Annotated in this window: 54 protein-coding genes and 3 pseudogenes; 28 read left to right on the top strand and 29 right to left on the bottom strand. The window is 69.1% G+C overall.

Going from position 1 to position 51,922, the window contains the following annotated elements; all coding sequences use genetic code 11:
- Together O3Q52_RS03865 and O3Q52_RS03870 are read left to right on the top strand one after the other, a co-directional pair.
- Positions 1 to 223: pseudogene (locus O3Q52_RS03865) on the top strand (ABC transporter); the annotation flags it as partial.
- Positions 220 to 1,011, top strand: coding sequence for an ABC transporter permease (locus O3Q52_RS03870; RefSeq protein WP_269647349.1), 792 nt, complete (start codon positions 220 to 222; stop codon positions 1,009 to 1,011). The pseudogene O3Q52_RS03865 and the gene O3Q52_RS03870, both read left to right, overlap by 4 nt.
- 129 nt (positions 1,012 to 1,140) lie before the next feature.
- Here O3Q52_RS03870 and O3Q52_RS03875 read toward each other — a convergent pair whose 3' ends face one another.
- Positions 1,141 to 1,533, bottom strand: coding sequence for a hypothetical protein (locus tag O3Q52_RS03875; RefSeq protein ID WP_269647350.1), 393 nt, complete (start codon positions 1,531 to 1,533; stop codon positions 1,141 to 1,143).
- Between the two features lie 103 nt (positions 1,534 to 1,636).
- Positions 1,637 to 1,798 (bottom strand): annotated as a pseudogene (locus O3Q52_RS03880) (disulfide bond formation protein DsbA); the annotation flags it as partial.
- 480 nt (positions 1,799 to 2,278) lie between these two features.
- Here O3Q52_RS03880 and O3Q52_RS03885 point away from each other — a divergent pair.
- The 11 genes from O3Q52_RS03885 (at position 2,279) to O3Q52_RS03935 (ending at position 9,857) form a co-directional block, all read left to right on the top strand.
- Positions 2,279 to 2,908: a hypothetical protein gene (locus O3Q52_RS03885; protein WP_269647351.1), complete on the top strand. Its 630-nt coding sequence runs from the start codon at positions 2,279 to 2,281 to the stop codon at positions 2,906 to 2,908.
- A gap of 6 nt (positions 2,909 to 2,914) precedes the next feature.
- Positions 2,915 to 3,940, top strand: a complete 1,026-nt coding sequence (locus O3Q52_RS03890; RefSeq protein ID WP_269647352.1) for an SRPBCC family protein — start codon at positions 2,915 to 2,917, stop codon at positions 3,938 to 3,940.
- A gap of 5 nt (positions 3,941 to 3,945) precedes the next feature.
- A complete protein-coding gene (gene gvpJ, locus O3Q52_RS03895; RefSeq protein ID WP_269647353.1) occupies positions 3,946 to 4,518 on the top strand; it encodes a gas vesicle protein GvpJ in 573 nt (190 codons plus the stop codon).
- The gene (locus tag O3Q52_RS03900) at positions 4,515 to 5,318 is read left to right on the top strand and encodes a GvpL/GvpF family gas vesicle protein (RefSeq protein ID WP_269647354.1); all 804 of its coding nucleotides are present in this window, start codon (positions 4,515 to 4,517) and stop codon (positions 5,316 to 5,318) included. The genes gvpJ and O3Q52_RS03900 overlap by 4 nt, the downstream gene beginning before the upstream one ends.
- A gap of 2 nt (positions 5,319 to 5,320) precedes the next feature.
- Positions 5,321 to 5,572, top strand: a complete 252-nt coding sequence (gene ccmI, locus O3Q52_RS03905) for a c-type cytochrome biogenesis protein CcmI (RefSeq protein WP_269647355.1) — start codon at positions 5,321 to 5,323, stop codon at positions 5,570 to 5,572.
- Positions 5,573 to 5,575: 3 nt separating this feature from the next.
- The gene (locus O3Q52_RS03910) at positions 5,576 to 6,043 is read left to right on the top strand and encodes a gas vesicle protein (RefSeq protein WP_269647356.1); all 468 of its coding nucleotides are present in this window, start codon (positions 5,576 to 5,578) and stop codon (positions 6,041 to 6,043) included.
- Positions 6,040 to 6,486, top strand: a complete 447-nt coding sequence (locus O3Q52_RS03915) for a gas vesicle protein (protein ID WP_269647357.1) — start codon at positions 6,040 to 6,042, stop codon at positions 6,484 to 6,486. Before O3Q52_RS03910 ends, O3Q52_RS03915 begins: the two co-directional genes overlap by 4 nt.
- The gene (locus O3Q52_RS03920; RefSeq protein WP_269647358.1) at positions 6,483 to 7,271 is read left to right on the top strand and encodes a GvpL/GvpF family gas vesicle protein; all 789 of its coding nucleotides are present in this window, start codon (positions 6,483 to 6,485) and stop codon (positions 7,269 to 7,271) included. Before O3Q52_RS03915 ends, O3Q52_RS03920 begins: the two co-directional genes overlap by 4 nt.
- Positions 7,272 to 7,276: 5 nt before the next feature.
- Positions 7,277 to 7,513 (top strand): gas vesicle protein, encoded by a 237-nt coding sequence (locus O3Q52_RS03925; protein ID WP_269647359.1) that lies wholly within the window; start codon positions 7,277 to 7,279, stop codon positions 7,511 to 7,513.
- Positions 7,514 to 7,683: 170 nt separating this feature from the next.
- On the top strand, positions 7,684 to 7,941 hold the full coding sequence (locus O3Q52_RS03930) for a gas vesicle protein K (protein WP_269647360.1): 258 nt from the start codon (positions 7,684 to 7,686) through the stop codon (positions 7,939 to 7,941).
- Positions 7,942 to 8,750: 809 nt separating this feature from the next.
- Complete coding sequence (locus O3Q52_RS03935; protein ID WP_269647361.1) at positions 8,751 to 9,857, top strand: endonuclease NucS domain-containing protein; 1,107 nt, start codon at positions 8,751 to 8,753, stop codon at positions 9,855 to 9,857.
- A gap of 191 nt (positions 9,858 to 10,048) precedes the next feature.
- Here the strand turns inward: O3Q52_RS03935 and O3Q52_RS03940 are convergent, their stop codons facing one another.
- The 6 genes from O3Q52_RS03940 to O3Q52_RS03960 form a co-directional block, all read right to left on the bottom strand.
- Positions 10,049 to 11,485, bottom strand: coding sequence for an ATP-binding protein (locus tag O3Q52_RS03940; protein WP_269647362.1), 1,437 nt, complete (start codon positions 11,483 to 11,485; stop codon positions 10,049 to 10,051).
- Positions 11,486 to 11,528: 43 nt separating this feature from the next.
- Positions 11,529 to 11,753, bottom strand: a complete 225-nt coding sequence (locus O3Q52_RS54100; RefSeq protein ID WP_332112857.1) for a WYL domain-containing protein — start codon at positions 11,751 to 11,753, stop codon at positions 11,529 to 11,531.
- A 363-nt stretch (positions 11,754 to 12,116) separates the two neighbouring features.
- On the bottom strand, positions 12,117 to 12,539 hold the full coding sequence (locus tag O3Q52_RS03945; protein ID WP_269647363.1) for a PIN domain nuclease: 423 nt from the start codon (positions 12,537 to 12,539) through the stop codon (positions 12,117 to 12,119).
- Complete coding sequence (locus O3Q52_RS03950) at positions 12,536 to 12,751, bottom strand: type II toxin-antitoxin system VapB family antitoxin (protein WP_269647364.1); 216 nt, start codon at positions 12,749 to 12,751, stop codon at positions 12,536 to 12,538. The genes O3Q52_RS03945 and O3Q52_RS03950 overlap by 4 nt, the downstream gene beginning before the upstream one ends.
- A gap of 213 nt (positions 12,752 to 12,964) precedes the next feature.
- Entirely contained in the window at positions 12,965 to 14,290 is a 1,326-nt protein-coding gene (locus tag O3Q52_RS03955; RefSeq protein WP_269647365.1) for a helicase-associated domain-containing protein, read from the bottom strand.
- Positions 14,287 to 15,015: a hypothetical protein gene (locus tag O3Q52_RS03960; RefSeq protein WP_269647366.1), complete on the bottom strand. Its 729-nt coding sequence runs from the start codon at positions 15,013 to 15,015 to the stop codon at positions 14,287 to 14,289. Before O3Q52_RS03960 ends, O3Q52_RS03955 begins: the two co-directional genes overlap by 4 nt.
- A gap of 229 nt (positions 15,016 to 15,244) precedes the next feature.
- On the opposite strand from O3Q52_RS03960, the gene O3Q52_RS03965 reads away from it, so the two are divergent.
- On the top strand, positions 15,245 to 17,587 hold the full coding sequence (locus O3Q52_RS03965) for a 2OG-Fe(II) oxygenase (protein WP_269647367.1): 2,343 nt from the start codon (positions 15,245 to 15,247) through the stop codon (positions 17,585 to 17,587).
- 2 nt (positions 17,588 to 17,589) lie between these two features.
- Here the strand turns inward: O3Q52_RS03965 and O3Q52_RS03970 are convergent.
- Positions 17,590 to 17,808, bottom strand: a pseudogene (locus O3Q52_RS03970) (transposase); the annotation flags it as partial.
- Between O3Q52_RS03970 and O3Q52_RS03975 the strand changes: the two are divergent.
- The 5 genes from O3Q52_RS03975 (at position 17,705) to O3Q52_RS03995 (ending at position 23,900) form a co-directional block, all read left to right on the top strand.
- A complete protein-coding gene (locus O3Q52_RS03975) occupies positions 17,705 to 17,920 on the top strand; it encodes a type II toxin-antitoxin system RelE/ParE family toxin (RefSeq protein WP_269647368.1) in 216 nt (71 codons plus the stop codon). The pseudogene O3Q52_RS03970 and the gene O3Q52_RS03975 sit on opposite strands and share 104 nt — an antisense overlap.
- 706 nt (positions 17,921 to 18,626) lie before the next feature.
- A complete protein-coding gene (xerC, locus tag O3Q52_RS03980) occupies positions 18,627 to 19,376 on the top strand; it encodes a tyrosine recombinase XerC (RefSeq protein ID WP_269647369.1) in 750 nt (249 codons plus the stop codon).
- Positions 19,270 to 19,686 (top strand): site-specific integrase, encoded by a 417-nt coding sequence (locus tag O3Q52_RS03985; RefSeq protein ID WP_269647370.1) that lies wholly within the window; start codon positions 19,270 to 19,272, stop codon positions 19,684 to 19,686. The genes xerC and O3Q52_RS03985 overlap by 107 nt, the downstream gene beginning before the upstream one ends.
- The gene (locus O3Q52_RS03990) at positions 19,683 to 22,004 is read left to right on the top strand and encodes a tyrosine-type recombinase/integrase (RefSeq protein WP_269647371.1); all 2,322 of its coding nucleotides are present in this window, start codon (positions 19,683 to 19,685) and stop codon (positions 22,002 to 22,004) included. Before O3Q52_RS03985 ends, O3Q52_RS03990 begins: the two co-directional genes overlap by 4 nt.
- A 579-nt stretch (positions 22,005 to 22,583) precedes the next feature.
- A complete protein-coding gene (locus O3Q52_RS03995) occupies positions 22,584 to 23,900 on the top strand; it encodes a hypothetical protein (RefSeq protein ID WP_269647372.1) in 1,317 nt (438 codons plus the stop codon).
- 20 nt (positions 23,901 to 23,920) lie between these two features.
- Here the strand turns inward: O3Q52_RS03995 and O3Q52_RS04000 are convergent, their stop codons facing one another.
- From O3Q52_RS04000 to O3Q52_RS04075, 16 genes are all read right to left on the bottom strand, one after another.
- Positions 23,921 to 24,268, bottom strand: a complete 348-nt coding sequence (locus O3Q52_RS04000) for a hypothetical protein (RefSeq protein WP_269647373.1) — start codon at positions 24,266 to 24,268, stop codon at positions 23,921 to 23,923.
- A gap of 729 nt (positions 24,269 to 24,997) precedes the next feature.
- Entirely contained in the window at positions 24,998 to 25,360 is a 363-nt protein-coding gene (locus tag O3Q52_RS04005) for a cyanophycin synthetase (RefSeq protein ID WP_199847958.1), read from the bottom strand.
- Entirely contained in the window at positions 25,360 to 25,881 is a 522-nt protein-coding gene (locus tag O3Q52_RS04010; RefSeq protein WP_269647374.1) for a C39 family peptidase, read from the bottom strand. The genes O3Q52_RS04005 and O3Q52_RS04010 overlap by 1 nt, the downstream gene beginning before the upstream one ends.
- 36 nt (positions 25,882 to 25,917) lie before the next feature.
- Complete coding sequence (locus O3Q52_RS04015) at positions 25,918 to 27,006, bottom strand: ATP-grasp domain-containing protein (RefSeq protein ID WP_269647375.1); 1,089 nt, start codon at positions 27,004 to 27,006, stop codon at positions 25,918 to 25,920.
- Positions 27,003 to 27,803, bottom strand: coding sequence for a diaminopimelate epimerase (dapF, locus tag O3Q52_RS04020; protein ID WP_269647376.1), 801 nt, complete (start codon positions 27,801 to 27,803; stop codon positions 27,003 to 27,005). The genes O3Q52_RS04015 and dapF overlap by 4 nt, the downstream gene beginning before the upstream one ends.
- A 60-nt stretch (positions 27,804 to 27,863) precedes the next feature.
- Entirely contained in the window at positions 27,864 to 28,112 is a 249-nt protein-coding gene (locus O3Q52_RS04025) for a hypothetical protein (protein WP_269647377.1), read from the bottom strand.
- 83 nt (positions 28,113 to 28,195) lie between these two features.
- Positions 28,196 to 28,738, bottom strand: coding sequence for an NUDIX hydrolase (locus O3Q52_RS04030; RefSeq protein WP_269647378.1), 543 nt, complete (start codon positions 28,736 to 28,738; stop codon positions 28,196 to 28,198).
- The gene (locus O3Q52_RS04035; protein WP_269647379.1) at positions 28,735 to 29,124 is read right to left on the bottom strand and encodes a hypothetical protein; all 390 of its coding nucleotides are present in this window, start codon (positions 29,122 to 29,124) and stop codon (positions 28,735 to 28,737) included. Before O3Q52_RS04035 ends, O3Q52_RS04030 begins: the two co-directional genes overlap by 4 nt.
- 96 nt (positions 29,125 to 29,220) lie before the next feature.
- Positions 29,221 to 30,066, bottom strand: coding sequence for a helix-turn-helix transcriptional regulator (locus O3Q52_RS04040; RefSeq protein WP_269647380.1), 846 nt, complete (start codon positions 30,064 to 30,066; stop codon positions 29,221 to 29,223).
- Positions 30,067 to 30,093: 27 nt separating this feature from the next.
- Positions 30,094 to 30,612 (bottom strand): DUF6879 family protein, encoded by a 519-nt coding sequence (locus O3Q52_RS04045; RefSeq protein ID WP_332112853.1) that lies wholly within the window; start codon positions 30,610 to 30,612, stop codon positions 30,094 to 30,096.
- On the bottom strand, positions 30,593 to 30,823 hold the full coding sequence (locus O3Q52_RS04050) for a hypothetical protein (protein WP_181661010.1): 231 nt from the start codon (positions 30,821 to 30,823) through the stop codon (positions 30,593 to 30,595). The genes O3Q52_RS04045 and O3Q52_RS04050 overlap by 20 nt, the downstream gene beginning before the upstream one ends.
- Before the next feature lie 410 nt (positions 30,824 to 31,233).
- Positions 31,234 to 32,517 (bottom strand): hypothetical protein, encoded by a 1,284-nt coding sequence (locus O3Q52_RS04055; protein ID WP_269647381.1) that lies wholly within the window; start codon positions 32,515 to 32,517, stop codon positions 31,234 to 31,236.
- A gap of 145 nt (positions 32,518 to 32,662) precedes the next feature.
- The gene (locus O3Q52_RS04060; RefSeq protein WP_269647382.1) at positions 32,663 to 34,378 is read right to left on the bottom strand and encodes a relaxase/mobilization nuclease domain-containing protein; all 1,716 of its coding nucleotides are present in this window, start codon (positions 34,376 to 34,378) and stop codon (positions 32,663 to 32,665) included.
- Positions 34,375 to 34,716, bottom strand: coding sequence for a plasmid mobilization relaxosome protein MobC (locus O3Q52_RS04065; protein ID WP_269647383.1), 342 nt, complete (start codon positions 34,714 to 34,716; stop codon positions 34,375 to 34,377). The genes O3Q52_RS04060 and O3Q52_RS04065 overlap by 4 nt, the downstream gene beginning before the upstream one ends.
- Before the next feature lie 310 nt (positions 34,717 to 35,026).
- On the bottom strand, positions 35,027 to 36,361 hold the full coding sequence (locus tag O3Q52_RS04070; protein WP_269647384.1) for a hypothetical protein: 1,335 nt from the start codon (positions 36,359 to 36,361) through the stop codon (positions 35,027 to 35,029).
- Positions 36,362 to 36,610: 249 nt separating this feature from the next.
- Entirely contained in the window at positions 36,611 to 38,113 is a 1,503-nt protein-coding gene (locus O3Q52_RS04075; protein ID WP_269647385.1) for a DnaB-like helicase N-terminal domain-containing protein, read from the bottom strand.
- Positions 38,114 to 38,412: 299 nt separating this feature from the next.
- On the opposite strand from O3Q52_RS04075, the gene O3Q52_RS04080 reads away from it, so the two are divergent.
- From O3Q52_RS04080 to O3Q52_RS04090, 3 genes are all read left to right on the top strand, one after another.
- Positions 38,413 to 38,979, top strand: a complete 567-nt coding sequence (locus O3Q52_RS04080) for a helix-turn-helix transcriptional regulator (RefSeq protein ID WP_269647386.1) — start codon at positions 38,413 to 38,415, stop codon at positions 38,977 to 38,979.
- A 154-nt stretch (positions 38,980 to 39,133) separates the two neighbouring features.
- Positions 39,134 to 39,433 (top strand): helix-turn-helix domain-containing protein, encoded by a 300-nt coding sequence (locus tag O3Q52_RS04085; RefSeq protein WP_269647387.1) that lies wholly within the window; start codon positions 39,134 to 39,136, stop codon positions 39,431 to 39,433.
- Between the two features lie 11 nt (positions 39,434 to 39,444).
- On the top strand, positions 39,445 to 41,202 hold the full coding sequence (locus tag O3Q52_RS04090; RefSeq protein WP_269647388.1) for a tyrosine-type recombinase/integrase: 1,758 nt from the start codon (positions 39,445 to 39,447) through the stop codon (positions 41,200 to 41,202).
- A 122-nt stretch (positions 41,203 to 41,324) separates the two neighbouring features.
- Here the strand turns inward: O3Q52_RS04090 and O3Q52_RS04095 are convergent, their stop codons facing one another.
- The 3 genes from O3Q52_RS04095 to O3Q52_RS04105 all read right to left on the bottom strand — a co-directional run bounded on the left by O3Q52_RS04095 (position 41,325) and on the right by O3Q52_RS04105 (position 45,008).
- Entirely contained in the window at positions 41,325 to 42,689 is a 1,365-nt protein-coding gene (locus O3Q52_RS04095) for an alkaline phosphatase (protein WP_269647389.1), read from the bottom strand.
- A 142-nt stretch (positions 42,690 to 42,831) separates the two neighbouring features.
- A complete protein-coding gene (locus O3Q52_RS04100) occupies positions 42,832 to 43,443 on the bottom strand; it encodes a class I SAM-dependent methyltransferase (RefSeq protein WP_269647390.1) in 612 nt (203 codons plus the stop codon).
- Positions 43,444 to 43,487: 44 nt separating this feature from the next.
- Positions 43,488 to 45,008 (bottom strand): MFS transporter, encoded by a 1,521-nt coding sequence (locus O3Q52_RS04105; protein ID WP_269647391.1) that lies wholly within the window; start codon positions 45,006 to 45,008, stop codon positions 43,488 to 43,490.
- Positions 45,009 to 45,099: 91 nt separating this feature from the next.
- Between O3Q52_RS04105 and O3Q52_RS04110 the strand changes: the two genes are divergently transcribed.
- The 3 genes from O3Q52_RS04110 to O3Q52_RS04120 are packed head-to-tail and all read left to right on the top strand — an operon-like array spanning position 45,100 to position 47,959.
- Complete coding sequence (locus O3Q52_RS04110) at positions 45,100 to 45,483, top strand: ArsR/SmtB family transcription factor (RefSeq protein WP_369124161.1); 384 nt, start codon at positions 45,100 to 45,102, stop codon at positions 45,481 to 45,483.
- Positions 45,476 to 47,440: a cation-translocating P-type ATPase gene (locus tag O3Q52_RS04115; protein WP_269647393.1), complete on the top strand. Its 1,965-nt coding sequence runs from the start codon at positions 45,476 to 45,478 to the stop codon at positions 47,438 to 47,440. Before O3Q52_RS04110 ends, O3Q52_RS04115 begins: the two co-directional genes overlap by 8 nt.
- A 3-nt stretch (positions 47,441 to 47,443) precedes the next feature.
- Entirely contained in the window at positions 47,444 to 47,959 is a 516-nt protein-coding gene (locus O3Q52_RS04120) for a signal peptidase II (protein WP_269647394.1), read from the top strand.
- 373 nt (positions 47,960 to 48,332) lie between these two features.
- Here O3Q52_RS04120 and O3Q52_RS04125 read toward each other — a convergent pair whose 3' ends face one another.
- A complete protein-coding gene (locus O3Q52_RS04125; RefSeq protein ID WP_269647395.1) occupies positions 48,333 to 49,265 on the bottom strand; it encodes an FAD-dependent monooxygenase in 933 nt (310 codons plus the stop codon).
- A 220-nt stretch (positions 49,266 to 49,485) separates the two neighbouring features.
- Between O3Q52_RS04125 and O3Q52_RS04130 the strand changes: the two genes are divergently transcribed.
- The 3 genes from O3Q52_RS04130 (at position 49,486) to O3Q52_RS04140 (ending at position 51,665) form a co-directional block, all read left to right on the top strand.
- Complete coding sequence (locus O3Q52_RS04130; protein ID WP_269647396.1) at positions 49,486 to 50,925, top strand: ankyrin repeat domain-containing protein; 1,440 nt, start codon at positions 49,486 to 49,488, stop codon at positions 50,923 to 50,925.
- A gap of 162 nt (positions 50,926 to 51,087) precedes the next feature.
- The gene (locus tag O3Q52_RS04135) at positions 51,088 to 51,411 is read left to right on the top strand and encodes an NUDIX hydrolase (protein ID WP_269647397.1); all 324 of its coding nucleotides are present in this window, start codon (positions 51,088 to 51,090) and stop codon (positions 51,409 to 51,411) included.
- Positions 51,408 to 51,665 carry a hypothetical protein gene (locus O3Q52_RS04140; protein WP_269647398.1) on the top strand — a complete coding sequence of 86 codons (258 nt, stop codon included), beginning with the start codon at positions 51,408 to 51,410 and terminating at the stop codon, positions 51,663 to 51,665. The genes O3Q52_RS04135 and O3Q52_RS04140 overlap by 4 nt, the downstream gene beginning before the upstream one ends.
- Positions 51,666 to 51,922: the final 257 nt, after the last annotated feature.

Consider the following 51,922-nt stretch of genomic DNA (forward strand, 5'->3'; position numbering starts at 1 on the left):
CGACGACGAGGCACTCTCCCTCCAGATCCCCAGCGACGGCAGCCAGCGCGAACTGCGCTCCGTCCTCGACTGGCTCGGCGCGGCCGGCATCGAGGCGGACGAACTCACCGTGCACACCCCCGACCTCGACGACGTGTTCTTCGCCCTGACCGGCAGCACCAAGGTCCCCACTCAGCCCACTCGGCCCACTCGGCCCAGCCAGTCCAAGGAGGATGCCCGATGAGCTCCCTCGCCCTCGCCGTCCGCGACTCGTCCACGATGCTGCGCCGCAACCTCCTGCACGTGCGGCGCTACCCCTCCCTCACCCTGAACCTGCTGCTCACGCCGGTCGTGCTGCTGTTGCTCTTCGTCTACATCTTCGGTGACGTGATGAGCGCGGGCATCGGTGGCGGTGGCGCGGACCGCTCCGACTACATCGCGTATCTCGTGCCGGGCCTGTTGCTGATGACCATCGGCGGCACCACGATCGGTACCGCGGTGTCCGTCTCCATGGATATGACCGAGGGCATCATCGCCCGCTTCCGCACGATGGCGATCCACCGCCCTTCGGTACTCATCGGACACGTCGTCGGCAGCGTCCTGCAGTGCGTGATGAGCGTGATCCTCGTGGGTGCTGTCGCGGTGGCCATCGGCTTCCGGTCGACGGACGCGACAGTTCTGGAGTGGCTGGCGGCGTTCGGGCTGCTCGTGCTCTTCGCCCTGGCGCTCACCTGGATCGCGGTCGGCATGGGCCTCGTCAGCCCGAACCCCGAGGCAGCCAGCAACAACGCGATGCCGCTGATCTTCCTGCCGTTCATCTCCAGTGCCTTCGTCCCGGTCGACGCGATGCCGGGCTGGTTCCAGCCGATCGCCGAGTACCAGCCGTTCACGCCGGCCATCGAGACCCTGCGGGGCCTGCTGCTCGGCACCGAGATCGGCCACAACGGATGGCTCGCCCTCGCCTGGTCCCTGGCGCTGACCGCACTGGGCTACTTCTGGTCGAAGGCGTCGTTCAACCGCGACCCGAAGTAACCGCCGTCGAAGGGCCCCACCGTTCGCGGTGGGGCCCTTCGACATCGTGCCTGGCGAGGCACGAGCGGAGGACACGAGCACGGGAAAAGGGAGGGAACTGGCAGTGTCCGGGCCGGAGTTCCTCGGTGACTACGAGCGGGCCGTGGCCTGTGCGGTGACTCGCTGGATGGCCTTGACGGCGATGTCGGGGCGGTCGACGTGTATGTAGTGGCCGCTTCCGGCGGCGACGCCGATCCTGCTGCGGCCGGAGAGCGCACGCCACTGCTCCTGTCCCTCGGCCCACATCGCTTCCAGTGCGGGCCCGTAGTCGGGGACCTCGGCGTACTGGGACTCGTGCCTGATGATCTGCACCGGGATGTTCCCCGCGGAGCGGACCTTCTCGTCGGCGATGAGGAACTTCTCCGGGTTCTGACCCTCGTTCACCGCGATGGTCTGGTCACGCAGTTCGGCCGCCATGCCGGTGGCCGACTCGGGGATCGCCTTCGAGACGCCCGCCGTCAGGGCCGGGATCGTGGCGTCCATCAGGACCAGGCCCTTGACCCTGTCCCGGTGGTCGGGGGCGGCTCGCGGCCGGCGCCGGCCAATGCGCGAGCCCTCGCCGGATGCGCCGTGTCAGTCGCCCGTGTCAGTCGCCCATGTCGTACCGAGGCTCTTCGGTACGGGTCCGCTTGACCTCGTAGAAGCCCGGAACAGCGGCCAGCAGCAGAAAGCCGTCCCACAACCGTCCGGCCGTCTCTCCGGTCGGCGCGGGGGAGACGACGGGACCGAAGAAGCCGACCCGTTCACCTGCACCACGCTGCTGCCCTGCCGCCGCAACGAGATATCGGGCATGCGTTTCGGCAGGGGCTTGCCGTGGCGTGGGCCGGGGAAGTCTGGACAACGACAGAAGCCCCAGGTCAATGACCTGGGGCTCAAGTGTGGAGGGTGACGGGATTCGGCGGCTCCGCCCTGGAGCTCGCTGACCAGGAGGGACAGCGCAAGGTCCGGTGGCAGGCCGACCTGTCGTGGAGGACCCGTCCGCCCGGCCCGGCGATCCACGCGACGCGAGGCCACCACCCTGCGGACTCGCGTGTGACAAATGCATTTAATGCTGAATAATTGGACATGAATGTGCTCCTGCGGGCAGGGACGCCGGAGACGGCAGGACAAGATTCGGGACGCCTCAGAAAGACCTCGCACTCCACATGTGGCCAGAGTCTGAAGCGATCCGACGCGAGTGCGGGGTCTCCGGCAGTGCATCGATTCGATGCAGGAGGAGGCAGAGATCATGAAGAACGGCCAGGTAGCACTAGCCCTTGCGGGCGGCTACTTCCTCGGACGCGCACACAAGATGCGATGGGCGCTGGCGCTTGCCGGCATGGCGGCGGGCAGTCGCCTCCGTCCTGGCGGCGGCGGGGCGGCGACGAAACTCCTGAAGTCCCCCGAGATCAACAAGCTCACGCAGACTGTGCGCAACGAGTTGCTGTCGGCGGGCAAGACCGCCGCCGTGGCTGCGGCCGGTAGTCGCATCGACTCGTTGAGCGACCGGATGCAACGACGAGCCTCGTCGCTTCGCGCCGGACCGGAGGCGGAGGAGCCCGAGGACAACGAAGAAGAGCCGCGCGACGAGGAAGAAGAAGAGGAGGAGGAAGAGGAGCCCGCCGAGGAAGAGGAGGAAGAGCCGGCCGAGGAGGCCAAGCAGCGAGAGAGGGGGCGCCCTGCGCGGACTCGGGCCCCCAGCAGCAAGGGCCGTACGAGGACGCCGGCCACTCGTCCCGCTACGGACAAGAAGAAGACCAGCGCGAGCAGCAGCAAGAGCGCGAGCAAGAGCGCCGGCCGTAAGACCGCCACTGGTCGCAGGACCGCGAGTTCCGGGTCGTCCGGTAGTGGCGGGTCCGCACGGCGAGACCGAGGGTGATGACGTATGACTCAACGATCGGACGGTCAGACTTCGGGCGGCCTGGGCACGTTGACCAAAGAGCTGCCTACCGACCGCTTGCTGGAAGAAGCGCAGAACCTCCTCGCCGCCCTCGGAGAGCGGGCAGTCACCAATGTGACGGACAAGGTCCAGGATCTGGCTCACGGCGACGGACTGGGCGGCGGTCTCAAAGCCAAAGCGGCGCTCGCGGGGGGCAAGCACCTTCTGTCTCAAGGCACCTCGCAGGTGAAGTCCGCCGTCGGCGACGGCATTTCCCATACGAAGGACAAGGTCAAGGAGACGCTGTCCGGCGGCCCGGGCGACGGTGGCGGAGACAAGAAGAACAAGAAGCTCAAGGTCGTCAACATCGTTGAACAGATCGACGTGGGCCTTACCGTCTCCGACGCCTACAACCAGTGGACGCAGTTGGAGGACTTCCCCACCTTCATGAAGAAGGTGGAGGACGTCGAGCAGGAATCCGAGACGGAGACGAACTGGAAGGCGCAGATCTTCCTCTCTCACCGCAAGTGGAAGGCGACCGTCATCGAGCAGGTGCCGGACGAGTTGATCATCTGGGAGTCGAAGGGCGACAAGGGCCATGTGGACGGGGCGGTGACCTTCCATGAGGTCGGGCCGCACCTCACCAAGATCTTGCTGGTTCTGCAGTACTACCCGCAGGGCATGTTCGAGCGGACCGGGAACCTCTGGCGTGCCCAGGGCCGCAGGGCACGGCTCGAACTGAAGCACTTCCGCCGGCACGCGATGAGCCAGGTACTTCTGCACCCCGAGGAGGTCGAGGGGTGGCGGGGCGAGGTGCGCGACGGCGAGGTTGTGCGCACTGATGAGGAAGTGCGCGACGAGGAGGAGCAGGGCGAAGAGCAGCCCGAGGACGAATTCGAAGAGGCGGAGGAAGAGGAGCCGCGTAACGAGGAGGAAGAAGACGAGGAGGAGGACGAAGGAGAAGAGCCCGAGGCGGAGGAAGAGAAACCGGCCAGCCATCGGCGCCGGCGGTCCGGGACGAAGGCCAGGTGAGTGTGATGACCGTCGCAAGCCAACGCAACCGCTACCTGGACCGGCCCTCCTCGGGCGGTCTGGCCGAGGTGGTCGACCTGATCCTCGACAAGGGTCTGGTCATCGACATCTACGTCCGGGTCTCGCTGGTGGGCATCGAGTTGCTGACGATCGACGCCCGGATCGTGATTGCCAGCGTCGACACGTATCTGCGCTTCGCAGAGGCGGTGAACCGTCTCGACCTCGCCCGCAGCGGAACCGAGACACGTGGCTTGCCCGGGATCATGGAGGAGATCCGCGAGGGGGGCGCCGAGCACAAGACGAAGGGCGCCCTGGAAGGGGTCAAGGGCAAGGCCCAGGAACTCCTTCACGGCGGGGATGAGGACGAGGACGAGCAGCCCGAGGACGAAGAGGGCGAAGAGGGCGAAGAGGGCAAGTACGAGGACGAGGACGAAGAGGGCGAAGAGGGCAAGTACGAGGACGAGGACGAAGAGGGCGAGTACGAGCCCGAAGAAGAGGACGAGGAGCAGTTGGAGCCGGTGGAAGCGAAGCCCCGGCGCACATCATCCTCCGCTCGTCGTAAGGGACGGGACCGATGACGGGGGCCACCTGGCAGACGCCCGGGACGGAGAGCGGCCGGTACATCTACGGAGTCGTCCGGGGGGCCGAAGCCGTTACGGTGGTGGAGGGTCTGCCTGCGGTGGGGAGTGCCGATGGGCAGGTGACCTACGTCGGGCATCGCGCGATCGCGGCCGTCGTGAGTGAGGTGGCCGCCGACCGGCCGCTGGGGACGCCGGGCGACCTGCGTGCCCACGCCCAGGTGCTGGACTCGCTCGTGGCCGCGGACGCAACGGTACTGCCTTTCCGGTTCGGGACGGTCCTTCCCGATGAGAAGGCGGTGGCCGATGAGCTGCTGGCGTGCGGTCACGACGCCTTCATGGCCGCCCTCGACAGGCTGGAAGGTTCTGCCCAGTTCACACTCAGAGCCCGGTACGTACAGGACGAGGTGCTGCGGGAGGTGCTCGCGGAGCAGCCCGAGGCGCAGCGGCTGCGCGACGAGCTGAACAGCATGCCCGAGGACGCCGGTTACTACCGGAGGATCCAGCTCGGCCAACTCATGGCCGAGGCGATCGCGGACAAACGTGACAGCGACTCCGTGGAGATCGACCGCTGTCTGGCGCCGCTCGCGGTCGCCGTGACACCGGGCGAACCGGCTGCCGCCGAGGCGGTCGCGGATGTCTCGTTCCTGGTCGAGCGGGAACGGCGTCCGGCCTTCGAGCAGGCGGCGGAGGACCTCGCCCGTCGCTGGCACGACCGGATCCGGCTGCGGCTGCTCGGGCCGGTCGCTCCCTATGCCTTCGCGACCGAGGCGATGGACGGCTTCGAGGAAGGGCGTTAGCCATGGGACTCTTCACCGGACTGCTGACCCTGCCGCTCGCGCCGGTCCGCGGCGTGGCGTGGATCGCTGAGCGGGTGCACGAGGAGGCGAACCGGGAGTTCGTTGATCCGGTGGTCATCCGTCAGCGCCTGGAGGAAGTTCAGGAAGCGCGGGAGAGCGGCGAGATCACGGAGGAAGAGGCGGCGGACCTGGAGGAGGAATACGTACGCCGTCTGATGGAGGCGGGGCCCCCGAGCGGTGGCCTGGAGGTGTGAGCCATGCCCGGGACAGGACGCGAACGCCCCGTGCCCGAGGAGTCGGGACCACCGCGTCGGGCCCGCGAACGGGCGGATCCGGAGCGTCAAGGGACGAGCCACGGGACGAAGGGCGCGACGCCCCGGCGGTCCCGCCCGAAGGCTGACGAAGGTGAGGCGGACGAGTCGCGACGCCGTCGGCACGCGCCCGAGCCGCAGTCACGCCGGCGTCCGGGCGTCACCGCGCGGAAGGCCGCCCAGTACGCGGCGCTTCATGTGCAGGAACTCACCGGCGAGCCGGCCGAGGGCGTGACCTCCCTGGAGCGCAGCGAGGTCGGCTGGGAGGTGGGCATCGAGGTCGTCGAGACGCACCGGATACCCGACTCCACCGACATCCTCGCCGTCTACCGCGTCGATGTGGACGAGGAGGGGGAACTCGTCTCGTACCACCGCGACCGCCGGTACTACCGGGGAAGGGCGGATGACCAGTGACGATGAACCAAGGCCCGGGTTGGGCCGGATCAAGCAGGGCCGGCCTGAGCCCCGCGCGCCGTCCTGCCCCCTCCGAACCGGCGAACCTGGCCGACATCCTGGAGCGTGTGCTCGACAAGGGCATCGTCATCGCGGGCGACATCCGGATCAACCTGCTGGACATCGAACTGCTCACGATCAAGATCCGGCTGATCATCGCTTCCGTCGACCGTGCCCGGGAGATGGGCATCGACTGGTGGGAGCACGATCCGACCCTGTCGGCGGGTAAGCGGGACGTGGTCGAGGAGAACGAGCGCCTGCGCCGCCGTATCGGTGAGCTGGAGGCCGGCCGTGGCTCGGCCCCCGACGGGATGCCCGGGACCGGCGAACCCCGCCAGGAGGAGGAGCCGCGACGGCGTCCACCGGGCCGGCAGTCCGGGGGCGGTACGGAGCCAGGGGCATGAACGGCGCGTCGGCCACCTGGCTCTACGTCGTGGCGTCCGGCAAGGGGCCCGATCTTCCGGCCGGCCTGAGGGGCGTGGCCGGCGAGCCCGTGCGCGTCGTCGAAGACGCAAGGCTCTCCGCCGTCGTCGGGTCGGTGCCGCTGAGCGAGTTCGGGGAGCAGGAACTCCGCGCCCACCTGGAGGATCTGGGCTGGCTGGAGGCGGCCGTCCGCGCTCACCACCGGGTGATCGACACGGCGGCCCGCGGAGGGCGGGTCGTCCCCCTGCGGTTCGCGACCGTCTACCGCGACGACGCGCGGATCCGTTCCCTTCTGGAGGAGCGTCGAGCCGATTTCGATTCCGTGCTGGCCCTGCTGGCCGGCCGGACCGAGTGGGGTGTGAAGGCGTACGCGGATCCGCAGGCGTTCGTGACGGACTCCCCGGGCGACCGCACCAGCGATCAGGACAGCCCCGGCACCGCCTATCTGCTGCGCCGGAGAGCGCAGCAGAGGGGACGAGAGACCGCGCACCTGCGTGCCGCGGAGTATGCGGAAGCGATCCATACGGCCCTCGCCGAGCTGGCCGCGAGGACGGCGGAGCATCCGCCACAGGACGCACGGCTTGCCGAGTACGAGGGATCGATGCTCCTCAACAACTCCTACCTGGTGCCCGACTCCCGGGCGCAGGAGTTCGCCGCCGCCGTGGCCTCCCTCGAACAGCGGTTCCCGCAGATCCGGCTGCAACTCAGCGGCCCCTGGCCGGCCTACTCGTTCACCGGAAGCGGCGACAGCGGACAGAAGGGGTGAGGGCCGTGCTCGAAGAACAGCCCGTGCGCAGGCCTTCGCCCGCGCTCGAGTCCCGGCAGATCGCGCTGGTGGACCTGCTCGACAGGGTGCTGGCCGGAGGCGTGGTGATCACCGGAGAGGTGACCTTGTGCATCGCCGATATCGACCTGGTCCGCATCTCGCTGCGGGCGCTGGTTGCTTCGGTCCGCGCCGAGTGGATCTCCGACGGCACGGGCCTCGACGCCGAGGAGAGTGTCCGATGACCGGCCGTCCTGCCGAGCGTCGCCCGCGTCGGGACGGTGAGCCGGCTGTGGGGCGGACGCGGCACTACAGGCAGTACAAGTACAGGAAGGGGGCCGCGACGGGGCACGTCCCTGCGGGGGAAACCCGTCGGACCAGCGCCGGCAGAGTCGTGGGCCCGACGCGCGTCAGGATGGATCCGGAGTCGGTGGAACGCGGTCTGGCGGGCCTGGTGCTCACCGTCGTCGAGCTGCTGCGTCAGTTGATGGAGCGGCAGGCGCTGCGTCGCGTGGACGAGGGGGGTCTCAGCGACCATCAGGTGGAGCAGCTCGGACTGACCCTCATGGCGCTGGAGGACCGGATGGCCGAGTTGCGTGAACACTTCGGCTTGTCCGAGGACGATCTGAACATCGACCTCGGACCGCTCGGGCCTCTGCTGCGGCGGGATTAACCTCCGCCGAGTCCGCCCACTACCGCGGGTGCGCGCGGCGTGGGGTCCACCTGGTGGGTGACCGGTCGCCATGACGGCGACGGGTTCCGGTGTGCCACGCGCGGTCAGGTGGGCGGCGGCTACGGCAACGCACCTGCTACGGACCTGGCGGGCTGTGTCCACGACGCGTGGGTCCTCGTGCAGGACGCAGCGAACCTCCACCCGCCGGCCGGGGGCATCGGGTGCGTGTTCGGCCCGTATCCCAGCTCGGGCGGGCAGGGCCGGGAATCCGGCGGCCTGCCGGGTTCGGGAGGCCGCACCGGCCGGCCGTCGGCCGAGGTCGGGCTGGAGCGCGGCCACGCCGGGGACCGCCAGGGCGGCCTGGTCAAGGACCATCTGGGAGGTGGCGAAGGCTGCCGACGAGGGCGGCCCCGGAGGGCTCCGCAGGGTCGCGTTGAGACTGTGGTTGAGACCGCAACCGTCGAAGGGCCCCACCGTGAACGGTGGGGCCCTTCGACATCGTGTCCGGTGAGGCACTGGCGGAGGATACGAGATTCGAACTCGCGAGGGGTTGCCCCCAACACGCTTTCCAAATGTTCGTCTGGGGGGCTCGGGGGTGTGCGGGAGTGTTCTGACCTGCAGTGCAGTAGGTGTGGGAGATGCTTCTGAACGGTGCTGTACGGGGGTGAATGCAACCAGAACCGCAACCACGGTCCGGTCCGCTTGCCGCTGTCTGTCTCCTTCGCGCTGACATCCAGGGCCTCCTTGTCTTCGGGAGCTGCTTGACTGGTTCAGGTATGCCGTTTGTCGGATCGGGTGGGGAGCACGGGTTGCCTCTGGAGTTCGGGCTGTGGCGGGTGGACGACAAGCCGGTGCGAGTGGTTACGCGGCCGATGCCTCTGGAGTCGAGGCTGGAAAACCTCATAGAAGCCGATCCTGAAATCCTGGGAAGGCCGCTCCTGCTGATCGGGCGGCAGGTGCAGACGGACCACGGCAAATTCGTCGACTTGCTCGGCATGGACGCCGAGGGTGGCCTGCATGTCCTGGAGCTCAAACGGGACCGCACTCCCCGGGAGGTCGTAGCGCAGCTCCTCGACTACGGCTCGTGGGTCCAGGAACTCAGGAACGAACAAGTGCGGGAGATCTACGCGACGTACGCCCGCGGCAGGGGTCTGGTGACGGAACTGGACGAGGCGTTCGCGCTGCGTTTCGGCGGTAGCGCTCCGGAGGCGCTGAACAGTGCCCACGCCCTCACCGTCGTCGCGAGCGAGATCGACGCCGCCACCGAGCGGATCGTCACCTACCTGGCATCCGGTTACGGGGTTCCCGTCAACGTACTGTTCTTCCGCTATTTCGAGGACGAGGGGCGCTCCTACCTGGCGCGCACCTGGCTTCTGGACGAAGCCGAGGATGTGGTGCCGCCACCGGGAACGAAAGGGCGGGGGAAACAGGAGCCGTGGAACGGTACGGACTGGTATGTCTCCTTCGGCGACGAGCCAGGCGGCCGGAGCTGGGAGGACGCGCATGAGTATGGCTTTGTGTCGGCCGGTGGCGGGGACTGGTTCTCCCGCACACTCCGTTCCCTGCCTGCGGGGGCGCGGGTGTTCACCCACATTCCCAAGGCAGGGTACGTAGGCGTGGGCACGGTGTCCGGCGAGCCGCAGCCCTTCGAGGACGCAGTCCTCACCATTGACGGCCAGAGCCGGCGGATGGCTGACCTTCGGCTCAAAGGCTCCTACCGACCGCACGGTGGTCCGGCGGAGAAGGAGGGCGGGGAGGACCGCCGCGAGTGGGTCGTCCCAGTCGACTGGGAGCAGGCTGTGCCGCGCGAGGGGGCGTTGTGGCGACCCGGCTTCTTCGCCAATCAGAACTCCGCCTGCAAGCTCCGCGCCCGATTCACGATCGAAGAAGTCTCTCGTCTCTTCGGCATTGGTTGATGGTGCAGGAGTCATTGAGGTGCGTGAGACAGAGCGTGGAGAGGGCTCAGCCGTCATCAGGGTGCCCCCAAGGGCACAGCTCGCGGTGGCGGCCAGGGATCGGGCGCCGGTGCGTCGAGTACACGATTGAGGGCGGTCGGCTGATCGATTGGATCAGGACCGTCGTCGGCGATCGCCGCGACGCCTACTGCTCAGGCTTCGTGCCGTTCACTTCGGCACCAGGCGCTGAGCAGTTCCTCGGGTCCGTACGCCGCCTGGAGCCCGGAACAGCGGGTCCCGTTGCGCGAGGCCGCCACGAGCGGTACCGGCTCGTCGGTGATCGCTGCCCGGTGCTTCTGCAACGCGGCAAGGTCGTGGCTGTCGAACGCGGAGTTCCCAAGCCACTTGACCGAGCCGAGGAAGATCAAGTGCTTGGCCACAGGTTGCCTGTCGGCGCCCACCAGGTCGATTTCGACGTCGTTGCTCCGGGTCCAGTAACCGCCGATCGCCGGAGTGGCGGGCAGGAGCTCGTCCGGCAGGAGACGGGCGAGGGATTCCCGGACCAGAGGCTCGATCGCGCGGCCTCGCCAGCTTGTCCACTGCTCCTTGATCCGGCCCAGTGTGAGGTCTCCACGCATCCGCTCGATCTCCGCCATGTGGGGATCCAGAAACGCCAGCCAGAAGCGCAGGTAAGGGTCGGCCACACGGTAGCGGCGTTCCTTCGAGGGCCGCAGTGAGAGGGGCAGTTCGGCGGCCACCACTCGTTTCTCGGTCAGGACATCAGTGGCTCGGGTGAGAGTGGTGTGGGCGATGCCACCGGCGGCGCGCGCGATGTTGGTGAAGGTTCGCTCCCCGCTTCCGATGGCCCGCAGGACTTCCCTGCTCATTGCCTGGGGCGGAAACTCCGCGGCCAGTGACCGCTCGGCGGAGACCAGCAGTGCCGAGATCGGGTTGTCCAGCGAGTCGCGGAGGAACTCCCAGACGTCGGCCCCTGGCCGCCACTCCGCACAGATCAGCGGCAGACCGCCGGTGACCAGGGCGGCGTCGAAGGCGGCTGCCGGCTCAAGCCCGAGCATCTCGCCGATATCGGCAGGGTTCAGCGGCCCCACGACCATTTCCCGGCCCCGCTGATGGAAGGGACGGTCGTAGCTGTTCAGCGCCTCCATCATCGACAGGTCGGATCCGACCAGGAGGAGGAGTACGGGTTTGCGGCTGAGCAGGCGGTCCCATGCCCGCTGGAGCATGCCCTCGAATGCGTCGATGCGGTCCATGAGATAGGGAACCTCATCGATGACAACCACGCTCGGGCTGTCATCGGGCAGGATCTCCGCAAGCAGCCTGAAGGCGGCATTCCACTGCTCGGGGGTCTCCTCTGAGAACAGTTCCCGCTCCGGGAGGGTGGATCTGGCGACGGCGTCGAGCAACTCCGTCAGCTCGTCCTCCGCCGTGCCGCCCGCCGCGGTGAAGAAGAGGTACGGCGTCTCGGTGCGCCGGAGGAATTCCTCGACGAGGCTGGACTTGCCGACCCGCCGCCGTCCACGCATGAGGATGCACTGGCCTGGTTTCGCCGACCCGACGGCATCATGAACCGCCTGCAGGGCGTTGCCGAGCACGTTCAGTTCGCGGTCCCGCCCGATGAAGCGACGCACGGCAAGCCTCCCGTAGGCGATAGTCTCGACGGAGATACTATCCCTATCGATACCATTGTCCTCTTCGTTCGGGCATGACGCTCATGACGCTGTGGATGCGGGAGAGGGTGAAAATGCGCTCGGCTTCCCGCAGGTGGCACCAGGCTTCGAGATGGGGCGGGTCGAGTATGAGGTGGCTGACGGTGCGCACGGTCCGGCTTCCCGAGGTGGCGACGTACTCGACAGTGGCGGCCTGACCTGTATCGATGGCATGTGCGAGCTGGTGGATGTTGCCTTACCCTCCACGTGCCGGACGTCATGCTGAAGGACGTCGCCCGGAGGATCACCGAAGCCATCTGGGGCCCCGGAAACGCCCCCTGTGGACAAAAACCAGGACAACGAGGGGTGAGGGCAACGTCGAAGGGCCCCACCTTGCAGTGGGGCCCTTCGACGTTAGTGCCCGGTGAGGCACTGGCGGAGGATGCGAGATTCGAACTCGTGAGGGGTTGCCCCCAACACGCTTTCCAAATGTTCGTCTGGGGGTACGGTGATGTGCGGGAGCGTTCTGACCTGCGGTGCAGCCGACTCGGGTGGGGCTTCTGAACGATGTCGTACGGTGGTGAACGCAACCAGAACTGCAACCACCGCTGACCTACTTGCCGTGTTCCGGGCCGTACCACTGGAGGGCTTGCCCGGTCGCTGCGGCGATGCACTCGAAGTCGTGATCGCGATGGAGCAGGGTGAGCCCCTGCAGCTCAGCGGTCGCGGCGACGACGAGGTCGACAGCTCCGGCACTTCGGTGTTTCCCCTGCTTGGTGAGGGCTTCCTGGACCTGCCAGGCGCGGTCGTAGGCGCGGTCGTCGACGGGCACCCAGCCGAAGATCAGCCGCATGTCCTCGATGCCGCGCGCCCGGTCGGCAGCTGACCGTGCGCTGTAGAAGAACTCGAGCTCGGTGATCGGGCAGGTCGCGATGAGTCCGGCCGCGGCGGCCTGGTCCCAGCCGTACTGCTCCGCTTCCCCGCGCATGAACCGCGCGAGCGCGCTGGTGTCGATCAGGAACTGGGCCGCGTTCACCGGCGGTAGTTCTCCTTGTTCTCGAACAGTTCCAGATCAAATGCGCCGTCGCTTGCCGCGGCCCGCAGCCGCGCGACAGCCAGGGCGCGACGCCGACTCTCCAACACCTCGCGAAGGGCAGTGTTGACGGTCTCCTTCTTGGTGTTCGTCCCGAGGGCTTTCGCCACGTCCGCGACCAGGTCGTCGTCCAGGTCGATAACCGTCCGACTCATATGCTCCTCCTGATATCAAATGTGGGGTCAAGTATATCTCGTGAGGTGCCTTGTGGGGTGCCATCGGACGCCTCGGCCTGGCCACCGGGTCCTACGCGGGCATCACGCCATGGATACGGGAGGCTTCACCCCTGACCTGGATGAGCTCCCCGGCCTGAACCCGGGGACCACTGAACTGTGCCGCTCCGTGTCCGGTGCCCACGAGGGCGTGTGTCAGTCGACGGGGTAGCCCTGGGCGAGGGCGGACCTGCGGAAGGCGGGGAGCTTGTCGAGGGGGACGACGAGGTTCCGTTCGCCGAGGCGGGTGCAGTGGGTGCGGGTGCGGCGGTCGGTGGCGAGGAGGGCCGCGACGGCGGGGTCCGCGCACTCGATGAGGTGCACCGGCCCGGTGTCGCGGACCTGGCCGACGCGGCGGGCGGCGTCGGCCAGCAGGGTGGTGACCGTCTGCGGGAGCGGAGCGGCGGTGGCGTCCAGATAGTGGCGGAGTTCGGCGAGTTCGCGGCCCGTGTCGGCGGCGGCGAGCAGTGAGGCGGAGGTCAGGGCCCACACGCGGTCGCCGGTGCGCTCGGCGAAGGCGTCGAGGAGGAGGGTCTCGGCGGGGGCGAGCCCGTCGAGGGCCACCACGTCGTGGTTGGGGAGCACCTTCAGGCCGCCAGAACTCTTCGGGGCGGTGTCGGCCGGTGCGGGGGAGGGGAGGTAGGTGGCGGTCTGCCCGGTGGCGTAGGCGCCGAGGGGGTTGAGGCGGAGGGCGAGGAGGCCGTCGTAGCGGCTGATGCAGTCGGTCCAGTCGGCGCCCCAGTTGTCGCGGTAGTCGTCGCGGGCGCCCACCGGCGGCCGGTGGTCCACATCGATCAGGCCGAGGACGGCGGCGTACTCGAAGAGCACGGCGAGGGTGTAACGGCCCTGGAGGAGTTCCCAGTTGTGGAACCCGTCGTAGCCGAGGCTGCCGTATTCGGGGTCCTCCAGGTAGAGCTTCCACAGGGCGCGCTCACTGCGGGCGATCGTGGGATCGTGACCGGCCTTGCGCATGGTGCGGAAGAGCGTGTCGACGTCGGTCCACTCGCCGGGCGCACAGGCGGCCAGGGCCGCGCCGACCTGGGCCCGGCGCGGCTTGACAGCGGTGAGGACGTTCGCCGCGCGCTGGCCCTTGATCGCTTCGACGCGGGAGAACTCGTCGATCACGCCGCGGCTGAGCCAGCGCTGCCACAGCAGGGCGAGCGTCTCGTGCGCCGGTTTGGTCAGCGCCGACCTGCCGCGTGCGGTCAGTGCGAGTTTTCCGGAGGTGAGTTCGGCGAGTCCGCCGGCCTGGAGCAGCAGCGGCCAGGCGAAGGACGCGATCGGTTCCTCGGCGTAGAAGTCGCCGCCGCTGAGCGCTTCCGCGACCGCCTTGACCGTCGCCGCGGACGGGCGGAGTGTCTTCTCGCTGCAGCGCAGTCGGCCTGCCGCGCACAGCTGAAGCACCGCCTTCAGGTTGGCCTGCGCCTCGTGCTCGGTCGTGCGTACCTGATGCTCGTCATGCTCGTCGTGGTCGCTGGTCACAGGGGCCCCGTCCCCAGGACGTAGTGGTAGTTGCCTGCGCCGCTGGTGCGCTCCAGCGTGCGTACGATCTTCTGGGCGTTGTCGCGTGGGCCGTTGATGTAGAACGGCTTCCCCTGGCGACCGAAGCCGATCCGCGGGGCGGCCGGGCCGGGCTCGCCGAGGTGTACGGAGACCTGCGCGAAGTCCGGCGCGGGCTCGAAGCCGAGGGTGCGGGCGTAGGCCACACCACCGTGCACGATGCTCTGCGCCTGCTCCAGGCCGATCCGCAGCGGAGGTTGTGCGAACGCCCGGTAGTAGTCGCGTACGAAGGCGTCCAGCGATCCTCCGCCCATCACTTGTGGGCCGACGGTGTCCTTGACGCCGAGGCAGTAGACATCGACCAGGAACCCGCAGACGGTGACCCGGCTGGCACGCTCCTGCCGGGCGATCAGGACCTGGGCGAAACCGGCAACCCCGGGATCCCCGGCGCCCTCGGCGTCGGCACGCGCCCAGTCGGGGGCCCCGGACAGCTCCAGGTCGGTGCTCCAGCCGGCGCTCACCCAGCAGCCCACCACCGGGCGCGCGGCCGGCGCGGCCGTGCTCTGCTGTTCGTGGGCCACCTGGCGCACCAGCGCACTCGCCCGGGCCGGTTTCAGTCCGAGGGCCCGCGCGATCTGCTTCGGTCCGCTGCCCTTCTCCCGCAGCGACCGTACCTGGGACAGCAGTTGCGCATCGTCGTCGTTCACGGGGCCATTGTTCCGCAGCGCCGGGGCGTCAGGTACGGGGGTTGGCTCTTCCCGTTGTCCCCCGGAAGGGGGACGCGCGTGGGCATGTGGGCCCGAGCCGGGTGTTTCCCGGCCGCCCGTCCGTATCGGGGAAGGCGTTCCCGTACGGGTGAGACGGCCACCCGCGGTCCCGCTGCTCCGTAAAGTCGGGTCGGGGCGACACGGCCGCGGGAACAGGGAGGACGGAGCGATGGCCAAAAGCGCGAGGGAGCGGCTGGGCGTGCTTCTCGGCGGGTCGAAGGCGCCGGAGTTCAGCGCCCGGCTCGAAGTACCGGCGGACGGCGTCGGCCTTGAGGTGGCCGGGGTCGGACCGGTACGTCTGCCGCTGCGCGCGCCGCAGGTGAAGAAGCTGATCGCGGTGGCGCGTCCGGCACTGTTCGGCCGGGGGGAGGACACCCTGAGCGACAGCAGTGTGCGCGACACCTGGCAGATCCCGCCGGACCAGGTCACGCTGGGCGGCCCGGCCTGGCCGACGCTGCTCGACGGCGCGCTGGAGTACTTCCGGGGCGAACTCGGGCTCCCCGCACCGAGCAGGCTGAGGGCCGAGCCGCACGCGCTCCTCGTGTACGGCAAGGGCCAGTTCTTCCTCCCCCACCAGGACTCGGAGAAGGACGACGCCATGGTGGGCACGCTGGTGCTGTCGCTGCCCTCGGCACACACCGGCGGCGAGCTGGTCATCGGGCACGCCGGGCAGAGCCGGACCTACCGTGCGTCGAAGACGGAGCTGAGCCTGGTGGCCTTCTACGCCGACTGCCCGCACGAGGTGACACCGGTCAGGAGCGGCTACCGGGTGACCCTCACGTTCAACCTGCTGGCCGAGCGAGGGGCCCCGGAGCGGGAGTCCGGCCCGCTCGACGACGTGGCGCACTGCCTGGAGCAACACTTCAACGCACCGGCCAGGCCGCGCTACGGCGGCCGGCACCTCGATCCGCCCCGTCGTCTTGTCTACCTGCTCGATCACGAGTACACCCAGCGGGGTCTCGGCTGGGACCGGCTCAAGGGCGCCGACACGGAGCGTGCCGCGCTGCTGCGCGCCGCGGCCGCCCAGGCGGGGTGCGAGACGGTACTCGCCCTCGCCGAGGTGAAGGAGACCTGGGACGCCACTCCGGCCGGGTACGACCCCTGGGACGACTACGGCTACGAAGAGGAGGACGAAGAGGGAGAGGAAGAAGGAGAGGAAGCAGCCGCGGTCGACGGCGCGGGTGCCGACGAGGACTACGAGCTCGGCGACCTGATCGACGACGAGATCACCCTCGGCTGGTGGACCGGTCCGGACGGCGCCGACGGCGAGCAGATCTCGCTGTACGTCCGCGACTACGAGACTGCCGCCAGTACCCCGAGTGCGGACCTGAAGCCCTATGACTCCCAGTACGAGGGCTACATGGGCAACTACGGCAACACGCTGGACCGCTGGTACCGGCGGGCCGCGGTCGTGGTGTGGCCACGAGAGCGGGCCTTCGCGGCGCGCGGCGAGGCCGGATCACGGTGGGCACTCCAGGAACTGCAGGCCCGTGTCACCAAGGGCGACCGGGACGGCGCACGCGCTGCGGCCGAGTCCCTCGCGCCGTTCTGGAAGGGCAGTGGTGTACAGCCCGGACAACTGGGGAACGCGCTGCGGGTGGCCGACGGCCTTCAGGTGCCCGGGACCGCCGCGATGCTCCTTGAGCCGTTCCGGATCGACGCGCTCACTCCGGAACACGCGGACGAGCTGGCCGCGGTGGCGAAGCGGTACGGCGTCCAGTGGCTGGGCCAGGTCACCGAGGTCTGGTTCGGCGGCGCGCAGAACCGCTTCGAGGAACACCGGTACGACTGGACCGAGCGGCTTCCCCAGCTGTGCGCGGCGCTGCTCTCCGCCCGGAGTCCGGCGGTGGCGGAGCTGCTGTTGACCGGGGCCTGGGCCCAGGTGGACGGTGAGCTGCGGCTGTGGGCCGAAACCGGGCCGGCCGAGATCCGCCGCGTGCGGTTGGAGCGGCTGAGCCTGCCGCTGCTGCGCGTCCTGGAAGCGGCCGACGCGAAGCTGAGCGGCCGGATCATGGCAGCGTTGCGTTCCTGCCCGGACACGGTCCTGGAGTGCCTGCTGCCGATGCTGCGCCAAGCGGCGCGGGAACAGACGGGGGGCGAGCCCCGGGCGGCGGGGCTCGGAGCGGTGGCACGGGAGTGCGGGGACCGGCTAGGCGCGCTCGCGCGCCGCGCGCCGCGCGCCGCGGACGACTGGTCGGTGGCGTGGACCGGGTGCGGCTGCGAGCTGTGCGGCACCCTGGGTGCGTTTCTCGGCTCCCGTTCGCGGCGGACACTGGAGTGGCCATTGGCGAAGGACGGACGGCGCCACGTGCACAGCAGGATCGACACGGCCGAGCTGCCCGTAGGCCATCAGACCAGGCGGCAGGGACGCCCGTACACGCTGGTGCTGACGAAGACCGAGGAACTGTTCTCGCGCGAGCGGGCGACCCGCCGCCAGGCCGGAGCCGACCTGACCTGGCTGGCCTCGACATGGAACCTTTCCGACGAGGCCGGAGCTGAGCCGAGGCCGTGACACGAGTCCCGGGGCGCGGGAGAGACGCCGACGAAGGCCACCAGGGCGTCCGGTGAGGCGAACTACTCCCGGTCGCCGCCGACGGCCGCGAGGTACTCCGCGCCCAGGACGGCGCCGATGCCGGGGACGCTCTGGACTGTGTCAGCGAGTTCGTGTTCGCGAAACCGGCCTTCGACGAGCTTGTCCAACTCGGCGACTTGCTCGTTGAGGGCGATCACCTCCCTGGCGGGGGTCGGCGACTACCGCGTTGTCTACACCGCTGAGGACGGTCAGCTGATCGTGTGGGTCCTGGCCGTCGGCAACCGCCGCGACATCTACCGCCAAGTTCCGTAGGTCATCCGCAGGGCAGGTCGGTGCCGACTGCCCGCCAGGAGTCGCGGCGGCGTGCGCCTGCCTGTTTGTCGAAATGTTTCGAATGTCGCCTGTAAACGCAACCAAAACTGCAACCACGCACGAAGAAGGGACCCACCGCAAGCGGTGGGTCCCTTCGACATCGTGCCCGGTGAGGCACTGGCGGAGGATACGAGATTCGAACTCGTGAGGGGTTGCCCCCAACACGCTTTCCAAGTCTTCGCCTGGGGGTTCGGGGGAGATCGGGAACGTTCCGACCTGCGGCGGAGCGGTTGGTCGGCGAGCTTCCGAACGGTCCCGGACGTCGGCGAATGAGACCAGAACTGAGACCGCAGCGCGGTCAGGGACTTGCTGGTTAAGAGGCAGACGTGACCACATCCGGGAGCCGACGTGCAAGGTCAGCTCCCGGAATGAGTGAAAGAGGCTGACACCTACTTCGCCAGATGCTGGACGTTGTCGAGCATGGCTACCAGCTCGACGGGCGGCTCTGAAGAGGCAGTCAGAGTTGCCTCCCGGTAGGTGACTGCGTCTTTCCCGGCGAAGCCGTCACCAGAGTCGATCAGCTCCCGCCGGCGTGCCCACCACGCTGGCCAGTCTGTCTCCAGGTAGGTAGAAGTTACGTGGAATCTCTTGCGAGGCTGGTGGTCTCGTAGGGGGACCTACGGACTGAAGGGATCAGTGGTAGCAGATGGTCGAGCTGAGGGAGAAGTGGCCGATATTGGGTCGGCACGAGCAGGCAGTGGCCTGGTTGCAAGTGTGGCAGGACTTGGGGCGGGCGCCGAGGACGATCGATGCCTACGCCCGCGGGCTGGCGGAGTACCTGAAGTTGTGTGAGCGGGAGAGTGTGGAACCGGCGCGGGCCACACGGGCCCATGTCGCTCTGTATGTGCGTGAGTTGGGGTCGAGGCCGAGTCGTCGGGGCGCCAACGTCGTGGCCTTGGACTCGGGTGCCGGGTTGTCGAACGCGACGCTCCAACAGCGTCTGGTGTCAGTGCGGTTGTTCTACGATTTCCTGATCGAGGAGGGGCTGCGCCAGGACAATCCCGTCGGACGGGGCCGCTACACGCCTGGGGCGCGTGGCGGCGGGCGGCAGCGTGGGTTGGTGCGGAGGCTGGTGAAGCTTCCCTGGATTCCCAGCGACGAGCAGTGGCGGGCCGTTCTGGCGGTAGCAGCCGCCGAGCCGGTGCGTACCCGGCTGATGCTGGCCTTGGCCTACGATGCGGCGCTGCGTCGGGAGGAGTTGTGCTCGCTGCGTACCGAGGACCTGGATCCGGGGCGGCGGCTGGTGCGGGTGCGGGCGGAGACCACCAAAGAGTCGCCGGGAGCGGGTCGTGCCGTATTCGGCGGCGACCGGGGTCTTGCTGTCGCAGTACCTGGTGCACCGGGCCACGGTCAGCCGGGCGCGCGGTGGGCTGTTCCTGTCGGAGTCGCGGCGTAACTTCGGCCAGCCTCTGAGCCTGTGGACGTGGTCGAAGGTGGTGCGCCGGATCGTTGTGGAGGCCGGGGTGCAGGGCTTCTCCACGCACACCACGCGGCACCTGTGCCTGACGGACTTGGCCAGGATGGGCTGGGAGGTGCACGCGATCGCCACCTTCGCCGGACACCAGCACACCGACTCCACCATGCGCTACATCCACCTGTCGGGCCGGGACCTGGCCGAGAAGTTCGCGCGCGGGATGGAGCACGTCCATGCCCAGCGGCTCGCGTTGCTGAGCGCCGGCGGCGAGGGCATCGGACGGCCGCAATGACCGCGCCTGCCCTGGCCGCAGGGAACACGGCACCGCCCGAGTGGGCCTGGCCGCTGGACGGCACGTCCTGGGACAGGGACCCGCAACTGAGCGCCGAGGAGCGCGTGGTGCTGGTACAGGCCGGCCCGCGGCTGTTGCACTCCTCCCGGCTGACCCGGGCAGAACGCGGTGCGCTGGCGCGGTTGCTCGGGCCGCTGGAGCAGGTGCGGTCCTGTCTGTGGATCCCGGACAGGGCCGGACATCACCGATGGGTCGACTACCAGGTGGTCGGGATGCTGTTGGCCCGCGCTGCCGAAGCCGGGTCAGCGTGGTGGAGTTGGGACCCGACTGTGTGGACCCGTCTGATCGGCCCTGACGCGCAGGAATGGAGCCGCCAGTGGCTGGCACAAGTGTCGCGGGCATGCCGCCCCCGTCTGCTGGCCTACGCCTACCTCCTGGGCGCGCCCGTGGATGAAGCCCTGTTCCTCCGCTTCGAGCGGCTGCGCCTGGCCCGCACGGTCTTCGGCCCCGAGATGGTGGACGCGGAGGTGAACACCGTCTACGGCCTGCTGCGCGGCTGGGGCTACCGCTTGGACACGGCGGGCAACCGCGCGGTGCGCACCTTGATCGCGCACGCGATGCTCCTCAACCGCAGCCCGTTGCTGGAGGACATGGACGCGGCGTTGCTGGAGCGCCTGCGTCAGGCGGTGCGTTCTACCGGGAGGGCATCCGGTGACCTGCACTCGCTGCAGCGGGCGCTGGCGGCGCTGGGGCGGTGCGAGCCGCCCGTCGCACGCAATGAGACGCTGCTGCGTGCTCAGCGGTGGACGGATGTGCCGGAGCCGTGGGCAGAGATGGCCCGCGGGTGGTTCGACACCTCCACACTCAGTCGCAACGTCCGCATGGCCTACCGCCAGGATCTCGCCCGCATGGGCCGGTGGCTGGCCGCCGAGCACCCGCAGATCACCGAGCCCGCCCAGTGGACCCGGGCGACCTGCGCGGCCTGGGTGGCAACGGTGGACCGGATGCGGATCGGCGACTACGTCGAACGCACCGCCACCCGCGGTGTGTTCGGAGACCCGATGTCCCCCTCCACCAAGGACAGTGCGCTCACCGCCAGCCGCGCGTTCTTCCGCGACCTTCAGGAATGGGAGTGGATTCCGCGCCGGTTCGATCCCGGGCGGGCTCTGGAGACGCCCCGCAGCGTTCGCGCACTGCTGGGTCCTAACCCCCGCGTCATCGCCGACGGCGTATGGGCCAAGCTGCTGTGGGCCGGCATCAACCTCGCCTCCGAGGACCTGCCCACGACCAGCAGCGGCCCGCGCTATCCCCTGGAGCTCTCCCGTGCCATGGCGCTGACCTGGCTGTTCAGCGGCCAACGCAGCGACGAGATCCGCCGCCTGCGCACTGGGTGCGTCCGCTGGCAGCATGACGGCACGGCCGTCAGCCCGGATGACGCCGATGTCCTCGCCCGCGACGCCGTCTGCCTGCTGGACGTCCCGACCCACAAAACCGGCACGAGTTTCACCAAGCCGGTCGACCCGCTGCTCGGACAGGCCGTTGAGGTCTGGCAGGCGGTCCGCCCCGAGCAGCCGGTGATGCTCGACGGCAAGACCGGTGAGCGCGTGCAGTTCCTGTTCGCCCACCGCGCAAAGCGCGTCTCCAAGGACTACATCAACCGCACGATCATCCCGGCGCTGTGCACGAAGGCCGGGGTCCCCGCCAGCGACGTCCGCGGCAAGATCACCAGCCACCGGGCCCGCAGCACTATCGCCAGCCAGCTCTACAACGCCAAGGAGCCGATGACGCTGTTCGAGCTGCAGGCATGGCTCGGACACCGGTCGCCCAGCTCCACCCAGTTCTACGCGAAGATCTCCCCCAAGACGCTGGCCAAGGCATACAGCGAGGCCGGCTACTTCGCCCGGAACGTACGCACCATCGAGGTCCTCGTCGACCGTGACGCCGTCGCCTCCGGGGCGGCGGCCACCGGCGAGCCTTGGCAGTACTACGACCTGGGCCACGGCTGGTGCACCTACTCCTTCTTCGAACAATGTCAGCACCGGATGGCCTGCGCCCGCTGCGACTTCTACACCCCCAAGGGCTCAAGCAAGGCCCAACTTCTCGAAGCCAAGGAGAACTTGCAGCGTATGCTCGCCTCCATCCCGCTGACCGAGGACGAACGCGCCGCAGTCGACGACGGCCAAACCGCTCTCAACGCCCTCCTCGACCGGCTCAACGACACCCCCACACCCGCAGGACCCGCACCACGCGAACTGGGCCTCCCTGCCACCGCGACCATGCTGCCCATCGTGGAGGTCCGCCAAGGCAAACAGGAATGAACTGGGTGCGGCCCCCAAGAGAGGGTGCTGGTGATAGACGCGCACCTGCTGACGGTCGGGCGGTACACAACGTCCAGTAGGCGTCGAGCCGCTGTTGCTGTGCATGGCACGGAGTTTGAGGACCCGTTTTTGCACCGTCGAGGCGCCAGCGGCGCCGAAGGTGCCGAGCTGGTCGGCGCGCCTTGGGGGGCGGAGGGGGTAGGCGCAGAATCAGCCCCTCCGCTACCAGGAACGGTGAGCCGTTTGGTGCACCCTGGCCCGGACGATCGTCCATCCATTACCTGTTCCACGACACCGGCCGAGTGAGCTCCGACGAGCGGTAACCGGGCTCTGACACCGACCGGAAGAGTCGAAACCGATAATTCCGGAAACAGCTGAGCGGCCGTTGACAAACGAAGCGAGTGATTCCGGCCCTGATTCAATCCGAGCCGAGGAATTGGCGCAAAGTGCACGCCCTGCAGTGCTGTGACTGTGCGGCCCTGTTGACGCTTCTGTCACAGCCAAACGATGCTGTAACGCGCGCGACATGCAAGTCGGTTGATGAAACGTTACATCTCGCCGTATCAACGGAGGACGAACGTGCCACTCACCTCGACAAGACATCGTTTCAGACTCGGCGGCTGGGCCATCAGCGGCGCAGCACTGGCGTTACTCGCCACCGCGGTACCCGCAGCGGCGGACCCCGCAGGTGCCGACGCCCCCGCGACGAAGAAACTGCTTGACGCCACACCCAACGCGGAAATCATCGGAGGCACGCCCGCCGACCAGGAAGCGCGATTCGCCGTCCAGGAGCGGTTGAACAAGGCAGCCGACCAGATTCAGTCGGTCACCGACTCGCTCGGCGATTCCGGCTTCGCCGGAGACCGAATAACTTCCGCCGCAAACACCGTCACCCTCTACTGGCATGGAGAGCTTCCCCGGCAAGTCTCCAAGGTCGTCAAGCAGATCGAGCGGTCTGGAATCACCGTCGAGACCCAAAAGGCGAAGTATTCCCTCAAGCAACTCCTCCAAGAGTCCGACCGCTTGGCCTCTCTGGGCTCCGTCAACGGCGCGACGATCGCCTCCGTCGGGCCCCGCTCCGATGGAAACGGCGTCGAGGTCGCCGTCGACACCGACAGTGAACTGACAACCCTTTCCCGCGCCGACCTCGATGCCGCTCTCACCGAGAGCGTGGACCTGGACATCACGCAGGGCGTGGCCCCCCGCCAGGCCAGCCGGCTCGCCGACACCACTCCTTACTGGGGTGGCGCCTATGCGACGCAGCACAACAGTTCAGGGGCCGCCACGGGAGCATGCACCACCGGGTTCGGTGTCGCTGGCAACAACGGCGCCGCCCGCTACATCCTCACGGCCGCGCACTGCGGCGGCACCACGTGGCGCACGGGCACCGGCAACACCATCGGCACCGTGCTGTCCGGGAAGGATCCCGGTCGCGACGCCGAACTCGTCCTCGGCAACATCGGCAACGCCGTCTACGAGGGTCCGTCCATCGAGGACGGCGACACGAACTCTGGCCGTCCCGTCACCAGCGGCTCCAGCAGCCGTGTCGGCGACACGATCTGCCAGGGCGGCGCGTTCTCCGGAAGCATCTGCGGCTACGACATCGTTGCCGTCAACCAGACCGTCAACATCGGTGGCTTCGGTACCGTCACCAACATGGTCCGGGTGGAAGCCGCCAACAGGGCTTCCGGCATCGGCAACGGCGACAGCGGCGGTCCTGTCTACACCATCTCCAGCTCCGGTAACGGTGTGGCCCGCGGCGTCATCAGCGCCTACGACGGCTCGCAGATCATCGACTGTCCCGGCGTCCCCAACGGCAACGGCCGTGACTGCTCCTGGCGCTGGTGGTATCCGGATGTCACTGTGGCCGCCAACAATCTCGGCGTCCACTTCTGACACGTCCAACCACCCCTGGCCTACTCCGGGCTCTGGGTTGATGGTGTGAACTCTTCCGCAGGGCCCCCGACAGCAGTCCCGCGCTCCACCGCGACGCGGCTGTCGTAGTGCTTCGACAGCCGCGTCGCTTCCGCGTCCGTTCCCGCCTGCGTCATCATTTCGACCCCTGAACCGTCGCTCAGTGGTCCACCCCCGGTGATGACGATGTCCCGCTCCCGCCAGTATTTGGTGTCGGCCATGATCTCCTGGACCAGGGCCAGCATGGCCTTCTCGGACAGGGCCGCGTCCTTGAAGACCAGCTTCAGTCCGGACACTCGGGAGCGAACGGCCGCGTCCAAATCGCTTCCCGGCTTCCGGTAGACGGTCATCACGCCGCCTCGGTGATCGAGGACGGTACTCGCATACCAGTCCTCATAACGAGGATGGACGACCGCATCCACCTCATCCGCTGCTGCTGAGAGCGTGGGATCGTTACTCACCATGGAGGACGGCGCCGACGGCCGTGCCGACTCCGAACTGCTTCCTGACGTGCCACCGGAGGCAGCGCCGCATCCGACCATCACAGCGCCCACGGCGCCCACTCCAGCCAGCCACTGCACGACACACCAGCGTTTCACACGTACCTCCCTGAGACTCGGCGTACCTAACTACGACGTGGCACTCCACCTCTTGGTTCATCACAGGCCGAATGAATCTTGACAAACTTGATTCCACATAATCTCAAGGTTGTCGTGGAACACCGCGTAGGTGGCCTCCGCAGCCGTCGTGGGCCACGGGGTCACGGAAGCCCCGAGATATCGGAGGAGATCGGCGTTCTTCCCAGCGTTCTTCCGGGCCTGCCTCTCGAACTCCAGCTCCGTTGGGGCTGTGTGCAGGGTGCGGTCAGTTGATGCGTTGGCAGGCACGCTATGCGGCTATGTACTGCTCGGTGTGCCGCGCCGAACTCAACGGCTGAGAGCTGAGGACCCTTCGCGCCGTATTATGTGAACCTCGTAGACCCCGCATCGGGCGCTCTCGGTCCCGGCCCGCAGTGAGATGCCTGCGGTCGAGTGAGCCAGAGTCGGCTGGTCCTGGCGTGCTAGCGGGTCGGTGGCTGCTTACAGGCCGGTGACGGGTTGCCCGGTGAGTGCTTGGGCGATCTGCCAGAGCTGTCCACCGCGGGACGCTTTCACGAGAACGACGTCGCCGGGGCGGAGGATGGAGGCCAGGTAGGCGGCGGCGGTGCCGTTGTCGCCGACCATCGCGATGTCCGGCACGCCTGCCGCGCCCGCCGCGAGGGCGAGTTGCTTGGCGAGTGTGTCGCCGACCGCCACGATGAGATCGACGCCGTTCTCGGCCGCCATGCGACCGACCTGGCGGTGAGCCTCCACGGCTTCGTCGCCCAGCTCCAGCATCTCTCCGAGTACGGCGATCCTCCGGCCGCCTGCGGCCTCAGTCGTGTCGCCGTCTGCCTCGGGCATCAAGACTCTCCGTTGTTCAGAGGCGCGAAGGTGATCGCGCGGCCGGTGTAGGAAGGGGACAGTCGGCTGAAGGGGACTCGATCGTGTGTCTGGCCCCAGGCCGATGGGTCCCGGATGAAGATCGTTGGGTCGGGGCCGTCCTCGTAGCCGCGGAGGGTGACGAGGTGGCCTCCGGAGCGTCCGTCGTTGGGGAACTGCTCGGTCACGGACACAATGGCGGGTGCATTATCGAGGCGAGTGAGTAGGTCCTCGACGGACACGGGCTCTGCGGTCGCAGGGACACCGAGGTCGGTAGCCAGGCCCGCGATCCCCGCGTGGAGCGCTCCACGCGGGGTCAGAACCTCGTCCTTGACCGCGAGTTTCAGCAGTTCCGTGACTGTGGGTGCCTCGCGTCCGTAGGCGAGCAGGATCATTCTCAGTGACGCCAGGCCGCACGCCCGGTTGGACCATTCGGTCCGGTCCCCGAGCGCCCATCCTCCGTGCAGATCCCATTCGGCGGGGGCGATGAGCTGTCGGCACATGGGGACATCGTGGACGCGCGACACAGCGGCGTGCTCCTACGGTGAGACGGCAGCCTCCCGAGTCAGTGTGGTGCCGGCGAACGCGGGAGTGGGCAGGGGGACATCGTAGGGCGGGCGGGCCAACGCCTCGTGCAGCATGGCCACTACGACATCCGTGTGTGTGAGTCCGATCATTGCGGCGCCCACCACGAAGTTGCTGTCGCGGGACATGCCCGGTGTGCTGTTGACCTCCAGGACGTACGGCTGGTCGTCCTCGGTAAGGATGAAGTCGACGCGTGCCGAGCCGCGCAGCCCCAGCCCGTCCCACAGAGCGGTGGCGTAGTCGGTGACCTTGACCAGCACTTCGGGCGGCAGCTCGGCGGCCCGTACGGCCACGGTGCCCCGGGAATCCACATCGAGCTTCGTGTCGGCGTCGTAGAACTCCGCTTCGGTGGCCTCGGTGGCCAGCGGGGGGAACACAACGACAGCACCGGGCAGCTCCAACAACCCCACGGTGAGCGGCACGCCGGTCAGATAGTCCTCGACCAACACGTCTTCACCCTCCTCGCCAGCGGCGTCCGCCAGTGCCCCGGCGAGGTCCGCCTGTTCGCGAACGAGGCTCATGCCCACGCTGGAGCCGCCGAAGGGCGGCTTGACCATCGCCGCGCGCCCGTTCCAGTGCATCGGGCCGCCGGACCACACCCACCATCCGGGTGTGGGGATGCCGAGGCTCAGCATCACCCGCTTGCAGAGGATCTTGTCAACGGCCACCGCGGACGCGGCGACTCCGCTGCCGCAGTACGGCAGGCGCAGGTAGTCGAGCAGGCCCTGCAACCTCCCGTCCTCGCCGTACGGCCCATGAAGGTTCGAGAGGGCCACGTCGTACCCGGCCAACTCCACGATGAAGTCCGGCTCGCATGGGTTCAGTACTTTCCAGCGGGCCCCGATGTCGTCGAGGGCCTCGGACAAGGCGGTCACGGAGCGCTGGTCCACTGGGCACTTCGAGTGGTAGAGCCGGTCCTCTGCCGATACCGGCCCGTAGACGAGCGCGACACCGAGCCCCTCGCGGTCACGCTGCCAGTTGCGAAGTATCTGGGCGGCCTCCCGCACCGCGAGGTCAGAGCTGGAGTCGAGGAACTGAGTCATGCGAGGACCCCTTCGAAGGTGTTGGTGACCGGCCCGCCGACCCAGTGAGTCCGCTGCGGTCGGTCGGGATGCGGCCGGACCGTGAGCGGTTCCCCGGCGCGGTTGTGGACGGTGACGGCCCGCGCCGATACGAGTCCGCGCAGGGTGGCGATGGCGACGGCCGCGACGGCTCCGCTTCCGCACGAGAGGGTTTCCGCCTCGACGCCGCGTTCGTAGGTGCGGATCTTCAGCGCCTGGCTGCCGGCGGCTTGTACGAAGTTGACGTTCGTCCCCAGTGGGGCGAGGTCCGCGTGGTGGCGGACGAGGCGCCCGACGACTACGGCGTCGATGGCGTCCACGTCGTCCACGACGGCGACGACGTGTTCGGTCCCGGTGTGGGCGCTGTCGAACCAGGTCGGCCTGCCGTTGATGACGGTCTGCACGCGGCGGGGATGGACGGCGCCGACTTCGGCCGTGACCCACACGGAGTCGTCGCTCACGATCGCCTCGTGCATCACCCCCGCCATGCGGAGACGCATCTCGCGGAAGCCGTGGTCATGGTGTGCGGCCCAGGCGGTACACCGCAGAGCGTTGCCGCACATCGTCGCGATCGAGCCGTCGGCGTTGAAGCAGCCGACTTCGAGAACGACCGGGCTGATGCTGATCAGGCTGCTGATGACAAGGCCGTCCGCGCCTACGCCGGTTCGCCTGGCACAGAGGCGTTCCGCCTCCTTTGACCAGTCCTTCTCGCTGTCCGGTGTGGAGTCGGTCAACAGGACGAAGTCGTTCCCCGCTCCGTGAATCTTGCGGAAGCGCATGGCAAAGCTCCTCGCTGGGCTGAGGTGACAGTTCTCGTAATGGCTGAATGGGGTCCGGGGTCAGAGGAGTTCGATGGGCCGGTACGTGGTCGTCGGCTCCCTCATGACCCACGGGGAGTGCCCGTCGAAGACCAGCACCCGGTGCCCCGCGGTGCCGGCGGACCTCATGTCACGGACCCGCAAGTACAGCCCGTCCAGGCACACGAAGTCGCCTATGCGGACATTGCTGGGCTGCCTCTGACCGGCGATGGTGCCGAGGGGAGGAGGAGAGGGCGCAGGAGTCGGGTCGGTGGAGCGACGCTCGTACATTCAGCCTCTCCAGATGGCCAGAAGGATCGAACCGCCGAGCGCTAACACGCTTGCCACATAGGCAAGTTGTTGGTCGCGGGGCTTCATCGGGCGCCGACCAGGTGGCCGTGAAGACGGTCGCGGACGGACGGGATACCGATTTCTCCGAGGGGCATCCAGGCCGCCGTGCCCGCTTCGATTGCCATGGGGGCGACGGCGCCGGAGTGGGCCCGGAAGAGGTACCGGAAGCCGATCCGGAGGCGGGGGCCATACCTGTGTTGCCCCGCTCTGGTCACGTCGATCAGAAAAGGGCCCTCGCTGTCGGGGTCCGTCCACACATCGCGGATGCCGACCGCCTCGGCCAACAGGCGCAGGGCCGCTCCGCTGAGCGAGTCGTCCTGTTCCTCCGGCTCCGCCTCCGCGAGGGCGAAGGCCCCTTGGTACCGCAGGGACAGGACGCAGTTGCGTTCGTCGACGACGACCGCGCCCGTCGTCACGAGGGGGCAGCGTCGGCTGTGGGTGCAGGTCCCGCGCTGTGCGTGGTCGCGGGCGGCGTCGTACACCGGCATCAGCGCCATCTGCTCGTCAGGGTGCTCGTAGATGTAGTGGGACAGCTCCCGGACGACCTGGTCTTCCCGGACACTCACGGGGCACCGAGCCCGTGGCGCTGTGTGTAGATCCACAGGAGCCTTCGCGTGATGTCGGCGACATCCCGGAGGTAGATGAAGACGCCGAACGACGGAGTCTCCGCGGTTGGACGGTTCTGCAAGTCGATGAGCCGGTACCCCTTGCGGAACAACTCCCGCACGTCCTCGTCCTCGTCCGCCCCCAGATCCTCACCGAGTAGAAGGTTGAGGTGCCCGACGATCTCCGGCAGAGACGCGTCCATGTCCTTGCGGGTGGAGGTGGCCATCTGCATCAAGAGGGCTGCCTCGGTGCTCTCCGAAATCGTCTCGACGGCGACCGGGAGAACTTCGGTACCCGCGCTGTCGGTTGCTCTCGATTCCTTGCCACTACTTGCCACAATGATCACCGTCTCGCCCCTTCAGTGCGCGTTTCCGGCCGTGCCAGTAACGCTAGGAAGGGCGACAGGAGGGGCTCTACGAGTGTGCCGGAACTTGCCCGGCATTCACCCCAGGGATTCGATGGCTGCCGTGATGAGTTCGCGCGCTGCCGGGCCGTAAACGGCAAGTTCGGCCAGATCCGTGAACGTCTCGGCATACATGGCAAGTTCGTGCTTCTGTGTCACGGCGAGATGGGCCGAGACGAGTTCGACGTGGACCGTGTGGTCGTCGTACAGGAAGAAGCCCTCGACGGGCCAGAGGCTTGAACGGTCGGCGTCTTCAGGAATGATGCCGACACTCACCGAAGGCAGCGCCATAACGCTGAGCAGATAACCGAGTTGACCGGCCATCACATCCGTTCCGCCTATGCGCTTTCGGAGTGCTCCCTCTTCCAGCAGGATCGCGAACGTGTGATTGCCGTACACGATCTGCTGCTTCTCCACACGCACCTTGACGGCCGCCGGAACGTCATCGATCAGGCCGCGGCGATCGCGAATTGAGGTGAGCAGTGCGGTGATGTACGAGGCCGTCTGCACGGGGCCGGGAATGAGCCACGGCGAGTAGATGCGGAAGCGCTGGGTGCGTTCCCACAGAGGGAGGACGGACTCCTGGGCCTGCTTCAGGCCGGTGCGCTCCATCCGGCGCCACTCGACGTACATGCCCTCGATGCCGCGGGCTGTCGAGACGAGATCCTCGGCCGCGCTCTCCGCACCGCAAGCAGCGGCCCACGCACGAAGGTCGCGCTCCGAGGGCGGACGCGTGCCGCTCTCAAAGCGCGAACACTTCGACTCGTGCCAGCCGAGGCTGCTGGCCAACGCTCGCTTGGTGAGCCCGGCTTCGAGCCGGATTTCGCTCAGGCGCTTGCCCAGGGCCCTGCGGGCTTCCTGAACGCTCGAAGATGGCGATGTCATGTCGCTACGACTGTGCTGTTCGAGCTATCAGGCCGACTCGGCCGACTGGAACTCTGCGTGGGGTGTTGCACGCGCCCACACGGCCTCGAAGGATGACTCGCAGAGCTTCGCGACCTCCGGATCGTCCGTGAGTTCCACCTCCATGTTCTCGCCTTCGCCGTCGAAGTGGTTGACGAGGACGAGGCTGGAGTCGAAGAGCCAGAAGTCGTTGCCCGGAAGCGCGAGGCCCGTTGCGTTTCGCCGGGAGAGCCAGCGGACGTCCTCGCCTGCGGCGATGTTCAGTCCGTGCGTCACGTCGTACTCGAAGCGGATGTACTCGCTGACGGGGGTCGAGACGACCCGGGCCCGGCGAACCTCGACGCCTCGCGAGGTCGCCTCCGTGACGATGCCGTGCCAGTCGCCCCAGCGCTCGGCCGGGTCGAGTGTCAGGCCGGCTTTCCAGTCGATGAAGGCCGGGTCCGACTTCATGTACGCGTCGCGCATCTCCAGGTGGAGAGCCGTCCGCTGGCAGTCGCGGAACAGTTCCTCAAACGTCGGGGTCCTCATCGGCCTTCTTCACCTCCAGGAAGAACTGCACCATGCGCCGGGGGATCTCCACCACCGACTCGTGGCCGGGGATGTCCATCTGCCCGAGGCGCTCGATGTCCTCCACCTTCAGCCCCTGCACGAGGTAGCTGTCCTTCTCCTCGTCGAGGTAGATGGTGGGGGAGCCGCCACTGGGACTCTCCGGGTCCTTACCGAGCCTACGCAGGGCCATGATGTCCTCCTCGGATGCCGGTAACGATCTCTGTGCCAGAGCTTGCCCGCGGCTGGGTCTTGGAGCGAGGAACTTGCCGAAACTTGCCAGACGTATGGAAGTTGACCTTAAGCGGCCGGGGTTGGGGCGACGAGCAGTGGGCCAGCCGGAGCACTCCAGGGGTGGCCGGAATCGATGCCCGCCCGTCGCTCCTCGAAGGGGCTGTCCCGGAGGGGCGCGGAACCAGCGGCGCGTTCCCATGCAGGTATCCCGCTGAAGTCGTTCCGTCGAGAGGGGAAACACTGATCGATGACGTAGAGACGCACGGGCGCGGTTCACTGCGCCAATTCATGAATGGTGGCTGGTCTTCCTCGGCCCGGCGCGAGCTGCTCGTGTGTATGAGTCCTGATGCGGACGTCGGGTGGCCCGCGTTAGTTGGCCTCCCCCAGGTAGCTCAGGGCTCGGCGGAAGTCATCGAGGGCGGGCCCGTACTCGCGGGCGGCGGTGTGGAAGGTCGATCGGTCTATCAGGATCTTGGCCAGTGTTGGGGTTCCGTCTGCCGGGTTGTGCTGGCTCAGTCGGCGAGCCAGGCCCACTGCGTCATCGAACAGGGGGCGCACACGCTCCGCGAAGAGATGGGTGCGGTACTCCCAGTAGACGGCGGAGCGGACGGTGAGGACGCGGTGCAGCCGGACCAGTTCGGCCAGGTGCTGGTCCGGATCTTCTGTGGCTCGGGGAGCAAGGGTGTCGACCTCCTCACGCAGAGCGATGCGGCTGTCGAAGTAGCGCTGCTTGGCATCGGGGGACCACCGCATGGGCGTCGCCCCCGAAGGGGGACGTGGTCCACCGGACGTCGGCTGCTCGCTGTCGGCGCCGGAGAAGGAAAGCAGCACCGCCCAATAGGACGCCTGGTAGCCGCTCCAGGACTTGCGCTCACCGGTGGCGGCCAACTCCGTCAGCACGGCGAGTGCCTCTTGGCGTACGGCAGCCGCCTGCTCGCCTCGGCCGCGGGCGTCGAGCATCTGTGCGTACCCGATCAGCGAGTAGAGATGGCAGGCCATCGGGCCGCGGTCGTTCGCGGCCTCGACCGCTTCCATGCTGACGAGTGTCTCGAACGCGGCGAGTGCCTCACCGGACCGGCCCGCGTCATGGAGAGCGGCGATCCACTCCAGGAGTGACCAGGCGAGCGCCCCCTCGGCGGGCCCGTTGGGCAGGATCGCCGCGACCCACTCGGTCAGGGCATCGGCAGCCTCGGCAAAGCGGCCTTCCTCGGAGAGACCGGCAGCCCAGTTACTCAGCCCCGTGACCGCAGGGTTTCCGGATAGTTCGGCCTGAGCCCGGCCGATGGCGAGCATCTCGGCGCGCATGGCGAGCCCTTCGGCGCGCCGGCCCAGGGTGTACAGCTCTCTCTGGCAGGTGTCGAGTGCCTCGTACAGAAGATCCGCACGGGCAGGTTCGGCCGGATCGACGGCCCGCGCCGCGGCCACCGCCTCCTCGCGCAGCGCGAGACAGGCCGCATGGCGTTTGCCGGAGCCGGTGTCGTAGCTCAGGCGTTGCAGGGCTCTGGCCAGGCGGGGCAGATAGGCGGCGGGGCTGACCTGGGCGAGCACCCGGTAGGCGTCGACTTCCTCGCGTGGAGTGCGGCGTCCCGACGCGAGAAGTATGTTCCGCGCCCGCAATATGTCGTCCTGATCGACTTTCCCCGAGTGATTCATAGCGGAGATTCTGGGTGTCTCGGCGAGGGCCGAACAAGCCTGGTGGCCTGTGCCGTTCGTCCTACGAAAACGACCTCTGACCTGTCATGATGGGTGTGTCATCGCCTCCCGGGTTGGGAGATCTTCGACGCGATGGTCGCCTGCATCACCGCGTCTTGCGGGGCAGGTCATCTCGGTTCGGGGCGGACGAGACAACGCGCCCGCTTCCCTTGGCCACAGCGGGGATGTGGTCGGGCATCGTGGTCGCGTCGGCGGGCAGGTCGGCCAGGCGGCGTAGCCGCCACACCAGCACGTCGCTGATCGAATCGGCGGTGCCCAACTCCCGCCGCCCGGCAGCCTTGTCCAGGAGCGCGGCCGGGTCGTGGCCGGCGCTCTCGGTATCGGCAAGGGTGGCCGCCAAGGCGTGCCAGCCCGGCTCGGCCAGGATCTGCTCGGCCAGCTCCGGCACGGCCGCCCGAAGATGGGCGGCTTGCTTCTGGCGCAGGGGCTGGGACAGGCGCCGGCCTCGCTGGTACAGCACGCCCAACGGGGCGTCGGCGGCGGCGTGGTAGGCGGTGCGCAGGTGTTCGGCGGCTTTGTGGGCGGCGGTGGCCTGCTGGGCATGGGTCTTCTTCGCGTGCCAGTGGGCGGTGGCGGTGACGAGGAAGAACAGCATGTCGATCGCCATCGCGGTGGTGGCGCCGTCCTCCCCGCGGCCGAGCGCCGGCCCACTGTAGACGAGGTCGCGGGCGGCCTGGCGCAGGGCGCCATCGTGCCCGCGCTCGGCCTTGATGTGGGAGCGGGTGGCCCGCTCGAACACGAAGGCTGCCTCGCGCAGTTGATCGCGGGTGTGGGCAGCCGAGGTCTTGGCGAGTGCGTCCAGGACCTCGCCGGCTGCCGCGATGTGCGCGGCCACCTGGCCGTCCTCACCGTTGTCGATGATCAGCAGTGCGTGCCACGCCGCGGTGGCAGCACTTCGCCATGCTGCAGCCGGGCCGGAGAACCGGGCGGACGGTGTGCTGTCGCTTTGACTGGGGGCATCGCTATCGCCGGAGAAGCGTTTGCGGATGCGGGGCAGGGACAGGTCGGGCGAGAGGGTGGAGCCCGCGTAGAACACCGGCTCCTTCTCGCCATTGCGGTTGTCCGGGAGGGCGACCTTGTAGCCGAGCAGGTCGCCGGAGGGCGCGACGCGCTTGCGGATCAGCAGGCCGGCGGCGGCCAGCCGGTCGAAGAACTCCTCCTCGCTCGTCGCTCCAGCCACTGCCCGCCGTACGGTCTCCCGCAGCTCCTCGCGCGCCGGCTGCTCCCTACCCTCGCGCTCCGCCTTGTGGCGTTCGGCGCTCGTGGGGCGCTTGGCGGCGGTGCCGTCCCCGGGCGCGACGCGGCGTAGCCCGTAGTCGGCTTCGATACGGCGGCATTCGGCCTGGGCGCGGCGGGCCTCGTTGTGCCGACGGGGTCGGCGGCCGTCGTCGCGGACGAGGGTGGCGATGATGTGGATGTGGTCGTCGGCGTGGCGGACGGCGGCCCACCGGCAGGCTTGCTCGTCGCTGTCGGGGGCGATGCCGGTGGCGGCGACCATGCGGCGGGCGATGGCCGCCCAGTCCTCGTCGGACAGGACCGGGTCCTCCGGGGCAGCCCGCACCGACAGATGCCACACGTGCTTCTCGGGGCGCTTGTCTACGGGCAGGGTGTTGACGGGCTGGTCGAGCAGGCGCTGAAGCTGTTCGTAGGTGGTCTTCGGGTCGCGGCCGGGGTCGGGGGTGAGCGGGTCGAAGGCGGCCACCAGGTGAGGGTCGATGTGCTCCTCTTCGGTGCCGGGGCCGTAGAGGTAGCGGATCAGCCCGATGGTCTCGCTGCCGCGCTTGTGGATGCTGGGGATCACGCCGGGGCACTGCCGTCTCGGTGGGCGAGTAGGGCATCGGCGGCGTCCTCCATGCGGCGGGCGGCGCTGCGCACGGCCTCAGCCGCAGCGTCCAGGTGGGGTGCGTCGGCACCGGAGTTGAGGGCCTTGGCGACCTGGTTGAACAGACTGTGGATGCGGCCCAGGTGCCGGCGAGCGGCGAACAGCTCGTTGATGACCTCTCGTTCGGTGGCGATCTCGGCGGCGGTGCGGTTCAGGTCGCGAGCGGCCTTGTCGGCGGCGTAGGCGAGGAAGGCGGCGTTGGACATCTGGCAGTGCGCGGCGGCGGCGGTGAATCGCTTGAACTCGGTGTCGTTCATACGGCAGCTCGGCTGCTTCAGTCGCTTGCGTGACTTCGGCAGACGGGCACGCTGACGTCTGGTCGACACGGCCTCGGCCTGCCGCCATCCTCCCTGCTGCGGTCCGCCCTCGGTCGCAGCCTGACTGCCCGGTGCCCCCTGGCGCCGGGCTGTTCCCGCCACCCTCGGGGCGGGAACTCCGGAAGCATCGCTTCCGGTACAACTTGCTCCCGACATGGCTGCGGTAGTCATCTCCTTTTGGCTGGTGGGCAGTTCGTGGTGCGAGTCGTGCATTCGACGGTCTTCCTTGGGTGTTGTGGGGGGAGCGGGTTCAGCGGGGGTGGCCGGCGGGAGCGGCCTTCAGCTCGGCCTTGACGGTGCGGACGACCTCTCCGGCAGTGTCGCTGGCGACGCTGTAGCCGTCCTCGCGAACGGTGTCCTCCAGCAGGTCGCGGGAGAGGCGTCCGGTCTTGCCGTGGATGCGATGGGCGTAGGTGGTGAGAACTTCCCGTGTCGCGCGCGGTTTGGGGCCCGGGCGGTTCGGCTTCGCCCGTGCGGCCTTGCCCGGATCGGCATCGGGCTCTTCCTCGCCCGGTTTCGGTTCCCGGCTCGTGGTGGTGCGGGCGGGCCGGCGCGGGCGGTTTTCGGGCTCCGGGTGGGCAGCCCGGTGGGCCGTGTCATCGCCCGCATCGTTCTCGGGCGGGCGGCCCGGATTCGCTGCCCGCCTCGTCGCTGTGACGCGCGGGCGGGCAGGCGTGGAGCCGCTCGGCGTGCCCGCGGTGAGGGTGGGCCAGCGCCGGGGTAGGGGAATGGAGGCCAGAGCGAGGGCCTGTTGCCGAGTGGCGAGCTTGCGCAGCAGCAGCTCGTCCTGGCGTTTGTCGCCGTCGACGTCGGCCTGCTCCAGGGCCTGGTGCAGACGGAGGGTGAGGCGCCGGCCTCGCCCCTTGGCACGCCGTTCGGGCGTCATGGCCTCTGCCCGGAGTATCAGGGTGACGGCCCGGTCGAGGGCGCGCTCGCGGATGATCCGGGCGGCGTCCGCGTCCCGGTCGGCGATCCCCAGGCGGGCCAGCAGCCGTTCCCGCATCTGTCGGGCGAGGACAGCGGTCAGGCTGCGGGAATCGGCGTGCGGGCTGCGGCTGCGCAGTTCGATGCCCATGGCCAGATGCCAGAGCATCGCCGCCAGGACCGGGCCGACAAAGGCCCGCACGGTGCCGCCCACCGGGCCGGACTCGGCGTAGGCGGGCACGATCTGGACGGCGGTGATCACCCAGGTGAGGGTGCCGGGCAGGCCGGGCGCCTGCTTCGGGCCGTTGAGGTTCTGCCGAGCCATCAGCGCGGTGGCGAACAGGGCGAGTTCGGCGGCGGCGAACATCGCGGCGCGCTCGATGGCGCTGCCCATGTCGAGGTAGTCGGCAGCGAACCGCCAGCTGGTGTCCGCGCTGTAGGCGGTGCAGCCGATCGCGGCGACGGCGGCAACCGGGATGGCGGCTGTGCCACGTCGCTGCCCGGCACCGGGCGTCCGGTTGCGTCGGCGCAGCAGCCATCCAGCGAGCAGGGCCACGACGAGGAGCAGGACTACGCCGGCCGCAGACGAGGTGGTCCAGTCAGGCAGGAGCGGCATGGTGCCGCTGTCGGCGCTTATTTGTGCGGTGCTGCCGAGCGTCATGCAGACGGTCTCCAAGGGGAGGAAAGGGAGGGAATGAGAGGCGTTCACGGAGAGGGCGTACACGCGGGCCCCCTTCTAAAGGGGGCCCCGCGCGTGATCGCCTGGGCGCGTGTACGGCGTGGACGCTCGCGTGATCGCTTGACCTGCAGTTTTGCGGTGAGCGTGCGCGCTGTGAGCGGTTCACGGCGGCGTCTGAGCGAGTGGGCCGCGTGTACGGTCGCGTGATCGCTTCGCGACGACCTGTGGGGCTCAGCCGACGGCGGTGAGGTGGCGTGCGGAGGCGTAGTAGCGGGTCTGCTGCCCGCCTCCGGCACCTCCGGCGATCCCGTCGGCCTTGGTGGCCAGGCCGCTGTCGACGAGGCGGCCCAGGTGGCGTCGTGCCTTCTCCACGTCGGCGCGGTCGGGGTCGCCGCCGATCAGGGCGGCTGCCAGCTCTCGGGCGGTCAGCCCGTTCGCGGCGTTGCGGAGCAGAACGGCGGGGTCCTTGCTGGGGTCGACCGTGGTGGTGCCGCGCACGTGGTCGTGGGTGACGTCCAGCGGGCCGATCTCCCCGGTGGGGGTCTTGAGGTGGTGCAGGGTGACGGCGGGGTCGCCGGCCTTGCCGGTGACGAACAGGACGCTGCCTGCACCGGAGACGTACCAGGTGGAGCCGTAGACCTGGTCCAGGCTGGGGCGTTGACCGCGCGGGGCGTCGGCGGTGGCCTTGCGCTGGTGGTGCAGCTCCAGGATCTCCACGCCGCCTCGCAGGGCGCGATTGCGGGCGTTGTGGAAGGCGACCGCGAGGCTGTCGTCGACCATCGTGCTGACGGCGTCCTTGAGGCTGTCGATCACGATGGTGTCGGCCCGGTGGGCGGCGGCGAGATCGGCGAGGAGGTCGGGCTCCTTGTCCAGGCTGGCGGGCAGCGGGCCCTGCCAGACGACGAGCCCGTCGCGCAGGATCTTCTCGTCGGTCTCGAAGACCCGACGTGCCATGGCCTTGGCGATCTGCTTCGGGCGGTCCATGGCCAGGTAGAGCACCCGCCTGCTGGGCGCGACCGGCATCTCCAGGACCGTCTCCGACAGGCCGAGCCGGGCGAAGACCACCTGGTGGGCCAGGGTGGTCTTGCCGACCCCGGGTGCGCCGACGATCATTAGGCTCTCGCCCGGTGCCCAGACCGTCTTGTCGCGCGTTCCCCACAGGGGTTCGGCGCTCGCGCCGGTCTCCGTGATGAAGATCCATCCGTCGACGGCGAAGCGGGACAGGCGACCCTGTCCCGAAGCGAGAGCGCGCTCGCGCTCGGCGCGGACTTCCGCTTCGATCTCGCTGCGTATCTCGTCGGGGTCGGCGCCCGGCTCCTGGGCGCGCTGGACGGTTCGCACGGCGGAGGCGTGCAGGCGGCGGAGATCGGCCTTCTTGCGGATGATCTCCGCGTGGTGCTCCGCGCTACCGGCGTCGTAGAGCGCACCGGCGAGCTGGTGCAGGTAGACGGCTCCGCCGACACGCTTCAAGTCCCCCTGCTCCTGGAGCAGCTCGCTGAGGACGATCGGGTCGGTCGGCCTGCCCTCACGGTGCAGGGCGAGCAGCGCACGCCAGACCGTCTCGTGCGCGGGCCGATAGAAGGCGTCGTCGCCCAGGATGGGCCGGACCGTGTCGATGACGTCGCTGTCGTGCATGCAGGCGCCGAGCACCGCGCTCTCGGCCTCCAGGTTGAAAGGAGCCTGCGCAGACTCGCCCGGAGACAGCGTGGGGCCGTATCCGACGTGCGATGGCATCTCGTGCATGTGACCCGTACTCTGGGTCAATAGGACTCCTCTCCCGGCAGGCCACATGGAGCGCCAACTCCGGCCACCGGTCCAGATCGTCATGGTTGGGCGGTTGTGAGGGTTTCCGCTTCGCCCCCGGTGTTCCAGCACCGGGGGTTTCTGCTTGTCCAGCCGCGTTCACCGCCGGACTCCATAAGTCTACCCCGAGCATTTGGGAGACGTCTAGTTGCATTCGGCTTCCAAATGATGTTAACTGGTTCACCCTAGGCCGCAGCTGTACGGCAGACCCGCACGACGAGGAGGTGAAGATGGCCAGCGGCAAGGGCGAAGACGACGCGAGCGCCACGAACGCGCGGCCACCGGTCGAGGACCACATCGCCGAGCGCGTGAAGCTGGAGCGCGAAGCGCGCGGTTGGAGCTCGGTCACCCTGGCGGAGAAGATGGCCGAGGTCGGCCACCCCATCGGCCAGTCCGCGATCTGGCGCATCGAGAGCGGCAAGCCGCGCCGCCGCGTCAACACCGACGAGGCGCTCGGCTTCTGCAAGGTCTTCGACATGACCCTCGACGAACTGTCCAGTCCGCCAGGGCAGATGGCCAACCCGATCATCCGCCGGCTGATCGGCGAGTACGTCGAGCAGTGGAAGGAATGGCGTTCCCTCGGCAAGTCCATGGACGCCATCCAGGACCAGCTCCGGGAGTACACCAAGGCCAACCCGGACCAGGACGCCATGGTCCGCAACATGCTGGCCGTTGAACTGGACGCGGCCTCCAACGGCGACTTCCACCGCCACAAGGGAGCCCGCTCCCGGCTGACCCGTTGGCTCGGGGATGCCTACCAGCCGTCGGCTGCCGCCGACGCTGACGTCGACGAGTAGCCCACCTGCCGCCAAGCCCTCGGTGCTGGAACACCCAGGGCTTCCCCCTGCGGCACCTTCGCGCGTCTGCGCAACCGCCCAACCACCACCCACATCACCACGACCGGTCCGACCGGAGTTGGCGCTCCGTACGTGACCGGGGTGAGGAGCCCTCTTGCCCGAGTTCCCCCTGCCCGTGACCCAGATCGCCCAGCTGCTCGGCATCCCCGAGGGAGCCCTGCGCGCCCTGATGCCCGAGCGGGACGACGTACCCGGTGACCCCACCCTCGTCGGGCTCACCGTCGAGGAGGCCGCCCGCCGTCTCGGCATCGGCCGCACGAAGATGTACGAGTACGTCTCGTCCGGCGAGATCCGCTCCGTCAAGATCGGCAGCCTGCGCCGCATACCCGCCGAGGCGGTCGGAGAATTCCTGGCCCGCCGCTATCGGACCTCGGACTTCGGCGCCGCGGCCTGAGCGGGGCGCACATGACACAGCCGAAGAAGCCCCGCACGTCCCGGCAGCCCAACGGCGCCTCCACCATCTACCTCGGCAAGGACGGCCGTTGGCACGGCCGCGTTACCGTCGGCGTCAAGGACGACGGCAGCCCCGACCGCCGCCACGCCAGCCGCAAGACGCGCGCCGAGATCACCAAGGTCGTACGCGAGCTGGAACGCCAGCGCGACGGCGGCAGCGTCCGCAAGGCCGGCCAGCGCTGGACGGTGCAGACCTGGCTCACGCACTGGGTGGAGAACATCGCCGCGCCGAGCGTCGGCGAGTACACGATCGACGGCTACCGGGTCGCCGTCTACCGCCACCTCATCCCCGGCTTGGGAGCCCATCGCCTGGAGAAGCTCGAACCCGAGCACATCGAGCGGCTCTACAAGACGATGCAGGAGGCCGGCAACGCCGCCGGCACCGCGCACCAGGCCCACCGCACCCTGAACACCTCCCTCAACGAGGCCGTACGGCGGCGGCACATCACCCTCAACCCCGTCTCGATCGCCAAGGCGCCGAAGCTGGAGGAAGAGGAGGTCGAGCCGTACACCATCGAGGAGGTCCAGCGCCTGCTCCTCGAAGCCGAGAAGCACCGCAACACCGCCCGCTGGGTCATCGCCCTCGCACTCGGCCTGCGCCAGGGCGAGGTTCTCGGCCTGACGTGGGAAGACGTCCACTTCGATACCGGTGTGATCCGCGTACGGCAGAGCCGCCTGCGGCCCCGCTACAAGCACGGCTGCGGCAATCGCTGCGGCCGTAAGCCCGGGTACTGCCCGCAGAAGGTCAACATCCGTAAGGAGACCAAGGGGACGAAGTCGAAGGCGGGCAAGCGCCCGATCGGTGTCCCCGAGGAGCTGCTGAAGCTGCTCCAGCAGCACAAGGAGGAGCAGGCCCGCGAGCGAGCCCTCGCCCGCGACCTGTGGGTCGAGAAGGGGTATGTGTTCACCTCGCCGACCGGCGAGCCGCTCAACCCCAACACCGATTACCACAGGTGGAAGGACTTGTTGAAGGCTGCCGAGGTCCGCGACGGCCGCCTCCACGACGCCCGCCACACTGCCGCGACCTGCCTGCTCATCCTCGGCGTCCCCGACGCCGTGGTGGACCGGATCATGGGCTGGGAGCCCGGCAACTCCGCCCGGATGCGCCGCCGATACCAGCACCTGACCGGTCGCGTTCTGAGGGATACGGCCGCCAAGGTCGGCGGGCTGCTGTGGCCTATGGCCGCTGGCGGAGGAGAAGAGGGCACCGAAGAGGACCACGCTCCTGCTGGGTTGTTGGTCTACGTCGCTCGCGCAGGCGCGCACCTCGTCCCCTTCCGCGATCGTGGGCACGCCGACTTCCTCGTGGGCCGTTGGCGCTCCGAACGGCCAGGGCAGACGGCCGAGGTGGAGGAGTGGGACCGGCGGAAGTGGGAGCGGGAGGGCCTTGGTGGCCTGAGCGCCGTCCGCGACCGTCTCCCCGACCGCCGCGTCGTGCATCACGCCCACGCGGTCTTCCTGCCTGGCGGGGCGCGTGAGTCCACGGTTCGCCCTGATCAATGGTCGGTGGACGTCTGGGAGTTCGAGACGGACCTCTACACCGATCAGGTCGTGCGCTGGAACGCCGTTCGTCGGCTGGGAGGGGAAATCGACGTTCGGGCGAGCGGTACAGATGAAGGAGCTGTGGCGGCGGCCTTTGCTGCGGCTTGCGCACAGGCTGTGGATCGCGCAAAGGATCCAAGTAAGTACGGCGACGGCGATGAACGGTAGTCGCTGTTGAAATGGGTGGGCCGCACCGGGACCGGTGCGGCCCACCGCCCTTTACGGACTCGTAGAGAGGAGGAGACCGGTAGTCGGTCTCCCCCTCGCTCGGCCTCCACGGCTCACGGCGATCAGCGCAGGCGCAGTGCCTCGCGGACGGTGGTGAACAGGTCGGTCTGGTTGGTGACGCCGAGGACGCGGTACGCCTGCGGGCCCTGCGCGGCGATACGGACCTGGGTGCCGGTGTGCTCCTGGGACTGGCCCGGGGTGTTGGTGGAGTAGTTGACCTTCAGCTGCTGGCCCTCGTTGGTGACGAGGGTCGAGGAGAGGCCGGGCGGGGTGGCCTCCAGCGGGACGATCTGGCTGGTGTGGCCGTGGTCGGCGGTGGTGACGACCAGGGTGTCGGGGTGCTTGGCGGCGTAGGCGCGGGCGGCCTTGACGGCGCGGTCGAAGGCGGCGGTCTCGCCGATCTGGCCGCACGGGTCGGCGGCGTGGTCCTGCTTGTCGATCGAGCCGCCCTCGATCTGCAGGAAGAAGCCCTGCTCGCTCTTGCGCTGCTTCTGCTTGGCCTCGAGAAGCTGGATCGCCTTCGTCGCCGAGTCGGCCAGACTAGGGGTCGTGGCCGGGCGGTTCGGGTTGGAGGTGACGCACCGCTGCGGGTCGGTGCCGCCGGCCGCCGCCGCCTTGCCGGTCCACTCCACCGGAACGTTGCCGCTGGCGAAGAGACCGAGGACCGGCTTGCCCGCCTTGACGCTGTTCAGCCCGGAGGAGTCGGTGACGACCTGGTAACCGAGCTTCTGGGCCTGCTCGGTGACCGTGAGGCCCTTGTACTTGCCGTCGGTGACCTTCTGGTCGAAACGCTGCTTGCCGCCGCCGAGGAGCACGTCGACCTTGTGGTTGACGGACTGCTCGGCGATGGAGCCGGGGCCGCCGGCCGCGATGGTGTCGCTCGTGCACTTGGCCACGTCGGCCGGGCCCTGGCAGGAGCGGTCGCTGACGTGCGAGGCGAGGACGGCCGGGGTGGCGTCGGTGAGCTCGGTGGTGGTCACGCTGCCGGTCGCGTACCCGTTCTTCTGCGCGAGTTCCAGGATCGTCGGGACGGCCTTGTCCGTGCCGGGCGTCTTGGAGATGCGGCCGTTGACGGTCTTGGTGCCGGTGGCCCAGCCGCTGCCGCTGGCGGCGGAGTCGGTCACGTAGTCCGGGGTGCCGTCCGCGTGCACGGCGTACGTCGTGTAGGCGCCGGTCATCGGGAACTTGTCCATGTTCAGGCGGCCGCCTGCGCCCACGGTGTAGTCGCGGGCGAGGGTGATCTCCGAGTCGCCCATGCCGTCGCCTATCAGCAGGATGACGTTCTTCGCCTTCCCGCCCTTGACAGCGTTCTGGGCCTGCTGCTGGGTGTCGGAGGCACCGGCGGCGGTCGTGACGACCACGGCGGCAGCGGTGGCGGCGACCAGAGCGGTGGCGACCGTGAGGTGGCGGCGGGACGGTCTGTGCATGCGAGTGACTCCTGAGGAAGCGGGAGGGCGGGTGCCAGCGAAGCCCAGACCAACAGCCTCTGGTGAACCGAAGGTGACATTCTGGTGCTCGGCATCCAAAGAGTCGATCGTCGGGTCGGCCGCACTCGGCGATCGGCACGGGTCAGTTGCGTTCGGCGACGCCGAGCAGGTAGTCGGCCCCGATGCGAGTACGCCACTGTTCCCCGATGTGCAGCCCATGGCGGGGCAGTTCGGCCAGGAACTCGCCCGCGGTGAACCGGTCCTTGGCGGGGTGGTCGAACAGGGCCCGGTAGGTGGGGCGGGCCAGGGCGGTAGCGGTGACCTCCTCGAAGTAGAACCTGCCGCCGGGCCGGAGCACCCTTGCGACTTCGGCGACGGCGTCTCGCCATGCGGGGATGTGGTGGACGATGCCGAAGTCGAACACCGCGTCGTAGGTGCCGTCTTCGGCGTCGAAGACGCTGCGCAGGTCGGTGGCGTCGCCGACCGCGAGCCGGACTTGGTCGCCGTATGCGGTCAACCGGCGTCGGGCCCGTTCGATCATGGCGGGGTCCAGGTCGACGGCGTCAACGCTCGCGGCGCCGAAGGTGTCCAGGATCAGCTTCGTGCCGTACCCGGATCCGCAGCCGATCTCGGCGGCGCGGACCCCGGCGGTCCGTCCGCCGAGCCGGGCCAGGAGCGGTGCCTCGTACAGGCGCTGCAGCCACCGGCGGGGCGGGCTGTTGACGACCAGGGTCTCGGCTCGGTTCATCAGCATGGGGTGCTCACCCATCTTTCTGGTTGGGGCGTGACTGAGGTGTGTCAGACCGTGCTCCGCTCCACCGGAGCGTCGGCGGACCGGACTGGGCGACCAGGCAGGAACAGTGCGGCCAGTACCGCGCTGAGCAGGGCGATGGCAGCAGTGGTGGTCAGAACGAGGGCCATCCTGTGCACGTAGGCGTCGCGGGCTGAAGTGGCAAGGGCGGGCAGGCCGAGGCGCTCGGCGACGGCCAGGGCGCCGGCGATGTTGTCGCGCGCGGCCTCGGCGGCCGGGCCGGGCAGTTGGGAGACGGCCAGCCTGTCCGTGTAGCCCTGGGCGAGGAGGCTGCCGAGCACGGCGACGCCGAGGGCCCCTCCGGCCTGGCGCAGGGTCATGGTGATGGCGGTGCCGGATCCGGACCGATCCGGCGGCAGAGCGGCCAGGACCGCCTCCATCGCCGGCGAGAGAGCCATCCCGGTCCCCAGGCCCACCACCGCCAGCCACCCGGCCACAAACCCGTAGCCGGAGCCCACCTCGGTGGCCGCGCCGACGGCCAGCCCTCCGGCCACCAGCAACAGGCCGAGCGAGACCGGGGCGCGATAGGCGGCCCGGGCGGCCAGCCTCTCTCCCGCAGGCGCCCCCACGACCAGACCGCCGATCAGGGGCAGCAGCCGCAGGCCGGTCCCGAACGCGTCGAAGCCCTCCACCAATTGCAGGTACTGGGGCACCACGAACAACAGGCCGAGGAGGCCGAAGGTGACCAGGACCCCGGCGATGCTGCCCCACAGGAACTGCGGCCGGCGAAACAGCCGCAGGTCGATCATCGGTTCCGCGGTGCGCAGTTCCCACCGTACGAACACGGCGAGCAGCATCGCGCCTGCCGCGAGTGCGCCCAGCACCAGCGGGTCGCCCCAGCCGCGGCCCGGCGCTTCGATCAGCCCGTAGACCAGGACCACCAGTCCCAGGGTGGACAGCAGCCCGCCGGCCGCGTCCGGCCGCGGTGGGGCGGGGTCTCGGGATTCCGGCAGCAGGAACGCGATCGCGACCAGTCCGAGCAGGACCATCGGCACGTTGATGAGGAAGATCGATCCCCACCAGAAGTGCTCCAGCAGCCAGCCGCCGATGATCGGTCCGAGCGGGATGCCCACCCCGAGCCCCATCACCAGGACCGAGATCGCCCTGCCCCGCTCGTGGGGCGCGAACAGGACGGCCACCACGGCGAACGCGATCGGCATGAGGATCGCCCCGCCGACACCCATCAGCGCGCGGGCGGCGATGACGAGGCCCGCCGAGTCGGCCCAGGCCGCGACCGCCGAGGCGATCCCGAACACCAGCAGGCCGATCAGGATGAGCCGCTTGCGCCCGTAGCGGTCCCCCAGTGCCCCACAGGCGAGCATCAGTCCGGCGAGCACCAGGACGTAGGCGTTGACCATCCATTGCAGCGCATCGGTGCCCACCGACAGTTCGGTGGCGATCGTGGGCAGCGCCACGTTCATGATCGTGATGTCGAAGCCCAGGGTCAGCACGCCCAGCCCGAGTGCCGCCAGCGCCCACCAGCGTTTCGCGCTCTCTGTTCGCACCATCGCAACCCCCAAACACATCGGTAGCGGTAAAGTCCGATGTCATCGAAGAATACCGATCAATTGCGAGACACGCTATCATCGCCGCATGGCGATGAATAGAGGGGGCGCGGCCACCGAACCGCGCGCCGAACTGGGTGCCGCGGCGGCACTCTTCCGCGGTCTGGCGGATCCCACACGACTGGCGATCATGCGGCGACTGGCCGTCGGCCAGGCCCGAGTCGTGGACCTGAGCACCGAGCTGCACCTGGCGCAGTCGACTGTCTCCTCGCACCTCGCGTGCCTGCGCGAGTGCGGCTTGACCGACTCGCGCCCCGAGGGACGCTCGTCGTGGTACTTCCTGGCCCGCCCCGAACTGATGGACCTGCTGGCCGCCGCCGAAGGACTGCTGGCCGCGACTGGCGAGTCCGTCGAGCTGTGCCCGAACTACGGCCGCGCCGCGGCCGGCAACGAGAGCGAAGGACTGCGCAATGGGTGACGCTTGCGGATGCAGCGGCGACGAGCCGCGCACCAGTGACGACGCCGAGGAGTCGGCACCGGAAAAGATCTGGCAGGTCAGCGAGCTGCAGTGGGCGGCGGTCGCCGGAGTGTTCCTGCTGGCCGGCTTCGTCACCGGCCTGGCCGACGGCCCGGAAACGGTCGAACTCGTCCTGAACGCACTAGCACTGGCCGCGGGCGCCTGGACGTTCGTGCCCGGCACCCTGCGCCGCCTGGCCAAGGGCAAGATCGGCGTCGGCACGCTGATGACCATCGCCGCCGTCGGAGCCGTCGTCCTGGGCCAGGTCGAGGAAGCGGCCATGCTTGGCTTCCTCTACTCCATCAGCGAGGGTCTGGAGGAGTACTCTCTGGCCCGCACCCGCCGCGGCCTGCGCGCCCTGCTGGACCTGGTGCCCAGCGAGGCCACCGTGCTGCGCGAGGGGGCCCAGGTCACCGTCGACCCGGCCACCTTGAAGATCGGCGATGTGCTCCTGGTCAAGCCCGGTGAGCGCGTGGCCACCGACGGCACCATCCGCTCCGGCCGCAGCGCACTCGACGTCTCCGCGCTGACCGGCGAGTCCGTCCCCGTCGAGGCGGGCGAGGGCGGCGCGGTGTACGCGGGGTCGATCAACGGCACCGGCGTGCTGGAGGTCGAGGTCACCGCCGCCGCCGCGGACAACTCCCTGGCCCGCATCGTGAAGATCGTCGAGGCCGAGCAGTCCCGCAAGGGCCAGGCTCAGCGCCTCGCCGACAAGATCGCCAAGCCGCTGGTGCCCGGCATCATGATCCTCGCCGCGATCATCGCCGTCACCGGCAGCATCCTCGGCGACCCGCAGACCTGGATCGAACGGGCCCTAGTCGTCCTGGTCGCCGCCTCCCCGTGCGCGCTCGCGATCTCCGTCCCTGTCACCGTGGTCGCCTCCATCGGCGCCGCCAGCCGCCTGGGCGTCCTCGTCAAGGGCGGCGCCGCCCTCGAAGCTCTCGGCCGCATCCGCGCCGTCGCGCTTGACAAGACCGGCACCCTGACCCGCAACGAGCCCACCGTCATCCGCACCGTCTCCGCCGACGGCCGCAGCGAGAAGCGGGTCCTTGAGATCGCTGCCGCGCTGGAGGCCCGCAGTGAACACCCCCTGGCCCGCGCGATCCTGGCCGCCGCCCCCGAACACCCGCAGGCGGACGGGGTGGAGGCGGTCACCGGCGCCGGACTGACCGGCACCGTCGACGGCCGCCCCGCCCGCCTGGGACGGCCTGGCTGGATCGAGCCCGGCAGCTTCGATGAGGACGTCACCGCCCTGCAGAACATGGGCGCCACCGCCGTCCTCGTCGAGTACGACGGACACCTCATCGGTGCCATCGGCGTACGCGACGAACTGCGCCCGGAGGCCGCCGAGGTCGTCGCCCGCCTCCACGGCTCCGGCTACACCGTGGCCATGCTCACCGGCGACAACCAGCGCACCGCCACCGCCCTGGCCGCCCAGGCCGGCATCACCGAGGTCCACGCCGACCTGCGCCCCGAGGACAAGGCCACCCTCATCCGTGCCCTGCGTGAGCAGCGTCCAGTCGCCATGGTCGGCGACGGCATCAACGACGCACCCGCCCTGGCCAGCGCCGACACCGGCATCGCCATGGGCGCCATGGGCACCGACGTCGCCATCGAAACCGCGGACATCGCACTGATGGGCGAGGACCTGCGCCACCTGCCCCAGGCCCTCGACCACGCCCGCCGCTCCCGCGCGATCATGCTGCAGAACGTCGGGATGTCCCTCGGCCTGATCACCCTGCTCATCCCGCTGTCCGCCTTCGGCGTCATGGGCCTGGCCGCCGTCGTCGCCGTCCACGAGCTCTTCGAGATCGTCGTCATCGGCAACGGCGTCCGCGCCGGACGCACCCGCCCCCTTCCCCCCGCACCAGTACCCGTCGCGGCAGAGCAGCCCGTCCCGGCGACGGCAGGAGTCTGAACCATGCCCGAGCACACCCCCCGCGGGTCCTCGGCAGCCAGGCGGCGCACGGCCCTCGCGGCCGGCGCCGCCGCCCTGGCCGGACTCGACCTCGCCCTGAAAACCTGGGCCAAGGACAGCCTCGCCGACGCGCCGATCGGTCCCGGCTTCGCCCAACTGCGCCTGGCCTACAACCCCGGCGTCGCCTTCTCCATGGGCGACACCCTGCCCTCCTGGGTGGTGATCGCTCTCACCGCCCTGATCACCGCCGGTGTGGGCGTGTTCGCCTGGCGCACGGCCCCGACGTCGAAGGCCACCGCCGCGGCGCTCGCCGCCATCCTCGCCGGCGCCGCTGCCAACCTGATCGACCGCACGGCCGACGGAGTCGTCACCGACTACCTGCACACCGGCTGGTGGCCCACCTTCAACCTCGCCGACGTCTTCATCGTCTGCGGAGGAATCGCCGTAGCCGCCCTGTCCTGGCTCCGCACCGACCAGAACGAGCACGCGAACGCGAACGCACCTGCCACCACCACCTGACGACGGCAGCGGGGAACGCTGTGGCTGACCTCGTGCTCCTTCTGTTCGCGGCGTTCCTGCTGCCGGCCGGCTCCCTCGCACGCTCATCCAGTAGCGCCGCACCGGGGACACCGGCGTTCGTCGGGCCCGGCCCAGCGGCAGGTCCGCGCCACCTTGATCCGCAGCAGCCTGTCGCCGAGCTTGCGCCGCCCGGAGCCCTTGCCGGCGCAGGCGGACCGGAAGACGAAGTCGGGCTGTGCTCCACGCCGGACGGCAGGCACGCCGGACGGCAGGGGCAGCGCAGAGGGCGTGCGCCGCACATACGGTCCGTTCGCGGTGTCAACGATTTCAATCGGCCCCTCCTGGGCGGGGCGCGCGGTTGCGGGCGCGCACATCATGAAGGGTGCTGCGCGTGGAGCCAACGGTCGAGGTGCGCGTGCAGCCCTTCCAGGTGCGTGCCGCGAGCGACGTAGGCGAGGTACCCGTCAGGGCGTACGAGCCCGTGGGCCACCGTCGGCCACGGACTCTCCTTGCCGAGCCGGTGCACGCTGACCAGGTCATGCCGTCCACTCAGGACCGAGACGAGTTGTTCATCGGTCCAGAGCGCAGGCGGCCCGGACAGGAGCAGGTGCCAGCCCGGACCGGCGGTCCGTGCCTGGAGTCCGCGGGGCAGGTCGGGCAGCCGGTCGCCCGCACGCGGACCGTTCCTCCCCGGCCGCCGACCGGCGGTGGTGGCAGGGCTGCGCCGGTAGTGGATGCCCAGCTCCGACACCGTGCGGAAGACGAGCCCGCGCGGGCCGCTCGCGCGCAGCGCCAACGGGGCCAGGCGCGGAGCGAGTCGGGTGCGGGCGAAGCGGATGACGGGGTTGTTGCTGGTGCCGATGGTGAAGGCACGGTCGGTGAAGCGCAGCACACTGCGGCCGACCGGGGCGCGCTCGGCCTCGTACGTGTCCAGCAGTTCATCCGGCGCCCTGTCTCGGCACACGAGGGCGAGCTTCCAGCCCAGGTTGAGGGCGTCTTGGATGCCCGTGTTCATGCCCTGGGCGCCGGCCGGGCTGTGGATGTGGGCAGCATCCCCGGCGAGGAAGAAGGGCCCGGAGCGATAGTGGGCGGCGCCGCGGTTGTGGAGCCGGAAGTCGGTCATCCACACTGGGTCCCGCAACACGAGCCGGTCACCCGTGTACTCGTCGACGATCCCCTGCAGGAGCCGCAGCCCGACCCCGGCGGCCGGGGCACCCGGCGACCGCATGGCGAGCATCCGCCAGGTGGCGGGCGAGCCGAGTGGGAAGAAGAGCAGCATCCCGGCCCCGGTCATGTACGTGTGCACGGCGTCCGGCTCCAGCCGACCGGCGGTTTCGTGGCGCGCACGCACTGTGGCGGAGAGCCTGCGCGGGCGTGCGACTGGCGGCGTAGGGTGGGCCTGCGCTCAGGGCGCGTCCGGTCCGCGGGAAGGGCAAAGCCCACCTGATGTTCATCGAAGGACCCGGCCCGACCTCTTTTCCGGCCTGATCATGCGGACACCAGGCGCAGACGGAAGGGAGGCCCCTGTGCCCATCCATTGCCTGCCCGACAACCCCAGCATCGAACGGCTCCGCAAGCAGGCCAAGACACTGCTTCAGTGTGTGAAGGCGGGATGGCCCGAGGCGCTCAAGCTGGTCACCGAATTCCATCCCCGTGCGCCGCAGACGCTCAAACTGTCCGACGCGCAGCTCGTCACCGCCCGCATGTACGGCTTCGTGAGCTGGCCCAGGCTGAAGGAACACATCGGCACCGTCGAGCGGTATTCCCGCTCGCCGCACCGGGTCGAGGTGATAGACGATCCTTCGGAGGAGTTCCTGCGGCTCGCCTGCCTCACCTACGGCGCGGACACCCCGGGCCGGACCCGGGAGGCCGATCTGCTGCTGGGCCGACACCCGGAGCTGGCCGGCACGAACGTCTTCACCATGGCGGCCACCGGCTCGGCCGACGCGCTGGCACAGGCGCTGGCCCGGAACCCACGCCTCGCCCGCACCCAGGGCGGCCCCTTCCGGTGGGAGCCACTGCTGTACCTGGCCTACGCGCGCCTTGAGGCTCCCGGCCGGTCCGTTGAGGCGGCCCGGCTCCTCCTCACACACGGCGCCGATCCGAACGCCGGATACCTGTGGGACGGGCTGACCTCGCCGTTCACCGCGCTCACCGGCGCCTTCGGCGGCGGCGAGGACGACCAGCCACCACATCCGCAGAGCCTGGCGCTGGCCAGGCTGCTGCTGGAGGCCGGGGCGGACCCCAACGACAGCCAGACCCTGTACAACCGCGGGCTCGGCGGCTCGTTCTCGGACGACACCACCCACCTTGAGCTGCTGCTGGAGTTCGGCCTGGGCCGCGGCGAGGGCGGGCCGTGGCAGGCCCTGTTGGGCGCGACGCTGCAGTCCCCGCAGCAGATGCTGCGCGACGAGCTGGCCACCGCCGCGCTGCGGGGCGGCCCGCGGCGGACCCGGCTGCTCCTCGCCCACGGCGCCGAAGTGGACGGCCTCGGCGGGCATCCGGCGCACGGCGGACGCACACCCTACGAGCTCGCCCTGCGCGGACACACCGAGGTCGCGGAGATCCTCGCCGCAGCGGGCGCCTCGGCGGTATTGAATGAGATGGACGCGTTCACCGCCGCCTGTATGCGCGGTGACGCTGACGCGGTGGCCGGATTCGGCCCGGAGCTGAGGGCGCGAGCCCTTGACCGGTCCCCGGAGCTGATCAACAGTGCGGCCGAGCAGCGAAAGCCTGCGGCGGTGCGGCTGCTCGCCGGGCTCGGCTTCGACGTGAACCACCTGCGCCGCAGCACCCCGCTGCACGAAGCGGCCTGGAACGACGACGTGGCCACGGCCAGGACGCTGATCGAACTCGGAGCCGACCCCACGATCAAGGACACCGAGCACGACTCGACCCCGCTCGGCTGGGCCGAGCACGGCGGCAAGCACCGCGTGGCGGCTTACCTGCGGGGCCTCGGGGCGTAGGACATCGCAAGGTCCCAAGGTCCTGGCCAATACTGGCCAGGCCGACCAGCGAGCAGCCCGGGGTGACCGTGTTGTCGGCGGCCCGTGCCGTGCTCGACGGCCGGCCACAGGCAGCCGCAGGGGAAGTGTGTGCGATGTCAACTCGCGTGCGACGGAGGAATCGTGGCTGACGACCGTGACGCTGCTGCTTCCGACGATGCTTCTGCGACGGGTGCCCCGGGAGGTCCTGTTGATCCGCGCGTCGGCCCGCAGCCCGTCGATGAGGTCGACCGTCCCGCGGTCTTCACCTTGATGGCGCCGGGCTGGCGTCCGCCGCTACGGCTGGTGACCCAGACATACGGGATCTGCTTCACGCCCGGCGGGCAGGTCGTGCTGGTGGTCCTCGGCGACGGGTTCGTCAATCTCCCCGGCGGCCAGGTCGAGCTTGGCGAAGATCCCGCCGAAACCCTTGTCCGCGAGGTACTGAGGAGGCGGGTGCCAGGGTGACCAGCTGTCGTTACCTCGCCTGCCAGCACGTGTGGGATCCCCAGGCACCGGCCGGGCCGACGAGCCATTACCAGAGCCGCTGGTGGGCGCGGGTCGAGCTCGGGCCGTGGCGGCCGGAGCACGAGACGGTAGCGCGGCGCCTGGTTCCGCCCGATCGTGCCGTCGATCTCCTCTCCTGGCGTCGCAAGGAGATCGCAGGCTGCCTGATGGAACAGGCGCTCACCGCCGAACGCCGCGTGCGAAGCCGGCGCTGACTGGGCCCCTGTGCGCGCGGGTCGTACCACCGCGCATCACTTGGACCACCAAACCCCCCGAGGGGAAGCCACAGTCACGGTGAACCAGATCACCGTTCACCAAAGTCCGCCCCGGTCCAATCACAACAACTGAGACCAAAACTGCAACCACGCACGACGAAGGGCCCCACCGCGAACGGCGGGGCCCTTCGACATCGTGCCCGGTGAGGCACTGGCGGAGGATACGAGATTCGAACTCGTGAGGGGTTGCCCCCAAC

Source organism: Streptomyces sp. ActVer, assembly GCF_027270795.1.
GTDB classification, from domain to species: Bacteria; Actinomycetota; Actinomycetes; order Streptomycetales; family Streptomycetaceae; genus Streptomyces; species Streptomyces umbrinus_A.

Bases quoted from the DNA above. Each gene is read 5' to 3' on its own strand.
- O3Q52_RS03870 (WP_269647349.1), top strand. From the start codon at position 220: ATGAGCTCCCTCGCCCTCGCCGTCCGCGACTCGTCCACGATGCTGCGC.
- O3Q52_RS03875 (WP_269647350.1), bottom strand. From the start codon at position 1,533: ATGGACGCCACGATCCCGGCCCTGACGGCGGGCGTCTCGAAGGCGATC.
- O3Q52_RS03885 (WP_269647351.1), top strand. From the start codon at position 2,279: ATGAAGAACGGCCAGGTAGCACTAGCCCTTGCGGGCGGCTACTTCCTC.
- O3Q52_RS03890 (WP_269647352.1), top strand. From the start codon at position 2,915: ATGACTCAACGATCGGACGGTCAGACTTCGGGCGGCCTGGGCACGTTG.
- gvpJ (WP_269647353.1), top strand. From the start codon at position 3,946: ATGACCGTCGCAAGCCAACGCAACCGCTACCTGGACCGGCCCTCCTCG.
- O3Q52_RS03900 (WP_269647354.1), top strand. From the start codon at position 4,515: ATGACGGGGGCCACCTGGCAGACGCCCGGGACGGAGAGCGGCCGGTAC.
- ccmI (WP_269647355.1), top strand. From the start codon at position 5,321: ATGGGACTCTTCACCGGACTGCTGACCCTGCCGCTCGCGCCGGTCCGC.
- O3Q52_RS03910 (WP_269647356.1), top strand. From the start codon at position 5,576: ATGCCCGGGACAGGACGCGAACGCCCCGTGCCCGAGGAGTCGGGACCA.
- O3Q52_RS03920 (WP_269647358.1), top strand. From the start codon at position 6,483: ATGAACGGCGCGTCGGCCACCTGGCTCTACGTCGTGGCGTCCGGCAAG.
- O3Q52_RS03930 (WP_269647360.1), top strand. From the start codon at position 7,684: ATGGATCCGGAGTCGGTGGAACGCGGTCTGGCGGGCCTGGTGCTCACC.
- O3Q52_RS03950 (WP_269647364.1), bottom strand. From the start codon at position 12,751: ATGAGTCGGACGGTTATCGACCTGGACGACGACCTGGTCGCGGACGTG.
- O3Q52_RS03965 (WP_269647367.1), top strand. From the start codon at position 15,245: ATGGCCAAAAGCGCGAGGGAGCGGCTGGGCGTGCTTCTCGGCGGGTCG.
- O3Q52_RS03975 (WP_269647368.1), top strand. From the start codon at position 17,705: ATGCCGGGGACGCTCTGGACTGTGTCAGCGAGTTCGTGTTCGCGAAAC.
- xerC (WP_269647369.1), top strand. From the start codon at position 18,627: ATGGTCGAGCTGAGGGAGAAGTGGCCGATATTGGGTCGGCACGAGCAG.
- O3Q52_RS03990 (WP_269647371.1), top strand. From the start codon at position 19,683: ATGACCGCGCCTGCCCTGGCCGCAGGGAACACGGCACCGCCCGAGTGG.
- O3Q52_RS04000 (WP_269647373.1), bottom strand. From the start codon at position 24,268: ATGACCGTCTACCGGAAGCCGGGAAGCGATTTGGACGCGGCCGTTCGC.
- O3Q52_RS04005 (WP_199847958.1), bottom strand. From the start codon at position 25,360: ATGCCCGAGGCAGACGGCGACACGACTGAGGCCGCAGGCGGCCGGAGG.
- O3Q52_RS04010 (WP_269647374.1), bottom strand. From the start codon at position 25,881: ATGTGCCGACAGCTCATCGCCCCCGCCGAATGGGATCTGCACGGAGGA.
- O3Q52_RS04015 (WP_269647375.1), bottom strand. From the start codon at position 27,006: ATGACTCAGTTCCTCGACTCCAGCTCTGACCTCGCGGTGCGGGAGGCC.
- dapF (WP_269647376.1), bottom strand. From the start codon at position 27,803: ATGCGCTTCCGCAAGATTCACGGAGCGGGGAACGACTTCGTCCTGTTG.
- O3Q52_RS04025 (WP_269647377.1), bottom strand. From the start codon at position 28,112: ATGTACGAGCGTCGCTCCACCGACCCGACTCCTGCGCCCTCTCCTCCT.
- O3Q52_RS04040 (WP_269647380.1), bottom strand. From the start codon at position 30,066: ATGACATCGCCATCTTCGAGCGTTCAGGAAGCCCGCAGGGCCCTGGGC.
- O3Q52_RS04045 (WP_332112853.1), bottom strand. From the start codon at position 30,612: ATGAGGACCCCGACGTTTGAGGAACTGTTCCGCGACTGCCAGCGGACG.
- O3Q52_RS04050 (WP_181661010.1), bottom strand. From the start codon at position 30,823: ATGGCCCTGCGTAGGCTCGGTAAGGACCCGGAGAGTCCCAGTGGCGGC.
- O3Q52_RS04055 (WP_269647381.1), bottom strand. From the start codon at position 32,517: ATGAATCACTCGGGGAAAGTCGATCAGGACGACATATTGCGGGCGCGG.
- O3Q52_RS04065 (WP_269647383.1), bottom strand. From the start codon at position 34,716: ATGAACGACACCGAGTTCAAGCGATTCACCGCCGCCGCCGCGCACTGC.
- O3Q52_RS04070 (WP_269647384.1), bottom strand. From the start codon at position 36,361: ATGACGCTCGGCAGCACCGCACAAATAAGCGCCGACAGCGGCACCATG.
- O3Q52_RS04075 (WP_269647385.1), bottom strand. From the start codon at position 38,113: ATGCCATCGCACGTCGGATACGGCCCCACGCTGTCTCCGGGCGAGTCT.
- O3Q52_RS04080 (WP_269647386.1), top strand. From the start codon at position 38,413: ATGGCCAGCGGCAAGGGCGAAGACGACGCGAGCGCCACGAACGCGCGG.
- O3Q52_RS04090 (WP_269647388.1), top strand. From the start codon at position 39,445: ATGACACAGCCGAAGAAGCCCCGCACGTCCCGGCAGCCCAACGGCGCC.
- O3Q52_RS04095 (WP_269647389.1), bottom strand. From the start codon at position 42,689: ATGCACAGACCGTCCCGCCGCCACCTCACGGTCGCCACCGCTCTGGTC.
- O3Q52_RS04100 (WP_269647390.1), bottom strand. From the start codon at position 43,443: ATGCTGATGAACCGAGCCGAGACCCTGGTCGTCAACAGCCCGCCCCGC.
- O3Q52_RS04105 (WP_269647391.1), bottom strand. From the start codon at position 45,008: ATGGTGCGAACAGAGAGCGCGAAACGCTGGTGGGCGCTGGCGGCACTC.
- O3Q52_RS04110 (WP_369124161.1), top strand. From the start codon at position 45,100: ATGAATAGAGGGGGCGCGGCCACCGAACCGCGCGCCGAACTGGGTGCC.
- O3Q52_RS04115 (WP_269647393.1), top strand. From the start codon at position 45,476: ATGGGTGACGCTTGCGGATGCAGCGGCGACGAGCCGCGCACCAGTGAC.
- O3Q52_RS04120 (WP_269647394.1), top strand. From the start codon at position 47,444: ATGCCCGAGCACACCCCCCGCGGGTCCTCGGCAGCCAGGCGGCGCACG.